The organism is Arthrobacter sp. CMU6 (assembly GCF_059090205.1).
In genome coordinates this window covers 1-40,485 of the sequence record NZ_JBNHFL010000038.1, presented here as the reverse complement: position 1 = coordinate 40,485, position 40,485 = coordinate 1, and the positions used below count along the sequence as shown (strand labels likewise).

At 61.9% G+C, this 40,485-nt stretch carries 47 protein-coding genes, 1 tRNA gene and 2 pseudogenes; 28 read left to right on the top strand and 22 right to left on the bottom strand.

Going from position 1 to position 40,485, the window contains the following annotated elements:
• The 4 genes from AC5RWD_RS20880 to AC5RWD_RS20865 all read left to right on the top strand — a co-directional run.
• The coding region (locus tag AC5RWD_RS20880) for a PDZ domain-containing protein (protein WP_494021837.1) at positions 1 to 226 on the top strand (226 nt) is incomplete at its 5' end.
• A 179-nt stretch (positions 227 to 405) separates the two neighbouring features.
• Entirely contained in the window at positions 406 to 708 is a 303-nt protein-coding gene (locus AC5RWD_RS20875; protein ID WP_494021836.1) for a DUF4193 domain-containing protein, read from the top strand.
• Between the two features lie 327 nt (positions 709 to 1,035).
• Positions 1,036 to 1,461 carry an Hsp20/alpha crystallin family protein gene (locus AC5RWD_RS20870; RefSeq protein ID WP_494021835.1) on the top strand — a complete coding sequence of 142 codons (426 nt, stop codon included), beginning with the start codon at positions 1,036 to 1,038 and terminating at the stop codon, positions 1,459 to 1,461.
• Between the two features lie 187 nt (positions 1,462 to 1,648).
• Positions 1,649 to 2,395 (top strand): hypothetical protein, encoded by a 747-nt coding sequence (locus tag AC5RWD_RS20865; protein ID WP_494021834.1) that lies wholly within the window; start codon positions 1,649 to 1,651, stop codon positions 2,393 to 2,395.
• 167 nt (positions 2,396 to 2,562) lie between these two features.
• On the opposite strand, the gene AC5RWD_RS20860 is transcribed toward AC5RWD_RS20865, so the two are convergent.
• The 3 genes from AC5RWD_RS20860 to AC5RWD_RS20850 form a co-directional block, all read right to left on the bottom strand.
• The gene (locus AC5RWD_RS20860) at positions 2,563 to 2,955 is read right to left on the bottom strand and encodes a hypothetical protein (protein ID WP_353710640.1); all 393 of its coding nucleotides are present in this window, start codon (positions 2,953 to 2,955) and stop codon (positions 2,563 to 2,565) included.
• Between the two features lie 37 nt (positions 2,956 to 2,992).
• Positions 2,993 to 3,403, bottom strand: coding sequence for a J domain-containing protein (locus tag AC5RWD_RS20855; RefSeq protein ID WP_494021833.1), 411 nt, complete (start codon positions 3,401 to 3,403; stop codon positions 2,993 to 2,995).
• A 131-nt stretch (positions 3,404 to 3,534) separates the two neighbouring features.
• Positions 3,535 to 3,957 carry an Hsp20/alpha crystallin family protein gene (locus tag AC5RWD_RS20850; RefSeq protein WP_353713365.1) on the bottom strand — a complete coding sequence of 141 codons (423 nt, stop codon included), beginning with the start codon at positions 3,955 to 3,957 and terminating at the stop codon, positions 3,535 to 3,537.
• Positions 3,958 to 4,093: 136 nt separating this feature from the next.
• Here AC5RWD_RS20850 and AC5RWD_RS20845 point away from each other — a divergent pair, with 136 nt between their 5' ends.
• Positions 4,094 to 4,420 carry a MerR family transcriptional regulator gene (locus AC5RWD_RS20845; RefSeq protein WP_353710638.1) on the top strand — a complete coding sequence of 109 codons (327 nt, stop codon included), beginning with the start codon at positions 4,094 to 4,096 and terminating at the stop codon, positions 4,418 to 4,420.
• A 333-nt stretch (positions 4,421 to 4,753) separates the two neighbouring features.
• Here AC5RWD_RS20845 and AC5RWD_RS20840 read toward each other — a convergent pair whose 3' ends face one another.
• Together AC5RWD_RS20840 and AC5RWD_RS20835 are read right to left on the bottom strand one after the other, a co-directional pair.
• Positions 4,754 to 5,002 (bottom strand): hypothetical protein, encoded by a 249-nt coding sequence (locus AC5RWD_RS20840; RefSeq protein ID WP_353710637.1) that lies wholly within the window; start codon positions 5,000 to 5,002, stop codon positions 4,754 to 4,756.
• A gap of 64 nt (positions 5,003 to 5,066) precedes the next feature.
• Positions 5,067 to 5,139, bottom strand: a tRNA-Lys gene (locus tag AC5RWD_RS20835).
• A gap of 213 nt (positions 5,140 to 5,352) precedes the next feature.
• Here AC5RWD_RS20835 and AC5RWD_RS20830 point away from each other — a divergent pair.
• From AC5RWD_RS20830 to AC5RWD_RS20810, 5 genes are all read left to right on the top strand, one after another.
• Entirely contained in the window at positions 5,353 to 5,778 is a 426-nt protein-coding gene (locus AC5RWD_RS20830) for an Hsp20/alpha crystallin family protein (protein WP_353710636.1), read from the top strand.
• Between the two features lie 267 nt (positions 5,779 to 6,045).
• Complete coding sequence (locus tag AC5RWD_RS20825) at positions 6,046 to 6,357, top strand: hypothetical protein (protein ID WP_494021832.1); 312 nt, start codon at positions 6,046 to 6,048, stop codon at positions 6,355 to 6,357.
• A 25-nt stretch (positions 6,358 to 6,382) separates the two neighbouring features.
• Positions 6,383 to 8,488, top strand: coding sequence for an ATP-dependent zinc metalloprotease FtsH (gene ftsH / locus AC5RWD_RS20820; RefSeq protein ID WP_494021831.1), 2,106 nt, complete (start codon positions 6,383 to 6,385; stop codon positions 8,486 to 8,488).
• Between the two features lie 174 nt (positions 8,489 to 8,662).
• On the top strand, positions 8,663 to 8,983 hold the full coding sequence (locus AC5RWD_RS20815; RefSeq protein ID WP_494021830.1) for a hypothetical protein: 321 nt from the start codon (positions 8,663 to 8,665) through the stop codon (positions 8,981 to 8,983).
• A gap of 50 nt (positions 8,984 to 9,033) precedes the next feature.
• Positions 9,034 to 9,591, top strand: a complete 558-nt coding sequence (locus AC5RWD_RS20810) for an NADPH-dependent FMN reductase (protein WP_353710632.1) — start codon at positions 9,034 to 9,036, stop codon at positions 9,589 to 9,591.
• Here AC5RWD_RS20810 and AC5RWD_RS20805 read toward each other — a convergent pair.
• Together AC5RWD_RS20805 and AC5RWD_RS20800 are read right to left on the bottom strand one after the other, a co-directional pair.
• Entirely contained in the window at positions 9,572 to 10,000 is a 429-nt protein-coding gene (locus AC5RWD_RS20805) for a DUF4913 domain-containing protein (protein WP_494021829.1), read from the bottom strand. The genes AC5RWD_RS20810 and AC5RWD_RS20805 overlap by 20 nt on opposite strands.
• A 121-nt stretch (positions 10,001 to 10,121) precedes the next feature.
• Positions 10,122 to 10,417: pseudogene (locus AC5RWD_RS20800) on the bottom strand (hypothetical protein); the annotation flags it as partial.
• A gap of 770 nt (positions 10,418 to 11,187) precedes the next feature.
• Here AC5RWD_RS20800 and AC5RWD_RS20795 point away from each other — a divergent pair.
• Positions 11,188 to 13,368, top strand: coding sequence for an amylo-alpha-1,6-glucosidase (locus AC5RWD_RS20795; RefSeq protein ID WP_494021839.1), 2,181 nt, complete (start codon positions 11,188 to 11,190; stop codon positions 13,366 to 13,368).
• A 540-nt stretch (positions 13,369 to 13,908) separates the two neighbouring features.
• Entirely contained in the window at positions 13,909 to 14,172 is a 264-nt protein-coding gene (locus AC5RWD_RS20790; protein WP_494021828.1) for a hypothetical protein, read from the top strand.
• Positions 14,173 to 14,256: 84 nt separating this feature from the next.
• Here the strand turns inward: AC5RWD_RS20790 and AC5RWD_RS20785 are convergent, their stop codons facing one another.
• Positions 14,257 to 14,724 (bottom strand): Hsp20/alpha crystallin family protein, encoded by a 468-nt coding sequence (locus AC5RWD_RS20785; RefSeq protein WP_353710630.1) that lies wholly within the window; start codon positions 14,722 to 14,724, stop codon positions 14,257 to 14,259.
• A gap of 275 nt (positions 14,725 to 14,999) precedes the next feature.
• Here AC5RWD_RS20785 and AC5RWD_RS20780 point away from each other — a divergent pair.
• A pseudogene (locus AC5RWD_RS20780) lies at positions 15,000 to 15,074 on the top strand (AAA family ATPase); the annotation flags it as partial.
• Between the two features lie 67 nt (positions 15,075 to 15,141).
• Positions 15,142 to 15,378, top strand: coding sequence for a hypothetical protein (locus tag AC5RWD_RS20775; protein WP_494021827.1), 237 nt, complete (start codon positions 15,142 to 15,144; stop codon positions 15,376 to 15,378).
• A 13-nt stretch (positions 15,379 to 15,391) separates the two neighbouring features.
• Here the strand turns inward: AC5RWD_RS20775 and AC5RWD_RS20770 are convergent, their stop codons facing one another.
• Entirely contained in the window at positions 15,392 to 16,210 is an 819-nt protein-coding gene (locus AC5RWD_RS20770) for a universal stress protein (RefSeq protein WP_494021826.1), read from the bottom strand.
• Between the two features lie 569 nt (positions 16,211 to 16,779).
• Between AC5RWD_RS20770 and AC5RWD_RS20765 the strand changes: the two genes are divergently transcribed.
• Both AC5RWD_RS20765 and AC5RWD_RS20760 read left to right on the top strand, forming a co-directional pair.
• Positions 16,780 to 17,076 carry a hypothetical protein gene (locus AC5RWD_RS20765; RefSeq protein WP_494021825.1) on the top strand — a complete coding sequence of 99 codons (297 nt, stop codon included), beginning with the start codon at positions 16,780 to 16,782 and terminating at the stop codon, positions 17,074 to 17,076.
• A 562-nt stretch (positions 17,077 to 17,638) separates the two neighbouring features.
• Entirely contained in the window at positions 17,639 to 18,037 is a 399-nt protein-coding gene (locus AC5RWD_RS20760) for a plasmid pRiA4b ORF-3 family protein (RefSeq protein ID WP_494021838.1), read from the top strand.
• A gap of 1,410 nt (positions 18,038 to 19,447) precedes the next feature.
• On the opposite strand, the gene AC5RWD_RS20755 is transcribed toward AC5RWD_RS20760, so the two are convergent.
• The 5 genes from AC5RWD_RS20755 to mobC all read right to left on the bottom strand — a co-directional run bounded on the left by AC5RWD_RS20755 (position 19,448) and on the right by mobC (position 24,534).
• Positions 19,448 to 19,774 (bottom strand): histone-like nucleoid-structuring protein Lsr2, encoded by a 327-nt coding sequence (locus tag AC5RWD_RS20755; protein WP_494021824.1) that lies wholly within the window; start codon positions 19,772 to 19,774, stop codon positions 19,448 to 19,450.
• Between the two features lie 506 nt (positions 19,775 to 20,280).
• Positions 20,281 to 21,324 carry a PDDEXK nuclease domain-containing protein gene (locus AC5RWD_RS20750; protein ID WP_494021823.1) on the bottom strand — a complete coding sequence of 348 codons (1,044 nt, stop codon included), beginning with the start codon at positions 21,322 to 21,324 and terminating at the stop codon, positions 20,281 to 20,283.
• Between the two features lie 448 nt (positions 21,325 to 21,772).
• Positions 21,773 to 22,561 (bottom strand): hypothetical protein, encoded by a 789-nt coding sequence (locus AC5RWD_RS20745; protein WP_494021822.1) that lies wholly within the window; start codon positions 22,559 to 22,561, stop codon positions 21,773 to 21,775.
• An 18-nt stretch (positions 22,562 to 22,579) separates the two neighbouring features.
• Positions 22,580 to 24,142 (bottom strand): relaxase/mobilization nuclease domain-containing protein, encoded by a 1,563-nt coding sequence (locus AC5RWD_RS20740; RefSeq protein ID WP_494021821.1) that lies wholly within the window; start codon positions 24,140 to 24,142, stop codon positions 22,580 to 22,582.
• Positions 24,142 to 24,534 carry a plasmid mobilization relaxosome protein MobC gene (gene mobC / locus AC5RWD_RS20735; RefSeq protein ID WP_494021820.1) on the bottom strand — a complete coding sequence of 131 codons (393 nt, stop codon included), beginning with the start codon at positions 24,532 to 24,534 and terminating at the stop codon, positions 24,142 to 24,144. Before mobC ends, AC5RWD_RS20740 begins: the two co-directional genes overlap by 1 nt.
• A 446-nt stretch (positions 24,535 to 24,980) precedes the next feature.
• Between mobC and AC5RWD_RS20730 the strand changes: the two genes are divergently transcribed.
• Positions 24,981 to 25,169: a hypothetical protein gene (locus tag AC5RWD_RS20730; RefSeq protein ID WP_494021819.1), complete on the top strand. Its 189-nt coding sequence runs from the start codon at positions 24,981 to 24,983 to the stop codon at positions 25,167 to 25,169.
• Between the two features lie 57 nt (positions 25,170 to 25,226).
• Entirely contained in the window at positions 25,227 to 25,535 is a 309-nt protein-coding gene (locus AC5RWD_RS20725; RefSeq protein WP_494021818.1) for a hypothetical protein, read from the top strand.
• Positions 25,536 to 26,369: 834 nt separating this feature from the next.
• Here the strand turns inward: AC5RWD_RS20725 and AC5RWD_RS20720 are convergent.
• The 5 genes from AC5RWD_RS20720 to AC5RWD_RS20700 all read right to left on the bottom strand — a co-directional run bounded on the left by AC5RWD_RS20720 (position 26,370) and on the right by AC5RWD_RS20700 (position 28,434).
• Positions 26,370 to 26,648: a helix-turn-helix domain-containing protein gene (locus tag AC5RWD_RS20720; RefSeq protein ID WP_494021817.1), complete on the bottom strand. Its 279-nt coding sequence runs from the start codon at positions 26,646 to 26,648 to the stop codon at positions 26,370 to 26,372.
• Between the two features lie 82 nt (positions 26,649 to 26,730).
• The gene (locus tag AC5RWD_RS20715) at positions 26,731 to 26,997 is read right to left on the bottom strand and encodes a ParB family protein (protein ID WP_494021816.1); all 267 of its coding nucleotides are present in this window, start codon (positions 26,995 to 26,997) and stop codon (positions 26,731 to 26,733) included.
• The gene (locus AC5RWD_RS20710; protein WP_494021815.1) at positions 26,987 to 27,421 is read right to left on the bottom strand and encodes a hypothetical protein; all 435 of its coding nucleotides are present in this window, start codon (positions 27,419 to 27,421) and stop codon (positions 26,987 to 26,989) included. Before AC5RWD_RS20710 ends, AC5RWD_RS20715 begins: the two co-directional genes overlap by 11 nt.
• Before the next feature lie 102 nt (positions 27,422 to 27,523).
• Complete coding sequence (gene ssb, locus AC5RWD_RS20705; protein ID WP_494021814.1) at positions 27,524 to 28,114, bottom strand: single-stranded DNA-binding protein; 591 nt, start codon at positions 28,112 to 28,114, stop codon at positions 27,524 to 27,526.
• A 38-nt stretch (positions 28,115 to 28,152) separates the two neighbouring features.
• The gene (locus tag AC5RWD_RS20700; RefSeq protein ID WP_494021813.1) at positions 28,153 to 28,434 is read right to left on the bottom strand and encodes a glutaredoxin family protein; all 282 of its coding nucleotides are present in this window, start codon (positions 28,432 to 28,434) and stop codon (positions 28,153 to 28,155) included.
• Positions 28,435 to 29,346: 912 nt separating this feature from the next.
• Between AC5RWD_RS20700 and AC5RWD_RS20695 the strand changes: the two genes are divergently transcribed.
• From AC5RWD_RS20695 to AC5RWD_RS20685, 3 genes are all read left to right on the top strand, one after another.
• The gene (locus AC5RWD_RS20695) at positions 29,347 to 29,763 is read left to right on the top strand and encodes a hypothetical protein (protein WP_494021812.1); all 417 of its coding nucleotides are present in this window, start codon (positions 29,347 to 29,349) and stop codon (positions 29,761 to 29,763) included.
• Between the two features lie 825 nt (positions 29,764 to 30,588).
• Positions 30,589 to 30,741 carry a hypothetical protein gene (locus AC5RWD_RS20690; protein WP_494021811.1) on the top strand — a complete coding sequence of 51 codons (153 nt, stop codon included), beginning with the start codon at positions 30,589 to 30,591 and terminating at the stop codon, positions 30,739 to 30,741.
• A gap of 578 nt (positions 30,742 to 31,319) precedes the next feature.
• On the top strand, positions 31,320 to 31,691 hold the full coding sequence (locus AC5RWD_RS20685) for a hypothetical protein (protein ID WP_494021810.1): 372 nt from the start codon (positions 31,320 to 31,322) through the stop codon (positions 31,689 to 31,691).
• Positions 31,692 to 31,842: 151 nt separating this feature from the next.
• Here AC5RWD_RS20685 and AC5RWD_RS20680 read toward each other — a convergent pair whose 3' ends face one another.
• Positions 31,843 to 32,385, bottom strand: a complete 543-nt coding sequence (locus AC5RWD_RS20680; protein ID WP_494021809.1) for a hypothetical protein — start codon at positions 32,383 to 32,385, stop codon at positions 31,843 to 31,845.
• Positions 32,386 to 32,533: 148 nt separating this feature from the next.
• Here AC5RWD_RS20680 and AC5RWD_RS20675 point away from each other — a divergent pair, with 148 nt between their 5' ends.
• Positions 32,534 to 32,821, top strand: a complete 288-nt coding sequence (locus tag AC5RWD_RS20675) for a hypothetical protein (RefSeq protein WP_494021808.1) — start codon at positions 32,534 to 32,536, stop codon at positions 32,819 to 32,821.
• Positions 32,822 to 32,917: 96 nt separating this feature from the next.
• Complete coding sequence (locus tag AC5RWD_RS20670) at positions 32,918 to 33,190, top strand: DNA gyrase subunit A (protein WP_494021807.1); 273 nt, start codon at positions 32,918 to 32,920, stop codon at positions 33,188 to 33,190.
• A 179-nt stretch (positions 33,191 to 33,369) separates the two neighbouring features.
• On the opposite strand, the gene AC5RWD_RS20665 is transcribed toward AC5RWD_RS20670, so the two are convergent.
• Positions 33,370 to 33,855 (bottom strand): hypothetical protein, encoded by a 486-nt coding sequence (locus AC5RWD_RS20665; RefSeq protein ID WP_494021806.1) that lies wholly within the window; start codon positions 33,853 to 33,855, stop codon positions 33,370 to 33,372.
• A 793-nt stretch (positions 33,856 to 34,648) separates the two neighbouring features.
• Here AC5RWD_RS20665 and AC5RWD_RS20660 point away from each other — a divergent pair.
• The 5 genes from AC5RWD_RS20660 to AC5RWD_RS20640 all read left to right on the top strand — a co-directional run bounded on the left by AC5RWD_RS20660 (position 34,649) and on the right by AC5RWD_RS20640 (position 38,419).
• Entirely contained in the window at positions 34,649 to 35,518 is an 870-nt protein-coding gene (locus tag AC5RWD_RS20660) for a pentapeptide repeat-containing protein (protein WP_494021805.1), read from the top strand.
• A 327-nt stretch (positions 35,519 to 35,845) separates the two neighbouring features.
• Positions 35,846 to 36,109: a hypothetical protein gene (locus AC5RWD_RS20655; protein WP_494021804.1), complete on the top strand. Its 264-nt coding sequence runs from the start codon at positions 35,846 to 35,848 to the stop codon at positions 36,107 to 36,109.
• Between the two features lie 157 nt (positions 36,110 to 36,266).
• Positions 36,267 to 37,757 carry a peptidase M16 family protein gene (locus AC5RWD_RS20650; protein ID WP_494021803.1) on the top strand — a complete coding sequence of 497 codons (1,491 nt, stop codon included), beginning with the start codon at positions 36,267 to 36,269 and terminating at the stop codon, positions 37,755 to 37,757.
• Between the two features lie 193 nt (positions 37,758 to 37,950).
• Positions 37,951 to 38,184 (top strand): DUF7336 domain-containing protein, encoded by a 234-nt coding sequence (locus AC5RWD_RS20645; RefSeq protein ID WP_494021802.1) that lies wholly within the window; start codon positions 37,951 to 37,953, stop codon positions 38,182 to 38,184.
• Positions 38,185 to 38,188: 4 nt separating this feature from the next.
• Positions 38,189 to 38,419 carry a hypothetical protein gene (locus tag AC5RWD_RS20640; protein ID WP_494021801.1) on the top strand — a complete coding sequence of 77 codons (231 nt, stop codon included), beginning with the start codon at positions 38,189 to 38,191 and terminating at the stop codon, positions 38,417 to 38,419.
• A 554-nt stretch (positions 38,420 to 38,973) separates the two neighbouring features.
• Here the strand turns inward: AC5RWD_RS20640 and AC5RWD_RS20635 are convergent.
• Positions 38,974 to 39,264: a hypothetical protein gene (locus AC5RWD_RS20635; protein ID WP_494021800.1), complete on the bottom strand. Its 291-nt coding sequence runs from the start codon at positions 39,262 to 39,264 to the stop codon at positions 38,974 to 38,976.
• Between the last annotated feature and the right edge of the window lie 1,221 nt (positions 39,265 to 40,485).

Below are 40,485 nucleotides of genomic sequence, written 5' to 3'. Positions count from 1 at the left end.
CGGGGCGCTGGCACTCACGGTCCAGGAAGGCGGACCCGCAGACAAGGCCGGTATCAGGCCCGGTGACGTCCTCACCAGGCTCGACGGCGCCGAGCTCGCAACCCCTGAGGACCTGCTCGCCGCGCTCAGAGGCAAGAGCCCCGGGCAGACGGTGACCGTCGAATTCCGCAGAGGAACGACCCAACAGGAGGTCAAAGTTCCGCTGGCCGCCCGCCCAGCCTCATAGGGTACACGCCTGCCTAATGAGCCGGAACGGCAATCCCAGGAACGGGCATTGCGCGGGCTGTACTGCCCGCCCCGCGTTACCGCCTGGAACGTCCCGTCCACGGGGAATAAGGCCCTTGCCCTTGAGGTTGGAACTTGGTTACGAAGATTTGCCCATGACCAGATGAAGGAGCATCAGGGGTGTCCATCGATTACGATGCTCCGCGGGCGACACAGGACGACGAGGCCACGGAACCGCTCGAGGAACTGAAAACCGACAAAACCGGCGCCTCAGTCGGGTCGGCCATCGACCCGGACGAGGCAGACCTCGCCGAATCCTTCGAACTGCCCGGCGCGGACCTCTCCAACGAGGAACTGCTCGTACACGTCGTGCCGGTCCAGTCCGACGAATTCACGTGCATGTCCTGCTTCCTCGTCCACCACAGAAGCCAACTGGCCCGTGAAGAAGGCGGCAAAAAGTACTGCACCGAATGCGAAGGCTGACCTTCCGGGCCGGAGTGTCCACCGGACGCACCGGCGTGACAGGTCCGTCCCGCCTGTCCGCCCGGCCACGCGCCGGCCGCGCCGCCAGCGACAACGCGTCGTTAAGACGCGGATGTCGCCCTAGCCTCCACAGGGCAACCTACACAGAGGGGAGCTCCCCTCCGCCGCCGAACGAGGTGGGACGCAACCGCGCCACCCTCCTTTCCTCATTACGGGGCGGAGTTTCACCCGCCCAGGCCCTTGCCTGAGGTTAACGGAAGTGGTAAATAATCTATGTCAGCGGATACATATCTGCGCCTGTGAAACACGTGAAAAAGGAGGTATGTGATGTTGATGATGAGCGATCCGCTCCGCCAGCTGGACCGGCTTGCCCAGCAGGTGTTCGGCACGGCCGCGCACCCGGCCGCCATGCCGTTGGATGCCTGGCGGGAGGACTCGGAGTTTGTGATCGCGGTCGACCTGCCCGGCGTGGATGTTGACTCGATCGACGTCGACGTCGAGCGGAACGTCCTGACCGTGAAAGCCGAGCGGAAGAACACAGCTCCCGAAGGTGCCGAGCTGATGGCAGCTGAGCGGCCCCAGGGCGTCTTCAGCCGGCAACTGGTCCACGGCGACGCGGTGGATGCCGAAAACGTGACGGCCAGGTATGACGGCGGGGTGCTGACCCTGCGGATCCCGGTCGCGGCCAAGGCACAGCCGCGGAAGATCGAAATCACCAGCGGCCAGGGCGCCCAACAGCCGATCAGCGCTTAGCCGACAGGGAGGAGCGCCGGACGCCATACCTCTCTGCCTGGCAGGCAGCAATAGCGGCCAGGTGCCCCTCCCCCGGCGCGGTCCCCGGTACCCGTGACCCGGGGACCGCGCCCTAGAAGACGAAGGAGACACACGACCCCGGGACCAGAAAGTTCCTGGGAGTATGAGGAGGACGGGGTTCGCTGCAATGCCAGTCACACGCAATGTTGCCTGGGACAGGCGTTTGGAGTCGTTCAAAGGCAGGGACACGGTTGACTACGTGCTCACGGCTGCCTCGATGGCCAGCGCGTGCGCCGCGTGCCGGGCGCCCCTGGAACCCGGTGAGCCGCTCTCGCTGCTGGTGAACGTCACGGAAAGCACCGGGCCGGACGGCACCAATTACGTCACGTTCACCGACTGTGTGTGCCACCGCGGCTGTAGCGGTCCCGGTCTGAGTGTCCAGCGGGGCCGTTGGGCTCCCAGCGAGCTCACCCCTGTGGCGGCCCGGTTGGTCCTGACGCATCGGTCCGTTAACGGAGAGGAACGGTTGGTGCCGGTGCTGGCCTACACGCTGGTCCCGGTCGTGACGTTCCGGGAGAACGACGGCGACCTGACCTCCGCCCTCGTCTCGGTTCTGCTCTTCCATGGCTTCCAGCTGGCTCTGAGCCCGGATTTGGGCGACATCCTGGAAGGGGCCACCGCAACGTCTGCGAGCTGCAGCTTCGCCGTGACACCACAGGGCCTCATCACCCTCAGCATCCGCGGCAAAAACCTCTTCCGGGACCAGCTCCGCACGGAGCAGCCTGCCGACGCGCTGTGGCTCGAAGCCGCCCGCAACGGCCACGTCCTGGTCATCAGCGGGGACAACCTCATCATCACACCCAATGGCCTCGACCTCCGCCACGCCGCTGCCCAGGGCACACTGGTCATCGGCACCGTCCCCGTCCACGCATAGGCCGTGAACTGCTGCCCGGTCCTGCACTGTGGACACCCGGCGCTCCTTCTCCTTCCCGCGGTGGAATAACGCCCCCGGCAACCACTATTTTTTCCGGATCGAAGACAGCCACTGCTTGTCCGGACCGAAGCTCTTCGGCTTGAACCCTGCAGGCCGGAAAACTAAGGTCACTCCACGAGCGGTGGCGGGCCGAAGAGGAATTCGTTGGCGTGGGACACGGCCTTGCGGAATGCGTCGTTGCGGAGGGCCACCAGGTGCTCGAAGTCGTCAACGCCGGGTTCAAGGAACCCGGTGAACCCTGGTCGGAGCATCCAGATGTCCCCTGCCGGTGGCAGGTAGAACACGCCAAAGGAACGGTGCTGGCTGTCCTCTTTGTCGGTCCAGATGGGGACCACGGCGAGGGCGGCACCGGTGGCGGGGTTGATCCATTGTGCGCGGGGCAGTGGCTCCTCGTGGGCCTCGGGGTCCAGGAACGGTGCTGTGCCCTTGCCCCAGCGCTGCTCGAACCGCTCGTGGAAGGCCGGGATCAGGTGTGAGTCGTAGCGGCGCCAGTCGCTCATCGTGGTGGTTCTCCTCTGGGGTCTGGTGCATGTGCGGTTACGCCCACGGTCCGCTCTCCCACCTGACCGGAGTGGCGCGAAATGGCGGTTCCCGGCGCCGGACCATCCGGACCGGAATGACCTGCGGGCGGCCGTTCCGCCTTTCTGCCCGTGGGCGCGCCTCCTGAGCGTCCGCTTCAGGATGTTCCTGAGGCCCGGTCGCCCTGGCGGGTGGAACAGATTTCCTGGTGCGGGCGGCTTCACGGTCATAGGCGCGGCGGCGCTGGGGGTCCCGGAGCACGGAGAACGCCTGCATGATGAGCTGCAGTTCGGCGGGCGCGGACTCACCGCCGGCGACATCGGGGTGGTGCCGGCGCATGAGGGCGCGGTAGGCGCGGGCGATTTCCCGTGACGTTGCGTCAGCGGAAACGTGCAGGACTGCGTAGTGGTCCGGGACAGGTCTGGTCATCATGAAGCCTGTTGCTGCTGGCAGGATTCTTTTGCGTATTGCGGTTGCAGTGGCAGCAGTAGGGGGCAGGCCTCCGGTCCCGCGCCTGGACGCGGGATTCCGGATGCCGCCCCTTCGCGTGCATCGAAGCGTTATGTTCCGATCTGTTGCTGCTGGCCTTTGCTTTCGATTTCGATCTTCCGCGGCTTTGCCTGTTCGGCAACGGGGATCCGCAGTGTCAGCACACCGACGTCGTAGCTGGCCTTGATGTTCTCGGTGTCCAGCGTGTCGCCCAGGATCAGCTGGCGGCTGAAGACGCCGCGCGGCCGCTCGGAAACCACCAGCTCGACGTTGGGCTGGGTGGCGTCCCGGCGCTCCGCCCGGACGGTAAGGACGTTCCGTTCAACGTTCAGATCCACGGCGTCGGGCGAAATCCCGGGCAGGTCAAACGCCACCACGAATTCCCCGTCCTCCTGCCACGCGTCCATCGGCATGGCCGCCGGACGGGCTGCTGTTCCGAAGACCTGCTGCGTGAGCCGGTCCAGCTCACGGAACGGGTCAGTACGGATAAGCATCATTTCCCACTCCCTTCAGCATCTAGATTCCATGGCTACCCACCGCCGGGTATCTGTGACAGTGGATATAGATTTCTTATAGCACTGGTGACAAACTGATGCAAGAGGAATATCCAACCAGATTGACGGGAAACCCATGGCAAACCAACGCAGCAGCGGGCGCCGGCTGTACGCCATTTCAGTGGTGGCGGAACTGCTGGGAACGGGCCAGCAGAACATCCGGCTCTATGAGCGCCGCGGCCTGCTCACCCCGAAACGAACAGAGGGAGGCACCCGCCAGTACAGCGAATCCGACCTCGCGGTCCTCCGCCGCATCGGAGAACTCCTCGATGAGGGGCTCAACCTGGCGGGCGTGGCCAAGGTGCTGGAACTGGAAATGGACAACACCCGGCTCCGGCGCCAGCTAAAGCGCGCCCGCACCTCCCGCCCGATCAAGGACAACGACAACAGTGACGGCGTATAAGGCAAGCAGGGGCAGGGACGGCCGGCGTACAGCCGACGGGCGCCGGCGAAGCTTCTCCAGCACGAACGCCCGAACGGCCCGGGGCTCCGGCCCCGGACGGACCGCCGGGCGGGAAGGTCAGCGACCCGCCGGCGACGGCAGAGCTCCCGCCCGGCATTCCGGCTCACTGTTCCGTGCAGAAGCGTTCCGTTCAGCGGCCAAGGATTCGAACCCGGAGCGGATAGATGACACCGTCCCGGGATTCGTCCCTGGCGGCCGCGGCTTCCATGCTCGCGCACCGGCGGGCAGCCATCTTATGGGTCTGGCTTCGGCCCGGGAGCTGAACGTCTGTCTCTAGGACAGTCCTGCGATCCCGGGTTGCTTCCAGGACGGTTCCCGTCCTGGAAGGTTCCGGCTGAGCAGCTCCAGCAGTTCACCCTGGTCCAGGCCGGTGGCCTCACTGACCTCGGCAAGGGTGGCATCTCCGGTGCGCAGCAATGCCGTGGCGGACTCCCGAAGGGTCCGGCATGCCACGTCCAGCGTGGCTTCGGCGGTTGCTATGACTGCAGCCAGCGCCCTCAGCCCCTGGAGCTCCGGATTCATCTCGTATCACCGCCCTTTCATCTGGATCCACACCGGACTGGGAGTCCGGTGCGCTGTTCAGGTGTGCACCCGGTGGGGATCGAACCCACGACCCGAGGATTAAAAGTCCCCTGCTCTTCCAGCTGAGCTACGGGTGCCCGCCGCCCTGAGCAATATCCGTCGCCTTCTCTCCCTCTCCTCATCAGGATCTATATCACCAACCATAGATTTAGTAGCACTTCCACGCCGCAGGCGCAAGATTTTTTGGGCATAAGAGCCCCCGGAAACTCTTGCACGGGGCGGCGGCCGGTGCTATTTAAATCTATGTCAGCGGATGCAGATCCGGTCGAAGATGATCAAGGAGGCATGTCATGTTGATGCTCGATCCGTTCCGTCAGCTGGACCGCCTCGCCGAACAGGTGCTGGGCACCGTGGCCCATCCCGCCGCCATGCCGATGGACGCGTGGCGGGAAGGTGAGGAATACGTCATTGCTCTCGACCTGCCTGGAGTCGAGGTCGATTCCATTGACCTGGGCGTTGACAGGAACGTCCTGACTGTCCGCGCCGAACGGAAGGACCCGGTCGGCGAAGGCACCGAGATGGTGGCAGCAGAACGCCCCCGCGGGGTCTTCAGCCGACAGCTCATCCTTGGGGACGCCATGGAGACGGAGAACATCAAGGCAGGCTACGACGCCGGCGTTCTGACCCTGCGCATTCCCGTGGCCGCCCAGGCCGCACCGCGGAAGATCGAAATCGAAACCAAGGGAGGCCAGCAGCCCCAGATCAACGCGGCTTAACAGACCGGCACGGGACGCCCGTTACACGCTAACGCTGCCTCATCGGGCGGTAGGCATTCAGAAATGCAACGCCACCGCGCCTTGTAGCGCACATGCAGCAGCAGCGCACGGGCTGTCCTCAACCGGCGGTCCCCGATCGCGTGAGCGGCCGGGGACCGTTCCATTGGTGTCCGGCCGCATGCGGCCGGGGACCACACAGGGATCGCCGCCCCTGTTGACCCAACCATTTCCGGCTTCACGACTGCCGACCAATGTTCCAGGAAGGGGGTGACAGCGGTGAATGATGAGGGCCGGCCGGTTGCCTACACAGCCCTGGCGAGGGGGACGCCGGTTATCTCCCGCTCCGGACGGGCGTTTGGCACGCTGGACCGGGTCCTGGATGACAGAGGGGACATTTTCCACGGCATCGTCGTCGCCACCGGGGCGGGCCCGAGGTTCGTGCCCCGGGACTCGATTGAGCGGATGACAACCACGCAGATCCGTTGCGCCCTCACCGACGAACAAGCCGCGGAACTGCCACCGGCCACGTCTGACCGGCGCACCAGGACCAAACCATGGTTCGCCCGGAGGGTCCCGTGACGGTCAAGCCCCTCCGTTGGCGGCCATGCCAGGAAAAGTTCCTTTCCAAACAGAAGAAGTGGAGGTGTGCAGGGCTATGCCGGATCGTTCCCCGGTTGTTGATCCAAAGACCGAAGCTGATGGCCGGCCGGGTAGCGGGGCCGGTGCGGGTACGGTTCCCTGGCGGACGGAGGGTCTGCCGGGTGGTGAGAGCGGCGCAGGCTCCCCAAAGGGTTCCAGGGGCTGGGGAGCCTGGCAGAAGTGGGCACTGTGGGCCACCCTGCTATACGTTGCTGTCTTTGCCGCGCTCTCGATTCAGGATCAGTCAGCCCGTCCCCAGCCCGTACCATACACAGAATTCAAGGCACAGGTGGCGTCCAACAACGTCTCCGAAATCTTCGCCCGGGGAAACACGATTGAGGGAACGCTGAGGCAGGAACGGCCCCTGCCCGGAGCGACAGCCAATTATCAGCAATTCACCACCGAGCGGCCGGCCTTCGCTGCCGATGACCTTCTCGGCGTTCTGGAGCGAAACAAGGTCGCCGTGCGCGCCACCCCTGCTATCCAGGAACGGGGACTGCTGCTCAACCTGCTGCTGTCCGTGGCGCCCATAGCGCTGCTCGTCCTGTTCTACCTGTGGCTGCTCAAGCGGCAATCCGGGCTGTTCGGCATGGGGGGAGGGAAGAAATTCCAGCCGGTGGACCCAGGGAAGATCCGGGTGACCTTCAAGGACGTGGCCGGTATCGATGAAGTCGAGGCCGAGATCTCCGAGGTCGTTGACTACCTGAAAGCACCCGACAAGTACCGGCTAATTGGAGCCAAACCACCAAAGGGCGTTCTGCTGAGCGGCCCGCCCGGAACAGGAAAAACACTGCTGGCCCGGGCGACGGCGGGAGAAGCCGGGGTCCCGTTCTTCCACGCCAGTTCCTCCGAATTCGTCGAAATGATCGTCGGGGTGGGAGCCAGCAGGGTCCGCGAACTCTTCCAGGCCGCCCGCGATGCGGCGCCTTCGATCATCTTCATCGACGAGATCGACGCGATCGGGCGGAAACGCAGCGGTTCCCTTGCCGTGGGCGGCCACGATGAACGGGAACAAACCCTGAACCAGATCCTGACCGAAATGGACGGGTTCTCCTCCTCCGAAGGCGTCGTCGTCCTCGCCGCCACCAACAGACCGGACGTCCTGGACCCGGCCCTGCTGCGCCCGGGCCGTTTTGACCGCTCCATCACCGTCCACGCCCCGGACCAGAAAGGCCGGGCACAAATCCTGCAGGTCCACTCCCGGACCGTCCGTCTGGGACAGGACACCGACCTCGACGCCCTGAGCCGGATCACCCCGGGCATGACAGGGGCCGAACTTGCAAACCTCATCAACGAAGCGGCCTTGCTCGCCGTCAAACGTGAACATTCCGCCGTCAGTCACCGGGACCTGCTCGACGCGCTCGAGAAGGTGCAGCTTGGCACCGTCCGCAACGTCGTCATGCCCGCGGAGGAGCGCCGGAGAACAGCCTTCCACGAGTCCGGGCACGCCCTGCTGGGCATGCTGGAGCCAGGAGCGGACCCGGTACGGAAAATCTCCATCATCCCCCGCGGCCGGTCCCTCGGGGTGACCCTGTCCACTCCCGACACGGACAGGTACGGCTACGACGAGCACTACCTTAAGGGCAGAATCGTGGGTGCCCTGGGTGGGATGGCCGCCGAGGAACTCGTCTTCGGCGTCGTCACCACCGGCGCGGAAAGCGACCTTCAAACCAGCACCCACCTGGCCCGCATGATGGTCGGGCGCTGGGGCATGTCCGAACGGATCGGCCCGGTCCAGGTCCTTCCGGAAGAAGGTGATCCACGCACCGCCGGTGTCTCCGAGGGCATGCTCGACGCCGTGGCCGATGAAGTCAGAACCTTGGTGGCCGAGTGTTACCAGCGCGCGCGCACCCTTTTGCAGGACAACCGGCGGCGGCTGGACTCTCTGGCGGAACGGCTCCTGGAAGCGGAGACCTTGGATGAACAGGAGATCTACGCTGCCGCGGGCATCGAACGGACCGGAAGACCCGACGGAGCGGAACCGCGCCGGCACATGCCGGATGCGGGTCTGCCGGCCAGTGGGCCTGGTACGCAAGGATCCGGCGCCGGTGCTGCAGCAAGACAATCGTGAGGTCCAGGTCCCAGGAGGAATGAATACCAGGCCCCTGAACCTGCCCCGGCCGCCCGAGGAATCCCTTGTCACCATTTGACGCCAGTGCTATTAAATCTGTGCCAACAGATATAGATCCTTGGGAAATCGCATCGGGACGATTCCCGAAATGGAACTAGATTTGAGGAGAGAACCATGACAATCCAGTACATGGACGACGGTTTTGCCCCCCACGTGGACCGGGGAATCACCACGGCAAGGAGCCGCCTGGAGCCCAGCCGTCTGAGCCGGGATCAGGGCGGGGAGACCGAGAAGCATTCCCGGGCGATGGTCGAACACATCCTCGCCCTCGAACCCGAACGGGTGCCGGCCGTCACCGCCGAACTCTTTACGGAAGCCATCGCTATTGCCAACGCTGTCCGGAAAGCCCAGGGACGAGGACCGGTTACCTCTTTCCGGGCCAGGGACTTCTGGGAAATCCTCAAAGACCTCGTCGACAGCGTTCTTGAAAAATGACCCCGGTGACATGACGCCGGGTATACCCGTTACCGGAAGGAGTGGTTCGTGTGGTGAAGATCGCCGTGGTGGTCGGCAGTACCCGGCCGGGGCGCCGAAGCAGGCAGGTGGCAGACTGGGTTATGGCCAGGGCAACCTCTCGGGGAGGTGCCGAGTTTGAAATGCTCGACCTGGCCGACTACAGCCTGCCGCTGCTGGATGAGCCCATGCCGCCGTCGCTGGGCAACTACCAGCACGAGCACACCAAGGCCTGGGCGAGGGCTGTCTCGCGATTCGATGGGTTCATTTTTGTCACGGCCGAATACAACCACTCCGTTCCCGGCGTCCTGAAGAACGCTTTGGATTTCCTTTATGCGGAATGGAATAACAAGGCCGCCGGCTTCGTCTCCTACGGAAGCGCCGGCGGCGTCCGCGCCGCCGAAAACCTGCGCCTGATCGCCGGTGAACTGCAGATGGCCGACGTCCGGGCCCAGGTGGCACTCTCCTTCGCCACCGACTTCGAAAACTTCACGAGCTTCACTCCAAGCCAAGCCGCAGAAGATGCCCTGGAGCCGCTGCTGGACCAGCTCATTTCCTGGGCAACGGCGCTCAAGTCCCTCCGCACATAAATTGCGGGCGGTTCTTCGCAGGGTAGAGGGGCAAGTTTGGACCGTGTCCCTCGTCCGTTGTGCAGCCCTTGAACGGCCCATCAGTGGAGAGCAGAACGGACATGTGGTGGTCTGCGTGGTCGCGCCACCACACGCTCATCCCCGCTGTGCCCTCCAGACGCAGGAACTCCCAGGCACGCCAGAGCGCTTCGAGGGGCTGATCGCTTCGGCGTGCTTTCACCACTGCGGGCACCAGGTCACACCGCCTTGCACGTTGAGCTGGCGGCGGTAAGGTGTTTGCACGCTTTTTGCTGATGAACTCGGCGACGTTGGATAGAACAGCTCCGGAGCATCCTCGCCGTTTCCTTCCCCGTTCCCCGAGATGCTCGGGACGATCTGCTGGTGAACGCCGTCCAGCTCGTCGTCGCACTCCCCAACGCCTTCACTTATCTGAGGCTCCAGCAGTGACCCACCGGTTACGGGCGGATTCAGCGCGGTTTGCCGGGTCATGTTCTGCGATCGATGCCCGGACTACTTCGGCGTGGGGGCGCTCATCCAGGCAGTTCTCCAGCAGCGCGGCTGAAGCGCCGGAGGCGAACCTGATCGCGCGGCCAGCGGGGGAAAGCGGCAAGATCCGAGACGTCCACCTTGCGGAATGCGTCGTTGCGGAGGGCCACCAGGCGCTCGAAGTCGTCAACGCCGGGTTCAAGGAACCCGGTGAACCCTGGTCGGAGCATCCAGATGTCCCCTGCCGGTGGCAGGTAGAACACGCCAAAGGAACGGTGCTGGCTGTCCTCTTTGTCGGTCCAGATGGGGACCACGGCGAGGCGGCACCGGTGGCGGGGTTAGTCGTAGCGGCGCCACTCGCTCATCGTGGTGGTTCTCCTCTGGGGTCTGGTGCATGTGCTGTTACGCCCACGGTCCGCTCTCCCACCTGACCGGAGTGGCGCGAAACGGCGGTTCCCGGCGCCGAACCATCCGGACCGGAATGACCTGCGGGCGGCCGTTCCGCCTTTCTGCCCGTGGGCGGGACAGACGGGTGCGGCCTTTGTGCTGATTCCCTGTGAGTGTGCTGCCGCCGGTGCGCGCGGGCGGGTCCTTTCAGGTTCCTTTTGAAGAAGATGCCGGTTGCATCCGGTTGCATCCGGGTCTGGCCAGGCCCACGAAAACCTGTACCAGGACCAGATCAAGTAGGGCTTGCCGTCATCTCCGGAATCGAATATCGTCCGGACTTTGAAGATCTGGCAGGCTCTCCACCCGGGATTCCGTCACTCCTGCTGGAGAGACCGCCCAGGACATGGAGTTGTACATCCCCTGAACAGTTCAGCAGGCAGGTAATCCCCGATCACTGGCCCGTACGCTCGCCATGTGAAGGCCAGGGTACGGCTGTGGCCAGCTGCGCACGCACTGGGGGCGCTGCCAGAAGCCCGCCCTCAGGAGGGGTTCCTTGCGTAAGATTGAGTTCAGGCAGGCAGCGACCCCGGATCTTCTTTTTGGCATCCTGTTCAAGAAGACAGGGCCGCTGCGTGCAGTTCAAGAGAGCAACCCGTGAAAGAGCATCCTCCCACCCCTGAATCCTCGGACACCCGGACAGCACCCTCCCTGCAGTCACCACTCGTGGGTGGCTGGAACGCCGGTCCAACGGCGGGACCGCCGGGCGCCGGCGCTGTTACGGTCGTTGAAGGATCCTCCTTCTGCATTTCTTCAGCCGGCGGGGACATCCTTGCCGACCTCACACAGGGCCTCTTTTACCAGGACACGCGCATCCTCTCCTGCTGGTGCCTGACCGTCAACGGCCTTCCGCTCGAGCCCCTGTTGCCCCGTGTTCTGGAACCGTACCGGGCCGTCTTCATCGGGCGGGCCCGGAGCGCACGCGGGCACGCGGACTCGCCGCTGGTGGTGGAGCGCGAACGGCTGGTCGGGGCAGGTCTGCGGGAGGACATTGTGATCCGCAACTACTCGGCGCAGCCGGTCGAGTGTGTGCTGGAGCTGCAGGTGGCGTCGGATTTCGCGGATCTCTTCGACGTGAAAATCGGCCGGACGATGTCTGATGCGCAGCCGGTACGGCGGGTCCAGGGCGATGAGCTGCTCCTCGAAGCGGTCCGTCACCGCCGCCGGCGCGGCATCCTCGTGCACGGCCGGGGTGCCGACGTGGGCGAAGGCCTGCTCCGCTTCGAAGCGCTCATTCCGGCGCGCGGAAAATGGTCCACGAACATCATTGTCACCCCGCTGGTGGAGCAGGGCCTGCCCGCGGACCGGTTCGTCGCATCGACCTCCCCGTTCGAACTGGAAGCGGCACGCCGGCATCGGGCCTGGGGAGAATCAGCTCCCCAGCTGGATCTGGCTAATGACGAGATCGCACGGGTGCTGCGGCGCAGCCACGAAGACCTCGGCTCGCTGCGGATCTTCGACCCCGCCCATCCGGGGCGCGCAGTTGTCGCCGCCGGCGCGCCCTGGTTCATGGCCCTGTTTGGCCGCGACTCCCTCCTGACGGCCTACATGTCACTGCCCGTGGACCCCTCCCTGGCGCTCGGCACGCTGCAGACCCTCGCAGAACTGCAAGGCACCTCGGTCAACCCGGAGACCGAGGAGGAACCCGGACGAATCCTTCACGAGGTGCGCCTGGGCGTCGCCGCCGGAGCTGCCCTCGGTGACCACAGCGTCTACTACGGCACGGCAGACGCAACCGCCCTGTTCGTCATCCTGCTGTCCGAACTGAACCGCTGGGGAATGGAACTGGATGTCCTCCAGTCGCTGCTGCCGCACGCGGACCGGGCGCTGGAGTGGATCCGGGACTATGGAGACCGGGACGGCGACGGTTTCGTCGAATACCACAGTGCCACCCCGCACGGCCTGGCCAACCAAGGCTGGAAGGACTCCTGGGACGCAATCACCTTCGCCGGCGGAAGGCTGGCTGAGCCGCCGATTGCCCTGTGCGAGGTTCAGGGCTACGTCTACGCCGCCTACCTTGGGCGCGGCCTGCTGGCTGCCGCCGCCGGCAGGCGGGACGAGGCCGCTGAATGGGGAGTCCGTGCCGCAAGATTGAAGGAGGAATTCAACAGGCGCTTTTGGCTGCCGGACAAGGGATACTACGCACTGGCTCTGGATGGCAACAAGCGCCCCGTTGACGCGTGTGCCTCGAACATGGGGCACTGCCTCTGGACCGGAATTGTGGATGAGGACAAGGCCAGCCAGGTCGCCGCACGGCTGATGTCCCCCGAAATGTTCACAGGCTGGGGAATCCGGACTCTGGCATCGGACATGGTTGCCTACAACCCGGTCAGCTACCACAACGGCTCCGTCTGGCCCCACGACAGCACCCTCGCCGCCACCGGGCTGATGCGCTACGGCTTCGTAGAGGAGGCCCGGAGACTGGCCACCGGACTCTTCGACGCAGCCATCCGCTTCGGCGGACGGCTACCCGAACTGTTCTGCGGCTTCGACCGGGACGAGTATGACCTCCCCGTCCCCTACCCCACTTCCTGCTCCCCCCAGGCCTGGGCCGCCGCCTCGCCCGTGCAGTTAATGCGCATACTACTGCGCTTGGACCCATATCTCCCAGGCGACGAGCTATGGCTGGATCCTGTCATTCCGGCGGGTTTCGGTTCCTTGCGCGCGCAGAACCTGCTCCTGGGCAACTCCCGCATATCACTGACCGTCACAGGGGAAAACCTCAAGGTGGAGGGCCTGGCCCCCGACGTGAGACTCCGTCACCAGCCACGGCCGGTTGTCTCGGAACTGCTGATGCTCACCGGCCGGGAAGGCTCCGACGGGACAAGCTCCTCAGATAGCAACTAGCCGATACACCGTGCGGGCTGTGATGGGATGCATCCCATCACACTCCTGCTGCTCCGCCCAAAAATCAAGCGCAGACGGTGAAATCAGCCCTGATCGTCATGCCGCCCCGGGTGATCCGCGGAACCCGTACGCACACGTTGCATCAAGAGATTCACAGTGCGACTGCCGTCAACCAGAAGTCTCTTGCACTCCAGCGCCGCCGTCAAAGGGCGTAAACCGAGCGCTCCGGGTGTGGCCGCATCTGCAGGTGAAGACCCATGCACCGCAGATCCATCAGCCCGTCTCCCGGCCTGCGTTCTAGTCCTATCCGGTATTGATAGTAACGGTGCAGGAGACAGGGGTGCGTTCGCCATCGCAGCAGGTTGGGACTTCCGAGCCTTCAGTCACTGCTGCACTTATCGAGCGACGAATATTCCCGTGGCGCTGTCAGGTGAAGAGCCGCAGGCGCTTGGAATAGCTCGAACGGGAACTCGCAGCAACGCATCCCGACCTGGGACGGGAATTCCAGCCCGCATTCACCCGCAAAGGAGATGCACCGGCATGATCTACGGCGTCCTCGCCGCTTTGGCCGGGCTCGGGAGTAGTCATGTGGGAGCCGCCATGGGGCCGACCATCATCGACACCATCGGCTTCCTAGTTCTGGTGGCAGACGGCAACCCATTCCTCAGCTGCATCCGCCGGGAACCAGACGTTTCATTGCCCCTTGTCGACCATGACGCCGGCGGCCAGTCATGCAGGCGGTTTCCCGCCGCCGGTACGCGTCCGACCTGTCCGAACCTCGCACCGCGCCAGCCGGAATGCTGAGGAAACCTCGTGAGCTTTACCGACAGCAAGGCAGGGCAGGTCGCGGTTCTGCCCTGCCTGCTGCTCCGCCCGGAGTTTGGGCGTCTACGTTTGCGCCGTAGACGCCTCCGTTCCGGTGCCGGAACCTGTGGCCCCGGTTCCAGTACCGCGGGTGATCGGTATCTTCCGGGCCGCTGCCTGGGCATCATCGGGAACGGGTATGCGAACTTCAAGGACCCCGTCGTCATAGGAAGCCCGGATGTCTTTCTCGTCCACGGGCCCGGGAACCGTTACGGTCCGCGAAAAGGTGCCGTACCGGAATTCCGAACGGTATCCGCGCTTATCCTTGTGCTCGCTCTTTTCCTCATGACGGACCTCGATCTGCAGTTCATTCCCGACCAAGGTGATGTCGACGTCCTTTGCAGGATCGATGCCCGGTACCTCGGCCTTGACCACCAAGGTCCCGTCCTCGCGGTATTCCTCCACCCGCAACCAGGACCCCAGGTCCCCTTCAAGGAAACGGCGCCACTGTTCGGTGATGTCAGAACCTGCCCGACGGATAATGCTGTTCATCGTTGCCACCCCCTTGTTTACTGCCCGGCCCCTACGACGGATACGGGGACCGGGGATCGCATTTCCAGCACCATTAAGAATTTCCAGCACCATTAAGATAGGGCCGGAAGGCTGCAATGTTAAGGTCTCCACGGCGGTTGCCGACACGAAATGAACGACCGCCCTTGCGGTTTCTGGCAGGGCCCCCCGCCAGCGGCGAGATGATGAGCGCCTGGCTGTTTCCGGCATGAGGCCACCGGGCAGGCCCGAAGAAAGCCCAAGAAGCACACGAAGGAGTCCTCGCGGCCACCAACAGGCCGGACGTTCTGGACCCGGTCCTGCTGCGCCCCGGCCGTTTTGACCGCTCCATCGTCTTTGTCACGGCCGAATGCAACCACTCCGTGCCCGGGTCCTGAAGAACACATTGGATTTCCTATTATGCGGAATGGAACAATCACGCTCCGCCCAAAAACCTGCCCGATCGCCGATGAACTGCAGAAGGCCGATGTTAGCGCCACGGCGTTCTCCTTCGCCGCAGACTTCAAAAACGTCACTACCTTCACCCCCAGACAGGCAGCAGAAGATGCCCGGGACCAGCTCATTTCCTGGGCAACAGCACTCAGGTCCATCCGCACGTCATGGCCTGCCTGCGCTTTCCCGGGCTTGCTGTCCTGACGCTCATCCAGTGTCACCTGGCGATCATGACGTTGCAGCGAGCATGCGCCAGAACGGTTGTAAGTGTTCCCGGGTGCCCCTCTCGCCCATGAGCGCCCAAGACTAACAGTTCCGCCTCTCCCCCGGCAGCGATCAAGGCGCCGATCACGGATTGTCCAGTCAGAAGCTGTTCCGTCACGGCCAGGTTGGGGTCCATCTCCTGCGCCCAGAGCATGGCGTTTCGCAGTACGTCGCGGCTGTGCGACTGTGACGTACGGTGGGGCTTCCACCGCGGCCCGGCATGCTCCACATGAACGATCCGCAGTTCGGTCTGGAGCGTTTGCGCTACACGGATCGACTGCTCCAGAACCTTGCTGCTGCGCAGGTGCCCGTCCACGCAGGCCACCACCGGCCTGCCTTCCTCCCGCTGCGCCCGCACCACGACGAGGGGGCAAGGGCATCCTCCGGCCAGGTCAAGGGATACCGAACCGACCAGTTTCCCGAGGAAACTCCCCAGCCCGCGGCTGCCAACGACAAGCAGGCTGGCATCGAGGGACTCCTGCCGCAGGATCACCCCGGGCAGGCCGGCAACCATGCGGGCACCCACCTTCACGTCCGGTGAAATCTCTGCAGCGATATCGCACCCCTCTTTGACAATGACCTCAGCGGCGTGGCGCAGACCGCTGTCCGCTACGCCCTCTACCGGTCCAACATCCTGAGTGAAAAGCGGCCAGATCCACGCATGAACCACCCGCAGCCGGGCCCCGGAAGCAGTCGCGAAGTCCGCGGCCCACTTCAGCGCGAGCTGAGAGTGTTCGGAACCGTCATAACCCACCGCTACCATCGCTGCCATAACTACCTCCTTTCGATCGAGGGCGCCCTGATGTGCAGCAGGCCGTCACCTCCCGGTTTAATCAGAACGACAGTATTGCCCCACCCAATATTCCCCGGCGCGGCCAGACGAGACATGATGGCTCCTGAGCTGACGGGCACGGCATCACAGCTGCTCTCCCAATGCCCTACCGCGGTTCGGTGTCATCTGCAGAAGGCGTTACAAAATCCCTCGGGCGAGGCTTTCGCCGCGTTCCTCAACACCGGCACGCGCCCGTTCGATGCCATCAACTACCGGGGCGCCCGTGGCGCAGCCCTGTTTTACAACAAACGACGGGTGGCCCGGAAACTCGAGACAACCATCAAGGCCATCACCCGCAGACTTGAACGAGGACCCAAGCGTCACTCTCACGAGCGAATGCGGGCTTGGCTGCTGCTCGGAGGCCTGGCGTGCGAGTGGGAAAGGTGCCTAATTGATCTCATCCAGCCAAACTTACTGCCCGGTAAGGCTTACTTTGGCCTGACGCAAGGAACTACCCTTTCGGGGGTGGCCCGAGGCAATAAATTGGGCCGGGAGCAGAGGATCGGTTCATGGCCAAGGCAGTGACATTTTCCATGACGGCGGTGCCCAAAAACGGTGCGCAGGGCAGCTTCCGCAACACCGTTTTGAGCCTGGAGACAGCTAACCTCAAGGACTGCTTCCTGTCCGTGTTCCACATTAGCGACTCGTACGCACTGCTCAGTGGCGAAGCCCTCCCCGCCTCACACACGACCACAAACGCCGCGCTCCGCGCGTACCTGCTCCGCGGGCTCGTAGGAAACGCCTCCGACTTGGACTTCGACGTAAAAATCGACCGGCGTTCAGAATCCACCCGCTCCCGCTCCTGATCTGATGCTCCGGCCATCGTAACGGGTGTCTGCCCCTCCTAAGAGGGCAGGCAAACCCAATAAGCGATGAGAGGCGGCTATAGCCGCTACCGTCGGCAAGCCGTTCACCGATACGGCGCGCATCCGCCCGGCAAACCGGCAGCACTCTCTTCAGAATGTCCGAGTGGCAGGTTCACGTCCGGTTGAACTACACCCCAACCTGACGTCAGGAGACTGGGCCTGAAGCCGTAAGAATAGGATCGGTTTTCTGCTTATCTGACAGGAGATCAACAGGCTCCTAGAACCCAACCTGAAATTGCTGAGGATGTTTCGGGTGGAAGCGGCCGTGGCCTCAGGAACCCGGGCGGCATCCGGAACGCTGGCCGACCGCTCCCCCGTGCGTGGACTGGCAGGATAGTGCTGTGACGGTACGCACGGAGGAAGTCAAGAATGGGTCGAGGTTGCTGCGGGTAAGAGTGTCGATCGTGGGTAGCGAGCCGTTGATCTAGCGGGTCCTTGAAATCGATTCTTCCCTGACGCTGGACAGGATCCATGACATCCTCCAAACGGTAACGACGGTGACCTGCCAGAGACCGCCTGGACCCTGGGCGAGGTCCTCACCTCCGAGTCAGGTCCCCTGTTCTACGAATATGACTTCGGAGACTCGTGGATCCACCGCTTCGACGTAATCGACAGCATCCCCAAGCCAGCCACCGCCCCAAGGGCGCGGCTGCTGGACGGAGCACGGCGGGCGCCGTTGGAGGATTCCGGCGGCATCGGCGGCTACCACGACGTGCTCGACGCCCTCGCCGACCCCAGCCACGACGAGCACGACGGCCTAAGCGCGTGGGTTGCTTGGACGGTCGGGCCATGGCAGGACTTTGACCCTGAAAACCTGGACATCGATGCCCTGAGCAATGAACTCGCGCTGCTGTTCCCTGCTTCCGCACACCGTCCGGGTCCTGACGTGTCGCATAACTAACGCTGTAAACACCCGGCGAGTTCAGGTGGTGAGTGCAACACCCTGAATTGTGTGGGGTGTCGTCGATGGGCAGGCCGTGGTCGCCGTTGAGCGTTCGTTTAGCGTTCTGGGAAGGGCTGGATGCCGCAGCCAACGGGGCTTTTCAGTACAACGTCCCAATGGGCGCCCTCGCCGACCCCACAATGACGGGCAATCGAAGCGAAGCGTCTATCTGATCTTGTTGCTTCCAGCTCCCGCCGCGCGGTAGTGTCGTCCCTCTTGCGTGACGGCCAGCGGGCGCTCTGCCCTTCCTGCTCCATATGCCGGCTTGCTGGCCCTGAAGACCCAGGTGAGCAGTTGGCCTGTCCCCGCCAGAGCGAGCAAGACGCAAAGAGCAGTGACATAGAGCAGGAACATCAGCGCCGCTACCGTGAACGTGCCCAGAAACGCCACGAGAAGACCTATCGTCCGGGGATCATCCATCGCACTTCGAACCCAACTGCCCGGGGCCTACTCGCCCGGCGGATGCTGCTGCCCGGTCGCCAGGATGGCGAGATCGTGGATGAGTCGTTGCACTTCGCGTTCACGACCCTGGGCAGAAAAGAGAAGAGCGGCCGTCGGCGGTCCGGCGGGAGGACCAGGGGCGGGGGCTGGTTTCGGGACAGGCGCCACCGAAGCCCGTTCCTCAACCTCAAACGGATCAATAAATCTAACCGGTTCCATCACAACGTCCCCCAGTGTTCATGGTCTGCTCTGTCTACCATGAACTGATCCCGGCTATCGCCGGACCACTCCGGAAAATATCAAGCTCGTTTTACCTCGACACGCCTAAAGCGACCTCACCAGCTTAGTCACGACCGCCCTCAGCCAAGGGCTGAGACGTCTCATATCCCTAGCGTTCCGAGACATAGATGCGTGGCCAGCCCTGCTGCAGATCGCCATTCAATCTGACGCCATGAGAAGCCCCGGCGTGCCTGAACCGAGCCGCAGGCCGTTGGCGAACCCTCGAGCGCTCTCCGTAGTAGGGAGGAGTGACACCTGCGGTGGGGCGGAAAGGGTTCTGCACAGCACTGCTTATGAATGTCGGTGAATCTTGTGAATCTCGGGGCGGTTTGCAGAGGACGATTCATATTGCGGGGCGACCCAACCTATCCTGCCCTCTGACCACCGTTCCTGCCCTGCGGATAAAAATTAACAATGCGTCTGCAGACGCCTCGGCTACTAATAAGTTCCTCCTTGCACGAGTGCACCAGAATGCGGCGTGATGAGGTTTCCGCTAACAGGCCATGACGAGAGGTTTGACCTTGAACCAACTCCCGAGGCCGGCCGGGCCATTATCGAGTAAACCATCCTCCGGGTGTGCCAAGCGATTTACGGTTTATCTATTGTCTGGAACGCCCAACTGGGGAGACTGAATCCCGCAGGTGTTTGTTAGTGAGCAGCCTGGTACTGCTCGACGATGTCCGCTTGGATCCGACCACGGGCGTTAACTTTGAGCCCTTTATCCAGGGCCCACTGCCGGATAGCTTTGGCATCGCTGTTACCTGCTGGGGGTCTCCGAGTGGCCGACCGGCCGCGCCCACCCGAGGTCTTGCGTGCTGCATCGGCAAACCGACTGACGGCCTGGCGGAGTTCATTGGCGTGTTCTTCGTTAAGATCAATCTCATATTCAACGCCGTCTAGGGAAAATTGCACGGTCTCACTGGCTTTACTGCCGTCGAGATCATCTTCGAGAATAACTACTGTTTTGCGTGACATAGCTTGATTTTATCAGTGGAATGGCGTTCACAATCCCTGCCTGTCATGGCTGCAAATTCTCCTTTGATTAGACCTTATGAGGGAGATTCGCAACTCACATTTCTTCCCGTATACGTCTTGCTGATCACGTTCAGTACGTTCCATAGCCATCCTTCATCGAAAGCGCTGGACCGTACCGGGCACCGCTGCTTTCGGGTGGAGCAAGGCTGTTGTCCCACATCCCGTGGGACATTTGGGTCGAAAGCCGGCCAAGCCGCCGGCTAAGCGTTGGCACACGGGCCATTAATCAGTGGGAGTTAACCGGCAGGGTTTTCGGCCAGTCTTCCGATAACTCCCCTCCCCCGTGGGGCTGCTGCGTGGCGTTTCGGGAAGGTCTTGCTGATGCCCCAGTTCCTTGCACCGTGGTGAGTTCGGTGAATCTCAAAGGTAGTCCCGACAGGGCGGAAACGCTGTGCGGCCTTTACAAGTGCCTGATTTCGGCTGTGTTCCTCCGCCCTTGGCCTGGCCTATTGGTCGAGGGTTTCGGCCCATTCCAAGGCGGCGGTTAGGTGGTTTTCATCTGGGAGAGCCCGTTGCTCCTCTTTGGGGAGTTTGTCGTAGGTGTAGGCGGCGACGGCCATGGGCGATGTGGAGCGTCCGAGGCTGTATCTGACGCTGCGGTCGTTCTTCGTTCCACAGATCAGGATGCCGACGGTTTCGTTGTGATGCTCCCGGCGAAGAACGTCATCTACCAAGGCGACGTAGAAGTTCAGTTTGCCTGCATATTCCGGTTGGAACTTGCCGGTTTTTAGCTCGATGACTACGTAACGGGACTGTTCGATGTGGAAGAAGAGCAAGTCTACAAAGAAGTCGTCTCCGTCTACGTCGAAGTGGACTTGGCGGCCGACGAAGGCGAAGCCAGGGCCGAGCTCGCGGAGGGTTTCGGTGATCCGGCTGGTCAGTGCGTTTTCAAGGTCTCGTTCGGCGACTTCGCCGGAGAGGCCGAGGAATTCGAAGTTGTAGGGGTCTTTGGCTACCTGTTGGGCGAGTTCGGAATCTGGTGCAACAAGCCTTTGCACAAAGTTGGACGGCGCCGCCCCACTGCGTTCCAGGGTCTTGTTCATGATCATGTTCATGAGCACATCGCGGGACCAACCGTGCTGAACGGCGGCGGCGGCGTACCAGTCCCGTGCATCCGGCGTGAGGCGCTTATCGAGAATGATCCGGATATGGCCCCACGGCAAATGTCCCACAGCCTGTGGGACATTTGGGTCGAAAGCCGGCCACGCCTCGGCGAAGCTGCGCATGTACTGCAGGTTCGACCGGGACAGGCCCTTCATGTCCTGGAACTCTGCACGCAGGTCTTCAGCCAGTCTCCCGATGACCCCGCTCCCCCACCCTTCAGATGCTTGGCGCTCCAGGATGGTCTTCCCGATGGACCAGTTCAGTGCAATGAGTTGCGTGTTGACGGTCCGCAGCGCATTAGTCCGGGCTGCTCTAACCTGGTTCTTGAGTTCACGGAGGAGTTCGGCGTAGCTAGCCGGGAGGGCGAGGTCACGGGCATCGGGCATGCGTTTGATCCTACCTACCAGTATTCGTCCCATGACCGCGGCGCGTGACCTTAGCGGCCCATTTGGCCGGTTTCGTTCTCCTTCCTTCAGCCGCCTGCTGCCCTAGCGATAGCGCGTGGACGAGAGCCTGAGTTTCGAGTCTCGAGGAAAGAGACTAAGAAGGCTTTCCCGGGGGCCAGAAGTGCACTATCCAGCACACCACTCCGGAACACCCCTAGCAAAGGACTGCCGCATGGCAGCTGATCCCTTTAACGCGGGGAGACTGTATCTGGGCAAGCACTTGCACAACGTGAGGCCCGTGCCAGCCTTATACAGCGCGTCGAAGCATCACGGGCTCTTGGATACCGATGCGCCACAGCCTCCGGGCGCCACCCCCCACCTGAATCGCGCGAAGCTCCGCAGTTTGATGAGACTCGGATGAGGCTGGCTTTAGAGTGCGGCCCCACTTTTACCGGCTAATGCCTTTTTGTAGAAGCTTCGTCTGGCCGTTGGCGCCACGCGTCTTGCGGGCCTTCGGGTTCCGTCCTGGCGCCTTGGTGACCGCGGCGGTGGGCGGGGTCGCCTGGTCCTGGTCGGCGCTGAGTCGTGCCTGTACGGCCTCCCGGTCGGCGACGCTTTCCAGACTGGCAGCCAGTGCCTGCCGGCGCTCGGCTGAGTCGTGCCTAAGGCCAGCCTGTTCTGCCAGTGCCTCGGGGCGCTGGTTCTCCTCGTCTGCGTCCTGCTGGCGATCCCGGTCTTCCCGGTCGGCCTCGGCCAGCAGCTGCACAGCATGGGCGTTCTCGTCCCGGCCGGCCCGGCGTTCCTGTTCCGCCTGTTCGCGGTCCTGTTCAGCCTTCACCAGGGCCTTCGCCACCGACGCATCATCGGTACCGAGGTTGTCCACGTCCAAACCGTAACGGCGCTGCACCTGGTCGCGGATGACCTCGGCCGCGTCGCGCGCCGCCGGGTCGTGATCTTTCCACGCGGTGGCCGCCTCATGGACCCTTTCGATGTCGCGGCCGCTGGCCGTGTCCCACCACCGGTTGTCCATGACCGGTGCGAGCTGGGCGCGGGCTGCTGCCCGCTCCGCGTCGAACCGGGCCTGCAGCTCACGGGCCTGTTGTTCCTCGGCCGCTTGGGCGCGGCGCAGCTCCTGCTCGCGTGCCCTGGCCACCTGCTCACCGAGCCGGCCTGCGCCGGTCAGCCCAACCCGCGAGATCCCCTCGATTGCTTCTTCAATGCCGTCAGATTCGTTCATGGTTCCCCCTCGTTGGTGTTATCTCTCAATGCCCGGGCGGGTCGTTCCGCTTCCGGTGTTCGCGTGGGTACGGGCTTGCACGTATTTCGGCGGCAGCACGGAGCCAGCGGACCGGACCGAAGCCTGACCGGCTGTACTAGCTCGGACGGCTGCGGCCGCTTCGGCATCGGTCGTGGACGTGGTCGTAGGGACGGGTGGCAGTGCGGCAGCGACCTGGCTCAGTTGGTGCTTGACCATGTGGCTGATCTGTCGTGCCCTGCGCAGGTCATTTGATGCCTTGTGCATGTCGTGGATGGCCTTGGCGACGTTGAGCAGCTGGCGGAGCATGATTGCCTGGGAAGCGGTTCCGGTGCCGTCCATCGAGGCTGCCATGAGCATGAGGGAGGCTCCCCGGGCGGACGGTCCGGCGCTGCGGATGGGGCGGACCACCGGGTACCGCCGCAGTTGTGCCGTCTTGGACAGCTCGTCCGCTGCTGCTGCGAGTGGGCCGGGCGTTGCCTCGGTTGCCGTGGACCAGGCTGCGAAGGCACCGGATGTCTCGCGTGCAACGTGCGCCCAGGTTGCGTGATCGTCCAGGGGGACGGAGCGCAGCGTTTCGCGGAGCCGGGCAATTTCGTCGCTGTACTGCTGCCACAGTTGCGGGTCCGGTTCGTGCGCTTCGCGGCCGATCGTGACCGGGCGCCGGCCGCGTGCGGCTGCCTGCCATTCGGCGACGGCATCGGTGGCACCTTGCGGGGTGTCGTGCCATTCGGCGCGGAGTTTGGGCAGGGCGAGGTCTTTGGCGAGGTGGCCGCCGCCGAACCAGACAGGCCGGCCGCCTTTCGGGGGTCGTTCGGCCACGCTGTAGCCGACCACGACGTCGTCGCGTCCGGACGCATAGCGGGGCCTGACCAGGGCACCGGTACGGCGGAGGCGTCGAATGAATTCGGCCTCGTCCTGGGCCGAGGTCGCGCAGGCGCGGACTTTGCGTTCGAGGGACCGGCGTTCCGGTTCCGGCGCTCCCCGCCGTTCGGACGCTTCACGTTCACCGGGCCGCAGGCCACGGGTGGAATGCGTGGGCGAAAGTTCTTCCAGGCCGTACTTTTTCTCAAGCCCGCGGGCGGCCTGTTGTGCGCGGGGGAAGTCACGCCAGCTGCTCCACTTCGTGCCGTCTTCGCGGACCATGGACGCAGCGATGTGGATGTGGTCGTTCCCGGCTTTGCTGTGGCCGTGACGGATCGCCACCCACTGCGCCGGCGCTCGTCCGCTCGCTTCGGTGAACCCCATCTCGTCCATGAAGTCCTGCGCAATATCAGCCCACCGCGCGTCGGTCAGGTCGCCTTCCTCGGCGCGCAGCGACAGCGAGCAGTGCCAGACATGCCCACCGGGAATCTCAACACCCAGGACGCTTCTGGCCCGGTCCAGTTCCTTGGCAATGGCCTGGGCGGCATCCGCGTTCAGTTCATCGTCGTTGTGCCAGGCCATGATCGACGGTGAGCCGGCAACCAGATGCGGGTCGGTGTGTTCGTTCGCGCGGCCGGGACCGGCAAGGTACGCGATGAGCCCGTACATGCGGGTGCCCTTGGTGATGTTAGGAATCATCAGCGCACCATCAAATCCAGCATCGAATTGATCCGGTCCGCGACCGCACGCACCCGCGTGAACACGGTGCGGGCAGCTTCCGGGAATTCATCCGTGGCGTTCGCGTGCCGGGCCAGCTGGTTGACGTTGTTCGACAGGGCAGCAAGGTAGCGGCGTGCCGCGATGAACTCCACGGCCATCGCACGCCGCTCAGCCAGCGACTCCGAGTTCTCCGCATACAGGGCAGCGCTGACCAAAATCTCCGACGGACTGCGCCCGGTCCGTTCCTCCAGGACCTTCAACTGCGCCCGCTCGAACTCCGACATCGACACCCGCACGTACTGGGTCGCCCCGTCAATGTTTGCCCGGCGGCGGCGGGAAAACCGGCGCGGCGACGTCCGCTCATCAGTCATCCCGGCCCCTCCCCCAATGCCCAGCGCAGCGCCCCGGAAACTCCGGGCCACACTCACGAGTGTGCCGCATCCAAGACCGCAGGCCGTGGATCAACACGCGGGTTATGGCACATAACCGTCTAGCTTGCTCCGACAAATCACCTGCGCCTGTATTCGGCGCTCGGGGTGGTTCCAGGGGACTGCCCTGCAGGACGCTGCGCGTCTGACTTGTTCACAACGACTGCGTCGTTCCGTTTCGGCTGGTTGAGGCTACTGCCCGGTCCTTCCTTGGCAAGTCTCCGCAGCCGGCTTTCGCGGCATATCCTCCGCTGCGCTCCGGTATTCCACGGTCCGGCCACTCCGACTGGCCAATTCCTTCACCGGCCAAGTTTCGGCAAGCGTGCCGAAAGGAACGCGGCATAGGGTTAGCGAAAGGTACAGTTTTGGCTCTCATCTCACCTACCACAGTGGCCAGGCAATACGGAGTCCCCGCGACGAAGCTGCGGCAGTGGCGGCAGCGCGGCATCGGCCCCGAATACTTCCAGTTCACAGCACGGACCGTCAGCTATTCCGACGACTACCTGCGGGACTGGTTCAACGATCCCCGGAACGCTGACCTTCTGGCAGAAGATCCACCGGCCACCATGCAAACGTAATGTCAGAATGGGCGAGTCCGGCGGAGCCGGCCTCGGGATGATCGATAGGCTGGATCCATGGCTCACCTCGACATTGAACAGACACGAAACCAAGCCCGCGCGCTGCTGGACTCCCGCATTGAATCCGTCACTGCCCTGGTCCGGAGCCGCCAGCGAATCACCGAGTTGAGGGATCAACTTGTTGCTGCCGAACGCGACGACAAGCGCGCCTATGTACAAGCCACACGCGATGGATGGAGCGCAGAGGAACTGAAGAAACTTGGCCTCGAACCGTCGGCGGTAAAGCGCCGTCGCAACACCAAGCGGTCGGCCGGACCGGAACAGGGGTCCGACCAGAACGCCGGCACCTCCTTCAGCGAACAGTAACCCCCGCAACCAACGCCGCCTTGAAACACACAAGTGGCTTGCGGCAGGCACCCAATAAGCAGCTACACACAAAGAAGGACCGGGAACACTCCGGTCCTTCTTTGTGTATAGCTGGAAGCATCGCAAAGCCAAGCGGTGGCGTGCGCAGACACCTCGTAAAAAGCGGCCCGTAAGAACCGGGGACGGTTCCCCATGATCAAAGACGCAGGTGGCCGTCTCCCCCGCCGCCACGGCCGCGTTTCTTTCAGCAGGGACGACCCGCAAACCAGCGTGCGGCCAGAGATCCGGCACACCCAGGAGCCAGAGCACGTGGCCGGCCTCCAAGACGCAGGGGTGCTCCCCGGGCTTTGCAGGGCGGTGACAGCCACAAGCTGCAGGACGGCACTGAGTCACCACCACCTTCAGGAAGCCCGCGTTGATCCAGGCAGTGGCAGCGAACGCAGGAGAAGGATTCACACCATCACGACGGGACTCGACAACGCTTAAGGCCGGCACCCGTACGGGTGCGGCCTTCGGTACGTTTCTCGGTTCCGGTGTCAGTCCTCAGCGGGTGTATCGCCTTCGCTGATCTGACCGGCGGCGATACGCTCAGCCGTCTTCGCGAAAGACGCGTCAATGTACGCTGCCAGGTCGTCTTCCCGGACCCGCCTGATTCCACGGTTATATTGCCTCGGTAACCGGTGTAAGAACTGTTTGTCTTAGGACGCCGCTCCGTCGTTCCTAGCTCTTTTCGCGGTCCCTGTGAGGATCGGGGCACACATGGTGCCGGTCAGCTGTCCGACCGATCAAACCGGCTAGTGACCAGTCCTGCTCTGGGGAGGCCCTGGTGTCCGATTACAGCGGGGGCTTGTGCTGTCCCAGAGACTCGGAATCCGACTGCCCTTCATCTTCGAGGTCGCCGGCGGCAATCCGTTCAGCTGTCCGCCGGTAGGCATCGGCGATATAGTCTTCGACGTCCTGGCGCCCGACCCGCCACATACCGCGGGAGCCAACCTGCAGGGCTCGAAGCTCCCCAGTCTTGATGAGCCCTCGGATGAGGCTGGCCTTCACGTTCAGCTCTTCTGCTGCCTGCTCAATGGTGAGGAAGCGGTGGGGGCGCGTTTCGTCAGTCACCGGGTCATACTATCTGCGGCCCGCAGACCGATACTCCAGGGGTCGGCGCAGACGACGGTCCGGTAGTTTTTCTGGGCATGGGTCAGTTGTCCTTGGTGTCGCGTTGGCGGATCTCATCCATGGTGCGTTGCCCGCGCCGCAGGGCCCCTGCCGGTGCGGGTTCCCATGCGCGGCCTTGGTGGTGTTTGCGTTGCAGGCGTTTCACTTCGCGCATTGTCGCGCGGACGATGAAGTCGGAGACGCTGGCGTCCCCTTCGAGGGCGCCGGTGGCGAGGAACGCTGCCCGGACCTGGCCGGCCTGCTCCTCGGTGAAATACGGGGTGAAGGCGGCAATTTTTTTAGACGGCATGCAGCATCCGTGGCCAGGGGTGGAGGCTGTCCAGATAGCCGGGTTTCAAGACCATGCTTCCGTCATCGTTGGTGCGGATGCCGGAGTGCTGGTGACTGCCGCCGGCGTGGGCGATGGCAGCCAGCACGAGATCAAGATTGCCCCGGTCCAGTCCGGGGATGACGTCGCCAAGGGCGACCGGGACATCTTCGGCGAGGGAGGCGGCCAGCAGCAGGAACCTTCGCTCACCGCCGGAGAGCCCGTCCAGGTGCTCCGGGATGGCGGCGAAGTCGATCCACACATTCTGATCGCCGTTTTCCTGGCGTACCCAGGGCTGCCCGGGCCGGGCGTACCGGCCGCCGAACGCGCGCAGCAGCAGCTCCGTCGCTGCCTCGAGGGTGTAGGAGCCTTTGGCCCAGGCCCGGAGTTCGTCGTCGTGGGTCATGGTGTGAGCCTTTGCGGTGGAGTGGCCGGAACGGGTGTTGTTCGAAGGGTAGTGCTGCCGGTGGTTCACGGCCAACACTAGCCGCGACCACCGACAGCCGGGTTAGAAGGCCGGCTCGTCCTCCGCGGCGCCGGTGGTGATGGTGCCGCTCGGATTGGCGTACTTGCCGAACCAGACGTCCTCATTGGCGTAGAGGCGGGGGCTGATGGTGAACTCACGTTTCCGGCGGTCCATGCGGCCCGCCCCCGCCTCTGCCACAGCCTCCGTGTCCACGTCGGACGGCGCCTCGCTTTTTGCGGATTCGATTTCCTTGGGTTCGCTGGGGATGGCCATGTATTTAAGGGACAGGCCGATCTCCTCGACCTCGAGCTCGAGCACGGTGCGTTTCTCCCCCGCTTTCGTCTCGTAGGTACGGGGCTTCAGCACGCCTGTGGCGACCACGCGGGATCCTTTGGCCAGGGACGCTGCGGCGTGCTCGGCCATCTCCCGCCAGGCCGTCGCGCGAAGGAACAAGGTATCCCCGTCTCTCCACTTTTTAGAAGCCGAATCGAACACACGAGGCGTCGAAGCTATCGTAAAGTTCACGACGGAAGTACCTTCGGTTTTTCCGAACTCACGGGAACCGGGGGTGAAGCGCAGCTCCGGGTCGTTGGTGAGGTTGCCGACCACGGTGATGGTGGTTTCGCCTGACATTGGTTTCATCCTGTTCTCTTAGTTTCGTTCTGGCGGATTTAATTGCTGCGGGTAAGAGCTGCTGCGTGGTTTATGGCGGCGGCGACGAGCTTGTCGCGGCGCAGGCCGGACCAGTGGTCCTGGTCATCGGAGTTGTTCACCACGACCGGCGCCTGGGAGTATCCGAGTTCGGCGGTGATGTACTCCAGCGCTGCCGGCACTTCGGTGATGTCCACGGCCGTGTAGGTGATGCCCTTGGCGTCGAAGTAGTCCTTCGTCTTCTCGCAGTTCGGGCATTCGGGCTTGGTGTAGACCGTGTAAGCGGTGGGTGAAGCAGTCATTTTCAGCACCTGGTTTCGTATCAAATGAGTTTCGTTCGTCTGGCTGACTTGCTACTTCAATTCTAGCAATCATTCAACTGAATGAATAGAGGTTTAACCGCTTATTTCCGGGCTTTTTAGGGGACTTTGGAGGGTTATGGATGCCATTTCTTGCCCGTCTGCAGCACGGGAAGGGTGTCATTTTCAGAAGCTAACTGCACAGAATGTCAAAAGTCGTCTGCGCATCCCAGTCCTGGCTTCTCTAAGAGCCGCCAAGTGCCCCCGGTCCCCTGTGTCAGGGTTGGTGTCCAGACATCTCCCCCTGTCGTCCCGGCTAAAAGAACCCCGCCCGGCGGCGAAGGAGCCGGCAGCCTATGCCTTGGCCCTGGGAACTGTTCTATTTCGCTGTCGCACAATGGCCAGGTGAAGACAGGAGAATCTCAAAGTGGTCCAAATAGGGGGTGTCAGCGCGTGGGGGCGGGCGTGTCGTTCCGCGCCCCCGCAACGCTCGCATCTGTCTCACAACCAAAGGGTTATGAGACGGCCTAGTGCGCCAGTTGAGGGACCTTCACCGGGCGGTAAATCGGGCAGCGTATACGGGGCATCCGGATGTCAGCCCCTCACCCGGCGGAGAATTCAAGGAGGTGCGCCCATCCATCGACCCTCTTTCGGGACGATTCCCGGACTACCCTCTAGTGGGACGAATTCGGTGATGAAAACGGGACGCGCCCTGGTGGGACGCTGGTACCGGAATGTGAAGGGCTGAATGGCTTCTCACTGTTGGAGAGCCGTAATAGGCTTTGCCCATGTCGCAGGGAAGAGCCAGCAAAACGCAGATGGTTATTCTCGTTCTAAATCCACGGGATCCTTGGAGCAGGGTGAACTACTTCAGAAAGCCAGGTTCGTTGAGCACGCCGGAATCGCGGGACGTCCATGGACGATGACTCGAGCGCGCTCAGGATCGAATTACCTGAGCTGCGGAAATACAAAACGCTGGATATTGCATGGAGGCTCCTCTTCTTACTCTTCTGGATCTTGTGGGGCGTCCTGCTTTTTGGAGATACAGAAGTCTCGCGTGAAACCAGCCTGGTGATTATGGGCACCGGAGTTGTCCTCGCAGGCGGGTTCGCCTTCTACGCATCTCGTAAGCAGAAAACACTTCGACCTCTCATCAACCGCAGATTCGCAGCAGAGTTCAGCACCCAAACAGGGTACGAGTACCCCCGAGACATAGACATCCTGGAGGTCAAACGAACCATCGCTGTCCGGAGAGATGACGGCTCTGTGCTTCTATGGGGCGTGAACCGCTCGACAGGGAGTGTCATCGTTACTCCGGTGGTCCAAGCATGACCGTAAACGCCCTTGGTGGTCGCCATGCCAGCGAGCGTTCCGGGTGCGGGCTGTCCTCGGGCGGACCAAGGTGATTTCGTGGATCACGGGCGCCAACGCACACCGTTGTCTGTGCATTCCGCTGTTCTGGCTGCGCGGCTTTGCAAGCATGCTGCATCGACGAGTTCGCGTTTCCCGATCGGCTGACTCAATTCGACGGTCACGGGCACGGTGTTATTCCCCTGGCAACCTCGGGCACCTGGTGATAGAGGTTTGACATCGGCCCGGATGAGGATCCGTTCCTGTTCGATCTGCACAATGGGATCAAGCACGGTCACGGTTTCGCCATTTGCGCAACCCAGGCGCTGCACGCCTATCTGAAGGGTGGTGGAGTCCGAGGTGACCTTTGCTAGATTGAGGAGCTCCCAAGTTCCTATGGCACCGGCTTCCGGCGCTGAAGGTCCGGTACTACTTATGTTCTGGGGTGGTGCTTCGGTGCCCGTCGTGGGGGGTGCGGAAGCGTCACAAGCGTTGAGGACGAGGGCCGAGCAAGCTAATGCTCCAATCAACAAGTCTCGTCCTAAGCACCGGCGCTCCACGTTCATCCTCCATGCGAACCAGTTCCAAACAGGCACAAATCCATCATCTGCAACCGTCTCTTCCCGAAGTATGGCATTCCCGGTGCTCCTCTCATAGAGCATCCACACGTACCGGGAGCAGAAGCCCATTCACCTTCCACACACGTCCGGTTTAGGGTTCGCCTGGGGACCCAACCACGTCGCGCACCTTGCCCTGAAGTAGGGTTGCAAGGTCATCCCGGGCAACTAAATCTTTGGGGGAAGAATCATGGAGATTGTCCTGCTGGTCGTTTTTCCGGCCATCTTCTTTTACGTTCTCTATGGGGTGATCCGGGCGGCGACACGAGACGGCATCATTGCCGCCAAGAAGGCCGAAAGAGACAGCGCGGCTGCGGATGCCGTTTCGCGAGACCATCATTGAACCATCTGTGTCTCGGTAGGTTCGGCTCCGGATCCTTTGTGTCCCGGCTAAAGCTGTCTGCCCCGACGATCCCAGTCCGCCCGCCGAGCTTCTTCCTCATCCCAGAAATGTCCGTCGCGATGGCGCACATAAAACAGATATGCGAGCCCGGCTGCGCAAAGAACCAAGAGTGCCACCATTAGGAAATGGAACCCGTCCCAAGGTTCATCCGATCTGGCCACAAGCTGCGAGATGGGATTTACGGAAAGCAAGATCCACATGAACAGTTGAAAACGGAAACTGCCCCGTGTCATCCGAGGCTCGAGTCGCTTCTGACCCTCCGACACGTTCGGAGCATACAACCGCAGACGACGGAGATGAAGGCATCGTGAGTGTGCCGTAACCGGTTCGCGCTACGGATTGTGGGCGAGGAGATGATTCCGATGACAAATCGGCGATACGGACGTAGGCTCCGATCAGCGCTCGTACTCCGCTCGTGACCAGGGAGCAAAGGTGGCAGCTCGTTGCATGGCCCGCAGGCGGATTGAGCTTTTTGTATGCCCTGCGGGATAATTGCTACTGCTGGATAGGAGTGTGGCATGCAGCAGTTGGCGAGCCTATTGAGTCTTCTCTCCCTTTTATCGAGCCTGCCTGCCCTCATCTACATGGCGAAACACCCGCATCGCAAGGGCGAACCCTATGGCAGAGAAGACAAAGTCGTGTGGATTTCACTCTTTCTGACTTCTGGGTTCCTCGTCGCTTCGAGCCTTCTAATGTTTGGCAGTCCGTTGTCACGGTTATTGATTGTGCTTGCCGTGTTTCTGGCTGCACCCACCGTTGTCTACATGGCGAAACACCCACCGACCAGGGTTGAGCCATTCAATAGGACACACAAACTCATGATGATTCCACTCTTCCTGAGTTTCTGTTGCATGGTCGCCGCAGGCTTTCCGACGGTGGCCCGAGTCTAAAACGTATTTGGCCCGCCGTTTAGGGGCGCACTGTCCCGGGAATGGTTAGCTCTGGAGACCGCTCTTTAGGAGGATTAGGGGACCACTGTAGAGGGGTCCTCTTCGCTCAGGGCCAGGGTGGAATCGAGGGGCCCCGTGCTGGCGCAAGTGTTCAGCGGGAGGGTGCGGGCGTCGGGCTCTGCATGGTTCCGTGGTCGGCAAGGTGCAGCAGCTCTCGGTCGCCCAGCGGCTCATCCAGGGTAACGGTGCCCACAGGCGTATAGCCGGATGCGTTACACGGCGTCGCAGGCCCGTTCTGATAGAGGGGAACAAGGGCGACTGCAGTGGAAGTTTCGGCTGTGAGGATTCCCTTGGCGGTCGCGCATGGTGTCCCTTGCTCGTACTGGATCACCAGCTTCGTGCGGTCGTCGTTAATGTCCATGAGCCGCCAGTCACCGATGGTGTCGGTGCCCTCGTTATAGGACGTGGCGAGCAGCGGTTCCGTTGGCGTTATGTTCCCAGCCAGACCCACTGGCCGAAGAGGGTCCGGAGTGCCCTGGTTCCAGAGATCGGCCGGGATATTTCCAGGCAGTGACGCACTTTCCGATGTGGACGGTGCGGGCGGCTCCGAAGTGCAGCCTGCCGCCGCCAGTGCCATTACGGCGCTCACCGCCATGACTGCCAGCTTCTTCACTGGCCGCGAAAGCATGCCCATGACCTGAAGCTATCCAGAGAAGTAGCTACTGTCTACACTCCCAGGCGTTTGGGAACGTGCCTCCCGTTTAAGGTTCCTTAGTCAAGAGATAAATCCGTCGGGAACATTATTCTGGGGCTCTGGTAGTGCGCCTAAGGAGGCTTCCGATATGAATCAACAGGACAAGCAGCGACGCCGGGCGGTACGGCGCATCTTCGTTGACACCGACCCGGCTGGCCTGGGATTCGGGGGTGTCTCTTTCCCTGAACACGAATATGACACGGAGGCGGACTTGGCCATGTCCTGGCTGGTTAATGGGCTGCCTCCAACAGATGTCGCAGCACGGGTGGCACGCTACATTCATCGTGACTGGGGCGTCTCCGTATCGGACCGCAAGGTGGAGCAGCTTGCTCACACGCTTGCTCTACTTAGCTCAAAACCTGAATGGCAGGGCTAGAAGCCATACCCGCTCGCTTAACCCCATTAGGGGTTCCTTCGGCGATCCTCAACTGGGCGCAATGCCCAGTGACCTAAGTCGTGCAAGAATCGCCGCATGGATGAGGATGAGCGGCAGACGAGGAACGAGTTAATGATCCTCGAGGCTCTGGTGCGGGCGATGGATCGGCGCGACGAGGTCTTCCAGGTGATTGACGATTCAGAAGACGTGGACGAAGCAATCCGTCGCGTGGGTCAACTGTTGGGTGTGGGAAAGTTGGGCAGCCGGGCAGTCCTCGACCTGCAGGTCAGAAGATTCACCCGAGACCAGCGTCAGGCCCTCGTTTCCCGTGCAGAAGAACTTAGATCAAAGTTGCCTGATGACCGCTGAGGACTTCGTGTTGTCTATCGGTTACTGGTTCCTGATCGAAAGGGTCGGACTAGTCCCGATAGAGGTGCTGCGGCTCAGCGATCCGACTAGTCCGGCTTCCCCTTCGCGGAGTAGATCAAAGAACAGGGCCCGGTTGAGGTTCCCCACGTAGAGACAGATGCCATCGACGCCGTGCGGTACTAGAAGGCACGTGAACCGATGACAATGCCGATCACAATGACCACGAGTCCGAACGCGGCCATCGCAATCTTGCCTATCCGTCTAACTTTCTCGGCGGGTAGGTCAGTCTTGAAGTCGCGCAGTATGTCGGTGGTGGAGCGGGCGAATCTATCGCGGAACAAGATCATTAGCATTCCAGCAACCAGGGATGTAGCGGCAATTACCAGTGTCTCTGTTGGTCTGGACATTCCTTCAGCAGGGTTCCCGTCCCCCCTTAGCTCCCCGCCGGTCAGACCATAAATCAGGACAGCCGTTCCGACGATGATGAGGGCCACCGTCCACACGTGCAGGAAGCGCTTTTTGCCGCGGATGTACCTGTCGACATCGCCGTCCGGATGACTCCGCACGTATGTTCTGGCAGCTAGACCCTCAGTCAGCCGGCCCAAACCAAGAGCAGCAAAACCCAGAAGCATCCAGGCCAGTCCCGCCAGTGCCGTCGTCGACATGCGATGCCTCCTGCAGCTCGCGGACACCCAAAGGTTCTGCCCGTCTGATACTGAGATGAGACTACAGATGAAGCAGCAGGCACGAATAGACCTCGAGGGAGAACCTCTTGCAGCAGGTGCTTCGACTAGAAACTAGGAGACCTCTGCCAGCTGCCTGTCATCTTGTTCTCAGCGAGAACAAGATAAACGCCCGGTCAGGGTTCCACAGTTGTACGCCTAGAGCTTCCGGTATCGGACCCAGCGAACCCATGAGAAAGCTGCGGCACAGGCGAAGCCCAAGTCCGCAATTAGAAACCACACGAAGCCTCGGTCTCGCTCAACGAAAATGACGACGGTAAAGATGACCACCAAAGCGGAAGCGACTACTGCCCGGATTAGCAGTTCAGTGGGGGTCGAATTAGCAATAATCTTGGCGCGGATGCGGGGGCTGTCCGTCAGGCCAAGAAAGTCGGTAACCCTCCGCCTTGCCGACACCTCCTTGTCCCCACTCATATCCACAGAGTAGCGAAAATGCCGGGCCCGAGGTAGTTTTTCAACCTCCCACCGAAGAACGCCCGATTGACGTTCCCCGAAGAGACGAAGCGCCCGGGCTGGCCACCGGCTTACGGATAGGTAAGACGTGATGCTACGTTTGGCTGCAGTGACATTCTTACTTTCTCTGTGACACAGAGTCGATGCAGCGGTTCCTGCTCGCTTCCACTGGAAGCGGTGATCCCGTGCGCCCTCAAAAGGGGACTCCCTCGCGAGTTCCCTGGCACCCGACCCCTCACCGTACTCATCCAGAGAAGACCCCATGCCCTTTACTTCGAACGACTCCACCGCGCCCTCACCCGCCATCGACCGGGAGTCACTGCGCCCTGATTGCGGCAACTGCTTCGCGCTCTGCTGCACCGCCTTAGGCTTTTCCCGCACCACGGACTTTGCCATCGACAAACCAGCAGGAAGTCCCTGCCAGAATCTTGCCTCCGACTTCTCCTGCACCATCCACGACAGCCTGCGCCCGCGAGGCTTCCGAGGATGCACCGTCTTTGACTGCTTCGGAGCTGGCCAGAACGTCTCCCAGAACCTCTTCCGGGGAATCAGCTGGAAAGCCGCGCCAGCAACAGCGAAGGACATGTTCCCGGCGTTTAAAATCGTCCGGCAACTCCACGAAATGCTCTGGTACCTGACAGAGGCCACCAACAGGACGTTCGACCCGGATACCTCGCACCAAGCCGATCAGCTCAGAATGATTATCGAAGAGGCGCTGGGCGATACGCGACAGGTCCTATCCCTAGACCTCGGCGACATGCACGCTCGGGTTCGATCCGTGCTGATAGGTGTAAGCGAGGAAGTGAGGTTCTCATACCTAGCAACTGGTGATGATCACCTGGATGCTGCACTAGTCCCCGGAGCAGACCTTATGGGCAAGAAGATGACGTCCAGATTGCTATGGGGTGCGGACCTTCGAGGTGCCTATCTCATAGCTACGGACCTGCGAGGCAGCGACCTCTCAGGTGCTGACCTGCTCGGCGCAGACCTCCGAGACGCCCGTCTCCAGGGGGCCGATCTGTCCGAAACCCTCTACCTGACACAGGCGCAGCTCAACGCCGCTGAAGGGGACGCCAACACACGTCTACCCTCCGACCTCAACAGTCCTACTCATTGGTCTAGTAACAGCTAAGGACGATCCAACGGTACTGACCGGCAGGAAACTACGCCCGACAGTTCCCTGCCGGTCAGTATCAAAACGGCTTCAAGGGATGGCCCGGTGAGCCATCCCTTGCGCGCTGCGTTGGCTGCCTTCTTGCAGCACGGTGATCGACCGGCTTACGGGGCGATACGGACGCTCTATATGGGACACCTCTTACGACGCCTTGGCTTGATAGCCGCAGATCGTTAGCCCGTTTATCCGCTAGCAGGTCAGCTGGGAAGGTATGGTCCACAAGGCGACTCGTCGGTACGCTCGCACCAAGGAGCCAAACTGGATGACCTAGTTCGGAGTTGTGACATGAGGAAGGCGGGAAAGGTTCTTCTTGTTGTCCTGGCGGTCCTGCTTATCTCCGTAGTGGCGGGCTGGATAGGTGGACCCGAAGCCGGCGGCACCGCATTGCTCATGCTTTCAGTAGGCTTGGGTGCTTATTTCGCCGTTGGATGGGGCGGTGATTACGCCACAAAGGTCGAAGGGTATCGCCAGGAGCTGACCTCGAAAAGAAGATCCGATAGCAGCCCGATTCTTGATGTGACTGACAAAGGAGACGCGGACAAGGGATGAACCAGTCAGGTTCCCGTGAAGAGTAATCCCCTCGCGCCCGCAGTGATTCGCTTCGCTAATCGTTCCCCACGCGGATGGTGAACCGCTTCCCAGCCGCACCTATCCGCCGTCGCATCTGGCACTCAACCGAGCGGCTCGATCTGCAAGACTGTCCCCCATGATGCAGACGGTAAACACGACCTCCCACAATGGGATTACCTCCTTCTGGCTGGACCGCGAAGGCCTCTGCACTGGCACGTTGATATTCGGCGTCGGAATGCGTGATGAACCACCAACGCAGGCCGGGATCACTCATCTGGTTGAGCACGTTCTTTTGCGCATGGTGCAGCCCGTAACGGTGGTGCACGGCGGTACCGTCACCACCGACTCACTCCAGTTCTACGCCTTGGGCCGGCCAGAGGATGTCGCCGGTTTCCTCAATGCCATCGCGGCCGCCGTATCAGCATTCAAAGCCGTAACAGATGACGTTATCGCCCTTGAAAAGTCCGTCCTCGAGACCGAGGACCCGCACAAGTTCAGTGCCGTCTCCCCCGGCCTGCTGACCTACCGATACGGGCCCAGCGGCGTGGGCGCCGCACAATTCGGGGCACCGGCCACCGCCGGTCTGACCAAAGCGGAAACCACCGAATGGGCCTGCCGCTGGCTCACCGCCGCCAATGCGGCCCTCACCTTCACAGGCCCGGTGCCCTCCGCCTTGGACATCCGTCTTCCCACGGGGAAGGCCGTTAGCCATCATCAGGATCCACCGCTCATCACGGCTCCGACACTGGTCAGGTCCCGGAAACAGGGCGTCGCGCTGTCTCTTCTGGTGCCATCACACGATGCCGATCTCCTCTGCGAAGCACTGCGATACGAACTCCTGACCCGGCTTCGGCACGCAGCCGGAATCATCTATTCCATAGAGAACTTCACCACCGCTATCGATAACGACCAGAGCCAACTCGATCTCATCCTTGATCCGGTCCGGCAGAACACCATCCCGGCTCTCAGGGAAGGCGTAAACACCCTGCGCGGCATCGTAGATGCAGGGTTCAGTGAGGATGCAGCACAGTCAGCACGGCACGCACTGACAGCCGAATTGGGATGGGACGAATACGTTCCCCAGGACTACCTGGACCAACTGGCAATCGACACCCTGCTCGGACGGCGCAGTCGGGACCGGCAGGAACTCCTCGACCGGGCGACAGCCATCAGCACCGCCGAACTCACAAAGATCCTGAGAACCAGCATCGGTTCGCTGATCGTCGCCTTCGATAAGTCGGTGAAGCTTTCCAAAAAAGAGGCCGAAAGCCTGGGGCTTGCGATGGATCATTATGAAATTTGGCGGCGGAACAGCGAAGCCAAAAATCATCAGCCGACAGCAGAAGGCGACGCTGAGCATCCGACGTGGCGACACAAGTCCTCCCCCACGACGTTGACACTTACCCCAACACGACTGATGACCCAGACCTCCGGCAAAGCGAAGACGATCATCTTGGCCGACATCGCCGTCGTCGGTGACCGCAGCTGCGGCTGCATCTCCCTGATGGACCAACGAGGCAGAAGCAGCGATCTCAACATGGACGAGTGGAAGGCCGGCAAAAAGCTCCGGAAGAAACTGCTCGAAGCATTCCCGCCCGAGATCGTCCGATCCTTTCCCGAAGAATAGCGGCCCGAAAGTCGGCTTTTGTCGGTCGAGTCGAAAGCCGGCCCGTAAAGCGTTGCTCAATGTGGACTCGTTTTCGTCGCTGGTGTGGCAGCGAATCGAAGTACTCTAACTCGTCGTCGCACCACAACCAGTACAGATGCCTTGCCGGTAGGCTTCGAACTACTAACTGCGCAAGGGATTATCAGGGGAACTAATGACGCGACTCGCTGAGCCTGTGTTCCTTCTGCTGCACACCCGAATCCATCCCGACCTATTCGCGGGCCGGAGCACAAAATTTATAGGCGTCTTCAGTTCGGAAGAGAAGGCTGCAGACTCCTTGAGGAGGCACGCGACGCTTGAAGGGTTCAGCGATGCCCCGGACGGCTTCGCGATCCACCGGATCGAGCTGGACAGCCTATTGACCAATCCAATCGAGATTTGGGAGTGACCCGGTGACCCTTGTTTTTGGCCTATATCGAGTTCAGGACGACGACGAGATCGAATTGGGAAACTCCACTCGCTTCCTAGGTTTCTTCTCCAGCGAGCAACTCGCTCAAGAGGCCCTTGATGCCGTTCACGGGCAGGACCCGGAGGCGGTGGGTGAATTGGAGATAAACCCGCAAGAGTTGGATTTTGAACAATGGAATGACGGCTTCGTGACTGAGTATCCGGATTCTGACTAGATCCCCTGAAAGTTGGTGCTTTCTGTGAGCTTGACCGTTGCGCTCGAGTGACGGGCTTCGATTGGCCTGGTCCATCAGCACCATTCCGGTTGCCGTTCCTCTAGATAGAGGATTTTCAAGCTCCTACTCGTGTGCTCGAAGTGTGCCACTGCTACGCTGGCGGCACGATCACAGGATTTGCTGGCGAAAGCGAATAAGCATCAAGTCTTGGACTCACCCACAGGAGAGGCGTTCCAGGATCTACTGGTGGACTCAGATCGTCCTAGGTGTGATTGCGATGATCGTGGGGCCCATTCTCCTACTGCGGGGGCCGACGCGAGACCATGTCCTAATTGCCGCAGCCATAGTAGCTTTCGGCGCTATTGCGCTATTCCTGTCGATTAGAGAGCTCAGAAAGCTTCCAGAGGAGTACCGGTACGAGGGCGAAGAGGACGACAGCAAGAACCGTCCCTGATGAGCGAGGTAGTTTTTCAACCTCTCGCCAAAGAACGCCCGATAGACGTTCCCCAAACTACCAAGGAAACATTCGCCTGTTCACGCGACGCATCCCACACTTATAGCGCCCTGCCCCTGCGGTCCCATTCCTTGCGTCGTGCCTCTTCCTCGTCCCACGTGTGACTGTCCCGATGCGCAACTAGCAGAAGATAGGCGAGCACAAGGAGAAGAGCTATCAGGAGAGACAGCAACACGTACCCGACGAGATCCAATCCCAGTCTGGAAAGCCTCTCAACGGCGATCAATAGAATGCCCAGGAACGTCATGGTCCAAAGAACGAGCGTGCTCCAGAAGCCTGCCCGGGTCAGCCGGCGCTTCGGCTGGCTTTTGAATTGCCCAGTCCCTTTCATGCTCAGAGGGTACAGCTAGCCCGCACTTTGTCCTACGGGTGTTTGGCAAAGCAACAGAGCAAATCTGTTCCAGTTAGGCTTCCTCACAAAGCCCGCGAAGCCGCTATCTCATGTGGCTGAAGCGCCCGATTCAAGGGGGGAGGTTCTCCGGGGTTGATCCGTAATTCCCCGTGGTTCCGCAGGAACCCAAGAGCGATACTTTAGGCATGAGGAGACGCGGAATCGCCCGAAGCGCGTTACTCGGCGGCCTCGCCGTCGTGCTTGCTGGCTGTACCGCCACCGCGCAACCAGGCGACCGTCCTACCATCAGAGACAGCGCGACGAAGTCCTCAGTCCCCGGGGAACTTATGGGCCAAGGAACGGTGCTTCAACGGCGACCCGCAGAGCCCGTATTCTGCCTGGGCAACATTGCGGCGTCCGACCCACCAAGGTGCAGCGGCCCCGTCATCCGCGGCTGGAACTGGGACTCGGTCAACGGATCGGAAACTGTAGGGTCCGTAACGCACGGAGATTACCTGGTGCAGGGGACGTGGGACGGCAAAACCTTCACCCTGGGGCAGACACCGCCACGGCACCTCGGACGCAATGAATTTGCTCAATGGCCACGCGACCCACGTCGGGATGCGGTACATCGAGGCGCTGGTACACCGGATCAATTGAGGAAAATCGGCAACGATCTGTCAAGATCCGGTGATCGGACAGTGCTTTCTGCACTGGTCGATAACGGCTATGTCTTTTTGACGGTCATTTACGACGACGGAAGGATCCAGCAAAAGATGGACCGGCTTTACGGCCCAAAGATTGTTGCAGTCGTATCCGCGCTTCGGCCTGCCGCCTGATGCTTCACCGCATCAAGGTAAGGACAGTCCGCTGCGTCCGGACTGTCCCGCAGCCGGTTCCCCTCGGGAGCCCCGTGTGAGTCAGGAAGTTGCTAGTACGTCGACCAGACGCTGGAAATGAACCTGGGCAATTCTCATAGCAACGGTCTCATTTGGAAGCTCACCCATGTGCTTGGCCCACTCACTTCGTACAAATGAAGTGTCCAGGCGCCCATCTGCTGCAAAGCTTTCTTCCGCAGCGTCAACGAAGTCGTGCAAATGATCTGAAAAATTTAGGTACCTGTCTGTCAGCGATGGTCGAAAAGTGAGCCATTTCGCGGGCTGAAAAGTGAGCCACCATGACGCTGGTTATTCTGCCGTATTTTCCGGTCTTGTCGAGGGC

Coding starts and splice junctions, on each gene's coding strand:
- AC5RWD_RS20870 (WP_494021835.1), top strand. CDS start 1,036: ATGTTGATGATGAGCGATCCGCTCCGCCAGCTGGACCGGCTTGCCCAG.
- AC5RWD_RS20865 (WP_494021834.1), top strand. CDS start 1,649: ATGCCAGTCACACGCAATGTTGCCTGGGACAGGCGTTTGGAGTCGTTC.
- AC5RWD_RS20860 (WP_353710640.1), bottom strand. CDS start 2,955: ATGAGCGACTGGCGCCGCTACGACTCACACCTGATCCCGGCCTTCCAC.
- AC5RWD_RS20855 (WP_494021833.1), bottom strand. CDS start 3,403: ATGACCAGACCTGTCCCGGACCACTACGCAGTCCTGCACGTTTCCGCT.
- AC5RWD_RS20850 (WP_353713365.1), bottom strand. CDS start 3,957: ATGCTTATCCGTACTGACCCGTTCCGTGAGCTGGACCGGCTCACGCAG.
- AC5RWD_RS20845 (WP_353710638.1), top strand. CDS start 4,094: ATGGCAAACCAACGCAGCAGCGGGCGCCGGCTGTACGCCATTTCAGTG.
- AC5RWD_RS20840 (WP_353710637.1), bottom strand. CDS start 5,002: ATGAATCCGGAGCTCCAGGGGCTGAGGGCGCTGGCTGCAGTCATAGCA.
- AC5RWD_RS20830 (WP_353710636.1), top strand. CDS start 5,353: ATGTTGATGCTCGATCCGTTCCGTCAGCTGGACCGCCTCGCCGAACAG.
- ftsH (WP_494021831.1), top strand. CDS start 6,383: ATGCCAGGAAAAGTTCCTTTCCAAACAGAAGAAGTGGAGGTGTGCAGG.
- AC5RWD_RS20815 (WP_494021830.1), top strand. CDS start 8,663: ATGACAATCCAGTACATGGACGACGGTTTTGCCCCCCACGTGGACCGG.
- AC5RWD_RS20790 (WP_494021828.1), top strand. CDS start 13,909: ATGATCTACGGCGTCCTCGCCGCTTTGGCCGGGCTCGGGAGTAGTCAT.
- AC5RWD_RS20785 (WP_353710630.1), bottom strand. CDS start 14,724: ATGAACAGCATTATCCGTCGGGCAGGTTCTGACATCACCGAACAGTGG.
- AC5RWD_RS20775 (WP_494021827.1), top strand. CDS start 15,142: ATGCGGAATGGAACAATCACGCTCCGCCCAAAAACCTGCCCGATCGCC.
- AC5RWD_RS20770 (WP_494021826.1), bottom strand. CDS start 16,210: ATGGCAGCGATGGTAGCGGTGGGTTATGACGGTTCCGAACACTCTCAG.
- AC5RWD_RS20765 (WP_494021825.1), top strand. CDS start 16,780: ATGGCCAAGGCAGTGACATTTTCCATGACGGCGGTGCCCAAAAACGGT.
- AC5RWD_RS20755 (WP_494021824.1), bottom strand. CDS start 19,774: ATGTCACGCAAAACAGTAGTTATTCTCGAAGATGATCTCGACGGCAGT.
- AC5RWD_RS20750 (WP_494021823.1), bottom strand. CDS start 21,324: ATGCCCGATGCCCGTGACCTCGCCCTCCCGGCTAGCTACGCCGAACTC.
- AC5RWD_RS20745 (WP_494021822.1), bottom strand. CDS start 22,561: ATGAACGAATCTGACGGCATTGAAGAAGCAATCGAGGGGATCTCGCGG.
- AC5RWD_RS20740 (WP_494021821.1), bottom strand. CDS start 24,142: ATGATTCCTAACATCACCAAGGGCACCCGCATGTACGGGCTCATCGCG.
- mobC (WP_494021820.1), bottom strand. CDS start 24,534: ATGACTGATGAGCGGACGTCGCCGCGCCGGTTTTCCCGCCGCCGCCGG.
- AC5RWD_RS20725 (WP_494021818.1), top strand. CDS start 25,227: ATGGCTCACCTCGACATTGAACAGACACGAAACCAAGCCCGCGCGCTG.
- AC5RWD_RS20715 (WP_494021816.1), bottom strand. CDS start 26,997: ATGCCGTCTAAAAAAATTGCCGCCTTCACCCCGTATTTCACCGAGGAG.
- AC5RWD_RS20710 (WP_494021815.1), bottom strand. CDS start 27,421: ATGACCCACGACGACGAACTCCGGGCCTGGGCCAAAGGCTCCTACACC.
- ssb (WP_494021814.1), bottom strand. CDS start 28,114: ATGTCAGGCGAAACCACCATCACCGTGGTCGGCAACCTCACCAACGAC.
- AC5RWD_RS20700 (WP_494021813.1), bottom strand. CDS start 28,434: ATGACTGCTTCACCCACCGCTTACACGGTCTACACCAAGCCCGAATGC.
- AC5RWD_RS20695 (WP_494021812.1), top strand. CDS start 29,347: ATGGACGATGACTCGAGCGCGCTCAGGATCGAATTACCTGAGCTGCGG.
- AC5RWD_RS20690 (WP_494021811.1), top strand. CDS start 30,589: ATGGAGATTGTCCTGCTGGTCGTTTTTCCGGCCATCTTCTTTTACGTT.
- AC5RWD_RS20685 (WP_494021810.1), top strand. CDS start 31,320: ATGCAGCAGTTGGCGAGCCTATTGAGTCTTCTCTCCCTTTTATCGAGC.
- AC5RWD_RS20680 (WP_494021809.1), bottom strand. CDS start 32,385: ATGGGCATGCTTTCGCGGCCAGTGAAGAAGCTGGCAGTCATGGCGGTG.
- AC5RWD_RS20675 (WP_494021808.1), top strand. CDS start 32,534: ATGAATCAACAGGACAAGCAGCGACGCCGGGCGGTACGGCGCATCTTC.
- AC5RWD_RS20670 (WP_494021807.1), top strand. CDS start 32,918: ATGGATGAGGATGAGCGGCAGACGAGGAACGAGTTAATGATCCTCGAG.
- AC5RWD_RS20665 (WP_494021806.1), bottom strand. CDS start 33,855: ATGTCGACGACGGCACTGGCGGGACTGGCCTGGATGCTTCTGGGTTTT.
- AC5RWD_RS20660 (WP_494021805.1), top strand. CDS start 34,649: ATGCCCTTTACTTCGAACGACTCCACCGCGCCCTCACCCGCCATCGAC.
- AC5RWD_RS20655 (WP_494021804.1), top strand. CDS start 35,846: ATGAGGAAGGCGGGAAAGGTTCTTCTTGTTGTCCTGGCGGTCCTGCTT.
- AC5RWD_RS20650 (WP_494021803.1), top strand. CDS start 36,267: ATGATGCAGACGGTAAACACGACCTCCCACAATGGGATTACCTCCTTC.
- AC5RWD_RS20645 (WP_494021802.1), top strand. CDS start 37,951: ATGACGCGACTCGCTGAGCCTGTGTTCCTTCTGCTGCACACCCGAATC.
- AC5RWD_RS20635 (WP_494021800.1), bottom strand. CDS start 39,264: ATGAAAGGGACTGGGCAATTCAAAAGCCAGCCGAAGCGCCGGCTGACC.